General features: G+C 29.8%; 51 protein-coding genes, 6 tRNA genes, 1 pseudogene, 2 riboswitches and 1 other annotated feature (1 of these 61 only partly in view). Of the genes and pseudogenes, 44 read left to right on the top strand and 14 right to left on the bottom strand.

The window, feature by feature from the left end:
• Positions 1-557 (bottom strand): annotated as a pseudogene (locus tag BUA92_RS23625) (hypothetical protein); the annotation flags it as partial.
• A 204-nt stretch (positions 558-761) separates the two neighbouring features.
• Between BUA92_RS23625 and BUA92_RS16695 the strand changes: the two are divergent.
• Positions 762-1,310 (top strand): sigma-70 family RNA polymerase sigma factor, encoded by a 549-nt coding sequence (locus BUA92_RS16695; RefSeq protein WP_175550922.1) that lies wholly within the window; start codon positions 762-764, stop codon positions 1,308-1,310.
• Positions 1,303-1,977 (top strand): hypothetical protein, encoded by a 675-nt coding sequence (locus BUA92_RS16700; RefSeq protein WP_073021446.1) that lies wholly within the window; start codon positions 1,303-1,305, stop codon positions 1,975-1,977. The genes BUA92_RS16695 and BUA92_RS16700 overlap by 8 nt, the downstream gene beginning before the upstream one ends.
• A 77-nt stretch (positions 1,978-2,054) precedes the next feature.
• Here BUA92_RS16700 and BUA92_RS16705 read toward each other — a convergent pair whose 3' ends face one another.
• The 3 genes from BUA92_RS16705 to BUA92_RS16715 form a co-directional block, all read right to left on the bottom strand.
• Positions 2,055-3,395 carry an MATE family efflux transporter gene (locus BUA92_RS16705; protein WP_073021597.1) on the bottom strand — a complete coding sequence of 447 codons (1,341 nt, stop codon included), beginning with the start codon at positions 3,393-3,395 and terminating at the stop codon, positions 2,055-2,057.
• A 129-nt stretch (positions 3,396-3,524) separates the two neighbouring features.
• Positions 3,525-5,918 carry a glycyl radical protein gene (locus tag BUA92_RS16710; RefSeq protein ID WP_073021448.1) on the bottom strand — a complete coding sequence of 798 codons (2,394 nt, stop codon included), beginning with the start codon at positions 5,916-5,918 and terminating at the stop codon, positions 3,525-3,527.
• Positions 5,919-5,923: 5 nt separating this feature from the next.
• The gene (locus BUA92_RS16715; RefSeq protein WP_073021451.1) at positions 5,924-6,826 is read right to left on the bottom strand and encodes a glycyl-radical enzyme activating protein; all 903 of its coding nucleotides are present in this window, start codon (positions 6,824-6,826) and stop codon (positions 5,924-5,926) included.
• Positions 6,827-7,011: 185 nt separating this feature from the next.
• Between BUA92_RS16715 and BUA92_RS16720 the strand changes: the two genes are divergently transcribed.
• From BUA92_RS16720 to BUA92_RS16740, 5 genes are all read left to right on the top strand, one after another.
• Positions 7,012-7,773 (top strand): DeoR/GlpR family DNA-binding transcription regulator, encoded by a 762-nt coding sequence (locus BUA92_RS16720; protein ID WP_073021453.1) that lies wholly within the window; start codon positions 7,012-7,014, stop codon positions 7,771-7,773.
• 862 nt (positions 7,774-8,635) lie between these two features.
• Positions 8,636-8,719, top strand: a riboswitch (cyclic di-GMP riboswitch).
• Between the two features lie 144 nt (positions 8,720-8,863).
• Positions 8,864-10,180, top strand: coding sequence for a methyl-accepting chemotaxis protein (locus tag BUA92_RS16725; protein ID WP_073021455.1), 1,317 nt, complete (start codon positions 8,864-8,866; stop codon positions 10,178-10,180).
• A 35-nt stretch (positions 10,181-10,215) separates the two neighbouring features.
• The gene (locus BUA92_RS16730; protein WP_073021457.1) at positions 10,216-10,647 is read left to right on the top strand and encodes a GAF domain-containing protein; all 432 of its coding nucleotides are present in this window, start codon (positions 10,216-10,218) and stop codon (positions 10,645-10,647) included.
• 16 nt (positions 10,648-10,663) lie between these two features.
• Entirely contained in the window at positions 10,664-12,289 is a 1,626-nt protein-coding gene (locus BUA92_RS16735; RefSeq protein ID WP_073021459.1) for a thiamine pyrophosphate-binding protein, read from the top strand.
• 56 nt (positions 12,290-12,345) lie between these two features.
• Positions 12,346-12,705, top strand: coding sequence for a hypothetical protein (locus BUA92_RS16740; RefSeq protein WP_021800276.1), 360 nt, complete (start codon positions 12,346-12,348; stop codon positions 12,703-12,705).
• Between the two features lie 60 nt (positions 12,706-12,765).
• Here the strand turns inward: BUA92_RS16740 and BUA92_RS16745 are convergent, their stop codons facing one another.
• Both BUA92_RS16745 and BUA92_RS16750 read right to left on the bottom strand, forming a co-directional pair.
• Positions 12,766-13,794, bottom strand: coding sequence for a 3-oxoacyl-[acyl-carrier-protein] synthase III C-terminal domain-containing protein (locus tag BUA92_RS16745; RefSeq protein ID WP_073021461.1), 1,029 nt, complete (start codon positions 13,792-13,794; stop codon positions 12,766-12,768).
• 47 nt (positions 13,795-13,841) lie between these two features.
• On the bottom strand, positions 13,842-14,915 hold the full coding sequence (locus tag BUA92_RS16750) for a 2,3-butanediol dehydrogenase (protein ID WP_073021463.1): 1,074 nt from the start codon (positions 14,913-14,915) through the stop codon (positions 13,842-13,844).
• A gap of 373 nt (positions 14,916-15,288) precedes the next feature.
• Between BUA92_RS16750 and BUA92_RS16755 the strand changes: the two genes are divergently transcribed.
• The 10 genes from BUA92_RS16755 to BUA92_RS16795 all read left to right on the top strand — a co-directional run bounded on the left by BUA92_RS16755 (position 15,289) and on the right by BUA92_RS16795 (position 19,787).
• Entirely contained in the window at positions 15,289-15,573 is a 285-nt protein-coding gene (locus BUA92_RS16755) for a hypothetical protein (RefSeq protein WP_073021466.1), read from the top strand.
• A gap of 43 nt (positions 15,574-15,616) precedes the next feature.
• A complete protein-coding gene (locus tag BUA92_RS23385) occupies positions 15,617-15,775 on the top strand; it encodes a hypothetical protein (protein ID WP_175550923.1) in 159 nt (52 codons plus the stop codon).
• A 22-nt stretch (positions 15,776-15,797) separates the two neighbouring features.
• Positions 15,798-16,049, top strand: coding sequence for a hypothetical protein (locus BUA92_RS16760; RefSeq protein ID WP_073021469.1), 252 nt, complete (start codon positions 15,798-15,800; stop codon positions 16,047-16,049).
• Between the two features lie 81 nt (positions 16,050-16,130).
• Positions 16,131-16,403: a hypothetical protein gene (locus tag BUA92_RS16765; protein WP_073021471.1), complete on the top strand. Its 273-nt coding sequence runs from the start codon at positions 16,131-16,133 to the stop codon at positions 16,401-16,403.
• A gap of 40 nt (positions 16,404-16,443) precedes the next feature.
• Positions 16,444-17,193 (top strand): hypothetical protein, encoded by a 750-nt coding sequence (locus tag BUA92_RS16770; protein WP_139259365.1) that lies wholly within the window; start codon positions 16,444-16,446, stop codon positions 17,191-17,193.
• A 75-nt stretch (positions 17,194-17,268) separates the two neighbouring features.
• Positions 17,269-17,562: a hypothetical protein gene (locus BUA92_RS16775; RefSeq protein WP_073021475.1), complete on the top strand. Its 294-nt coding sequence runs from the start codon at positions 17,269-17,271 to the stop codon at positions 17,560-17,562.
• Between the two features lie 121 nt (positions 17,563-17,683).
• Positions 17,684-18,478: an EFR1 family ferrodoxin gene (locus BUA92_RS16780; protein WP_083553564.1), complete on the top strand. Its 795-nt coding sequence runs from the start codon at positions 17,684-17,686 to the stop codon at positions 18,476-18,478.
• 121 nt (positions 18,479-18,599) lie between these two features.
• Positions 18,600-18,788, top strand: coding sequence for a hypothetical protein (locus BUA92_RS16785; protein ID WP_021800281.1), 189 nt, complete (start codon positions 18,600-18,602; stop codon positions 18,786-18,788).
• A 127-nt stretch (positions 18,789-18,915) separates the two neighbouring features.
• Positions 18,916-19,185 (top strand): ATP cone domain-containing protein, encoded by a 270-nt coding sequence (locus BUA92_RS16790; RefSeq protein ID WP_073021478.1) that lies wholly within the window; start codon positions 18,916-18,918, stop codon positions 19,183-19,185.
• Positions 19,186-19,229: 44 nt separating this feature from the next.
• Positions 19,230-19,787 (top strand): 5-formyltetrahydrofolate cyclo-ligase, encoded by a 558-nt coding sequence (locus tag BUA92_RS16795; protein ID WP_073021481.1) that lies wholly within the window; start codon positions 19,230-19,232, stop codon positions 19,785-19,787.
• Here BUA92_RS16795 and BUA92_RS16800 read toward each other — a convergent pair.
• Positions 19,778-20,869 (bottom strand): SIS domain-containing protein, encoded by a 1,092-nt coding sequence (locus BUA92_RS16800; protein WP_073021484.1) that lies wholly within the window; start codon positions 20,867-20,869, stop codon positions 19,778-19,780. The two genes, BUA92_RS16795 and BUA92_RS16800, sit on opposite strands and share 10 nt — an antisense overlap.
• 173 nt (positions 20,870-21,042) lie before the next feature.
• Positions 21,043-21,151: riboswitch (SAM riboswitch) on the top strand.
• Between the two features lie 170 nt (positions 21,152-21,321).
• Here BUA92_RS16800 and BUA92_RS16805 point away from each other — a divergent pair.
• Entirely contained in the window at positions 21,322-22,533 is a 1,212-nt protein-coding gene (locus BUA92_RS16805; protein WP_073021487.1) for a homoserine dehydrogenase, read from the top strand.
• Between the two features lie 28 nt (positions 22,534-22,561).
• Here the strand turns inward: BUA92_RS16805 and thrS are convergent, their stop codons facing one another.
• Positions 22,562-24,499, bottom strand: a complete 1,938-nt coding sequence (gene thrS, locus BUA92_RS16810) for a threonine--tRNA ligase (RefSeq protein WP_073021489.1) — start codon at positions 24,497-24,499, stop codon at positions 22,562-22,564.
• A gap of 58 nt (positions 24,500-24,557) precedes the next feature.
• Positions 24,558-24,762, bottom strand: a binding site (T-box leader).
• Positions 24,763-24,883: 121 nt separating this feature from the next.
• Between thrS and BUA92_RS16815 the strand changes: the two genes are divergently transcribed.
• From BUA92_RS16815 to BUA92_RS16825, 3 genes are all read left to right on the top strand, one after another.
• Positions 24,884-25,660 (top strand): hypothetical protein, encoded by a 777-nt coding sequence (locus BUA92_RS16815; RefSeq protein ID WP_073021491.1) that lies wholly within the window; start codon positions 24,884-24,886, stop codon positions 25,658-25,660.
• Positions 25,661-25,965: 305 nt separating this feature from the next.
• Positions 25,966-26,049, top strand: a tRNA-Leu gene (locus tag BUA92_RS16820).
• Positions 26,050-26,052: 3 nt separating this feature from the next.
• Positions 26,053-26,127, top strand: a tRNA-Gly gene (locus BUA92_RS16825).
• Positions 26,128-26,158: 31 nt separating this feature from the next.
• On the opposite strand, the gene BUA92_RS16830 is transcribed toward BUA92_RS16825, so the two are convergent.
• Entirely contained in the window at positions 26,159-26,563 is a 405-nt protein-coding gene (locus tag BUA92_RS16830) for an HNH endonuclease (RefSeq protein WP_073021493.1), read from the bottom strand.
• Positions 26,564-26,774: 211 nt separating this feature from the next.
• Between BUA92_RS16830 and BUA92_RS16835 the strand changes: the two genes are divergently transcribed.
• The 12 genes from BUA92_RS16835 to BUA92_RS16890 all read left to right on the top strand — a co-directional run bounded on the left by BUA92_RS16835 (position 26,775) and on the right by BUA92_RS16890 (position 33,924).
• On the top strand, positions 26,775-27,443 hold the full coding sequence (locus tag BUA92_RS16835) for a hypothetical protein (RefSeq protein WP_139259366.1): 669 nt from the start codon (positions 26,775-26,777) through the stop codon (positions 27,441-27,443).
• 48 nt (positions 27,444-27,491) lie between these two features.
• Positions 27,492-27,568, top strand: a tRNA-Arg gene (locus tag BUA92_RS16840).
• A gap of 7 nt (positions 27,569-27,575) precedes the next feature.
• Positions 27,576-27,650: transfer RNA gene (locus BUA92_RS16845), tRNA-Gln, on the top strand.
• A gap of 52 nt (positions 27,651-27,702) precedes the next feature.
• Positions 27,703-27,776: transfer RNA gene (locus BUA92_RS16850), tRNA-Gly, on the top strand.
• Positions 27,777-27,782: 6 nt separating this feature from the next.
• A tRNA-Lys gene (locus BUA92_RS16855) sits at positions 27,783-27,858 on the top strand.
• A gap of 138 nt (positions 27,859-27,996) precedes the next feature.
• Positions 27,997-28,743 (top strand): MurR/RpiR family transcriptional regulator, encoded by a 747-nt coding sequence (locus BUA92_RS16860; RefSeq protein ID WP_073021498.1) that lies wholly within the window; start codon positions 27,997-27,999, stop codon positions 28,741-28,743.
• 124 nt (positions 28,744-28,867) lie between these two features.
• Positions 28,868-30,310 carry a glycoside hydrolase family 1 protein gene (locus BUA92_RS16865; protein ID WP_073021501.1) on the top strand — a complete coding sequence of 481 codons (1,443 nt, stop codon included), beginning with the start codon at positions 28,868-28,870 and terminating at the stop codon, positions 30,308-30,310.
• 26 nt (positions 30,311-30,336) lie between these two features.
• Positions 30,337-30,636, top strand: coding sequence for a PTS sugar transporter subunit IIB (locus BUA92_RS16870; RefSeq protein WP_021800291.1), 300 nt, complete (start codon positions 30,337-30,339; stop codon positions 30,634-30,636).
• Between the two features lie 64 nt (positions 30,637-30,700).
• Complete coding sequence (locus BUA92_RS16875) at positions 30,701-32,023, top strand: PTS sugar transporter subunit IIC (protein ID WP_242950187.1); 1,323 nt, start codon at positions 30,701-30,703, stop codon at positions 32,021-32,023.
• A gap of 130 nt (positions 32,024-32,153) precedes the next feature.
• Positions 32,154-32,471: a PTS sugar transporter subunit IIA gene (locus BUA92_RS16880; RefSeq protein WP_021800293.1), complete on the top strand. Its 318-nt coding sequence runs from the start codon at positions 32,154-32,156 to the stop codon at positions 32,469-32,471.
• 147 nt (positions 32,472-32,618) lie between these two features.
• On the top strand, positions 32,619-33,578 hold the full coding sequence (locus tag BUA92_RS16885) for a sensor histidine kinase (protein ID WP_073021507.1): 960 nt from the start codon (positions 32,619-32,621) through the stop codon (positions 33,576-33,578).
• Positions 33,553-33,924, top strand: coding sequence for a response regulator (locus BUA92_RS16890; RefSeq protein WP_073021510.1), 372 nt, complete (start codon positions 33,553-33,555; stop codon positions 33,922-33,924). The genes BUA92_RS16885 and BUA92_RS16890 overlap by 26 nt, the downstream gene beginning before the upstream one ends.
• A 26-nt stretch (positions 33,925-33,950) precedes the next feature.
• Here the strand turns inward: BUA92_RS16890 and BUA92_RS16895 are convergent, their stop codons facing one another.
• Positions 33,951-34,841: a polysaccharide deacetylase family protein gene (locus BUA92_RS16895; RefSeq protein WP_073021513.1), complete on the bottom strand. Its 891-nt coding sequence runs from the start codon at positions 34,839-34,841 to the stop codon at positions 33,951-33,953.
• 190 nt (positions 34,842-35,031) lie between these two features.
• Here BUA92_RS16895 and BUA92_RS16900 point away from each other — a divergent pair, with 190 nt between their 5' ends.
• The 6 genes from BUA92_RS16900 to BUA92_RS16925 all read left to right on the top strand — a co-directional run bounded on the left by BUA92_RS16900 (position 35,032) and on the right by BUA92_RS16925 (position 40,939).
• The gene (locus tag BUA92_RS16900) at positions 35,032-35,751 is read left to right on the top strand and encodes a DUF3298 and DUF4163 domain-containing protein (protein WP_073021516.1); all 720 of its coding nucleotides are present in this window, start codon (positions 35,032-35,034) and stop codon (positions 35,749-35,751) included.
• A gap of 357 nt (positions 35,752-36,108) precedes the next feature.
• The gene (locus BUA92_RS16905) at positions 36,109-36,987 is read left to right on the top strand and encodes a sensor histidine kinase (RefSeq protein WP_175550925.1); all 879 of its coding nucleotides are present in this window, start codon (positions 36,109-36,111) and stop codon (positions 36,985-36,987) included.
• 10 nt (positions 36,988-36,997) lie between these two features.
• The gene (locus BUA92_RS16910; protein ID WP_073021519.1) at positions 36,998-37,618 is read left to right on the top strand and encodes a response regulator transcription factor; all 621 of its coding nucleotides are present in this window, start codon (positions 36,998-37,000) and stop codon (positions 37,616-37,618) included.
• A gap of 99 nt (positions 37,619-37,717) precedes the next feature.
• Positions 37,718-38,653, top strand: a complete 936-nt coding sequence (locus BUA92_RS16915) for an ABC transporter ATP-binding protein (RefSeq protein WP_073021521.1) — start codon at positions 37,718-37,720, stop codon at positions 38,651-38,653.
• 13 nt (positions 38,654-38,666) lie between these two features.
• Complete coding sequence (locus BUA92_RS16920; RefSeq protein ID WP_073021523.1) at positions 38,667-39,794, top strand: ABC transporter permease; 1,128 nt, start codon at positions 38,667-38,669, stop codon at positions 39,792-39,794.
• The gene (locus BUA92_RS16925) at positions 39,791-40,939 is read left to right on the top strand and encodes an ABC transporter permease (protein ID WP_073021526.1); all 1,149 of its coding nucleotides are present in this window, start codon (positions 39,791-39,793) and stop codon (positions 40,937-40,939) included. Before BUA92_RS16920 ends, BUA92_RS16925 begins: the two co-directional genes overlap by 4 nt.
• Before the next feature lie 310 nt (positions 40,940-41,249).
• Here BUA92_RS16925 and hydE read toward each other — a convergent pair whose 3' ends face one another.
• Both hydE and BUA92_RS16935 read right to left on the bottom strand, forming a co-directional pair.
• On the bottom strand, positions 41,250-42,332 hold the full coding sequence (gene hydE / locus BUA92_RS16930) for a [FeFe] hydrogenase H-cluster radical SAM maturase HydE (protein ID WP_073021529.1): 1,083 nt from the start codon (positions 42,330-42,332) through the stop codon (positions 41,250-41,252).
• Between the two features lie 90 nt (positions 42,333-42,422).
• Entirely contained in the window at positions 42,423-43,043 is a 621-nt protein-coding gene (locus tag BUA92_RS16935; protein ID WP_073021531.1) for a hypothetical protein, read from the bottom strand.
• Positions 43,044-43,251: 208 nt separating this feature from the next.
• On the opposite strand from BUA92_RS16935, the gene BUA92_RS16940 reads away from it, so the two are divergent.
• Both BUA92_RS16940 and BUA92_RS16945 read left to right on the top strand, forming a co-directional pair.
• On the top strand, positions 43,252-44,322 hold the full coding sequence (locus tag BUA92_RS16940; RefSeq protein WP_073021533.1) for a mannose-1-phosphate guanylyltransferase: 1,071 nt from the start codon (positions 43,252-43,254) through the stop codon (positions 44,320-44,322).
• Positions 44,323-44,396: 74 nt separating this feature from the next.
• Positions 44,397-44,684, top strand: coding sequence for a putative quinol monooxygenase (locus tag BUA92_RS16945; RefSeq protein ID WP_073021536.1), 288 nt, complete (start codon positions 44,397-44,399; stop codon positions 44,682-44,684).
• A gap of 59 nt (positions 44,685-44,743) precedes the next feature.
• On the opposite strand, the gene BUA92_RS16950 is transcribed toward BUA92_RS16945, so the two are convergent.
• Both BUA92_RS16950 and BUA92_RS16955 read right to left on the bottom strand, forming a co-directional pair.
• Complete coding sequence (locus tag BUA92_RS16950) at positions 44,744-46,351, bottom strand: response regulator (RefSeq protein WP_073021538.1); 1,608 nt, start codon at positions 46,349-46,351, stop codon at positions 44,744-44,746.
• Positions 46,352-46,374: 23 nt separating this feature from the next.
• Positions 46,375-48,210 carry a sensor histidine kinase gene (locus BUA92_RS16955; RefSeq protein ID WP_073021541.1) on the bottom strand — a complete coding sequence of 612 codons (1,836 nt, stop codon included), beginning with the start codon at positions 48,208-48,210 and terminating at the stop codon, positions 46,375-46,377.
• A gap of 207 nt (positions 48,211-48,417) precedes the next feature.
• Between BUA92_RS16955 and BUA92_RS16960 the strand changes: the two genes are divergently transcribed.
• The 3 genes from BUA92_RS16960 to BUA92_RS16970 all read left to right on the top strand — a co-directional run.
• Entirely contained in the window at positions 48,418-49,740 is a 1,323-nt protein-coding gene (locus BUA92_RS16960; protein ID WP_073021543.1) for an ABC transporter substrate-binding protein, read from the top strand.
• 33 nt (positions 49,741-49,773) lie between these two features.
• A complete protein-coding gene (locus BUA92_RS16965) occupies positions 49,774-57,234 on the top strand; it encodes a glycoside hydrolase family 3 N-terminal domain-containing protein (RefSeq protein WP_073021545.1) in 7,461 nt (2,486 codons plus the stop codon).
• Between the two features lie 169 nt (positions 57,235-57,403).
• Positions 57,404-57,671, top strand: partial view of a MarR family winged helix-turn-helix transcriptional regulator gene (locus BUA92_RS16970; protein ID WP_073021547.1) — the 5' portion only. The gene runs 158 nt beyond the window's last position; 268 of the gene's 426 nt are visible here — the first part of the coding sequence; it begins with the start codon at positions 57,404-57,406; the stop codon falls past the right edge of the window.

Below are 57,671 nucleotides of genomic sequence, written 5' to 3' on the forward strand. Positions count from 1 at the left end.
GTTGCTCCAGTAGCTCCGGTAACACCAGTAGCTCCAGTGGCACCTGTTGGACCAGTAACGCCGGTAGCACCAGTAGCTCCAGTTGCACCTGTTGCACCAGTAACACCGGTAGCTCCAGTAATACCGGTAGCACCGGTAGCACTTGTAGCAACAATATCATCTTGTATTATAACTAAAGTTGCCTTAACAGGCACAGATGTGCCAAGAATAGCAGTTCCTGAACCAGTATAATCCAGTGTTAATGTTACAGGAGCTACTGTTACATCAACAATACCAACTCCAACGACTTCCCCGGTTTTGGTAGGAGAATTTCCTTCAAGATTATCACCTTGCGATGAAACAGCAGTAAATACAACAAAACTTGGACTAGTAGATGTTTGAGTGGCTACCCACCAATCTAAAACATATCTTCCAGCTTCATTGAAGGTTATTACGCCAGTACCTGAGTTGTATGAAATATTTCCAGAACTATAGACTACCGTATCAAATATAAGACTTGAGCCAGAATCTACATTACCTCCAGCTAAACGTTCAATTTGTAAAGCTATATTACTCATGGTATTCCTCCGAATATTAAAAAATTAAGATATACTATTAAAAAAAATATATCATCTTGTTATATTATGTTTTTATTTAACTGATTGTGAAATAAAATATACACATATAAAGTAATATATTTTATTAATTGATGACAGATTAGTGTATTAATTAAAGAATAAATAAATGAAAAGGAAATTAGGATATTAAAAGAGGTGATGATAGTGACGGGTAACCAGGAAAGTGCTCTCATAAAAGGCATAATTAAAAGAGATAAAGAAAGTCTTATGAAGCTAATGGATATCTATGGTAAGTTGATATATTATATAGCAGGAACTATATTAATAGAGCCTTACGAAAAGGAAAGTATAGAAGATTGTTATAATGAAGTGTTTACGGCTATTTGGTTTAATATAGATTGCTTCAACTTAGATAAAGGCAGTTTTAAGAATTGGATAATCGCCATAACTAGATATAAGGCAATAGACATTAAGAAGAAAAATTTAAAGCACAATCAGAATATAGAATATGATGATGAGTTAGTAAGCAATCAGGAAAATGAATTAGAAAGAATAGAAAACTTGGAGTTGATTAATGAACTTCTAAACACACTAGATAAGAAAGATAGGAATATATTTATTAAAAGATATCTTAGAGGAGAGTCAATTAAGGAAATATCTAAGGATGCGGGTTTCTCAGAAGAGTATATCTATACTAGAATATCTAGGGCTAGGAAAAAATTAAAAAAGATAGTTGGTGAGATTAATGAATGATAGAGAGGTATTAGAACTTTTAAACTCTGTTGAATATAGTGAAGAAGAAATTAAAAATTTAGAAGAAAAGGCTATTAGTAGAAGTAATTCTATTGGAGAGGATTTATATAAAATAAAAAACGATAGGGTGTTAAGAAATATAGCTTTTATAGAATTAGAGAGAAAGATTAAAAGTTATTTAGAAAAAGATGAAAATATTAAATATAAAATGATGGTTCTTCAAAGTTATCTTGAGAAAAAAATATTTGCAAGGTATGTAGGTGATTGGGGCGGAAAGGTAGCTATTTATATGGGCTTGCTTGTAACTAATAAGAGAATTTTTGTTTTTAGGTTGGATCATTTTTACGAAGTTTTAGAGGAGTATAGTAATGATATAAATAATTTAGAGAGCTTTACTGATTTATGGAAAAAGTGCGACACAATTTCCTTAAACTTTAAAGATGGAAAAAATGTTTTTCCAAGACCTTTTGAAAAAGAAAATAAAGAAATTTTTTTAGATATGATAAGGTATTTAAGAGAAAGTACAAACGCTCCTTTTGTGGAAATAAAAAGACCGAAGGTTGGTGTAATCTTTTGGATAATGGCGGTTCTAGCCCTAGCAGCTTTTATTGGAATAGGGATAGATGCGTTTAAGCTGTTTATGGAGAGTTTAAGGAACATACCTTAGTTTATTTATAAAAATATATATTTTTTGGGGTAATAGAAAAAGCTGCCTACTAATTGTTTAGTATTGCAGCTATTTTGTTAGCAAGCTAATCTTGCTATTACTAGTTTCTCTTTCCACTTACCTCTTTTAAATCTTATAAAGTAGAGAGTTCCCCTTACGGTCCAGTCAATAAACATTCCGCTCCAAACTCCTATAAGTCCAAGATTTAAGGTGATTCCTAAAAAATAACCAAGAGTAATTCTAAATAGCCACATTCCTATAAGTGCAGTAACCATTGTGTATTTTGCATCTCCAGCTCCTTTTAACCCAGCAGGAAGAACAAAGGAGATAGACCACATAGGAATACATAGTGAATATAGTATACACACACGTCTTGCTAAGTTAATTATTTCTGGATCACTTGTATACAATCTAGGGATTAACCCTGAGAAAGGTAAAAATGCTAAAGCCATAGCAATTAAAGAAACAGTTGATAGCTTGGTTATATAACCTAAAGTATCGCTTGCTTCATCGGTTTCACCTTTACCCATATGTTGACCAACTAATGCTGTAGCAGCTATGCATAAGGCATTTCCAGGAATATTAAGCATTCCACCAATAGAGCTAGTTATAGTATTTGCAGCAATGGAGGCTGTCCCCATGCCTACTATAAATACTTGAGTTATTAACTTACCTCCATTAAAAACTAAGGATTCTATACTAGCAGGTACACCCACTGAAAAAATTGGTTTTAATAGAGTTAAATCAAATTTAAATTTTTTAAGGTCTGTTAGTTTAAGTATACTTGAACCTCTTAATAATACGCCAAGAACAATAAAGGCACCTATACTTCTAGCTAGGGCTATACCTAAAGCAGCGCCTACTATTCCAAAGCTAAAAATATTTATAAATGCAAAAGTAAAAACAACGTTCATTACATTCATAAATATGGTTATCTTCATAGGGGTTTTAGTGTCACCAGCACCTCTTAAGATTCCGTTGCAAAGAAGATCCATTGTGATTAAGGGATAAGTCAATAGAGTAATAGATAAATATATATTTGCTGAACGTATAACTTCAGCTTCAGCAGATCCAAATAGGAAAGAAAGAATAAGCTTCTTAAAGATAAACATAAGTAGAGTAATAGATATTGATATAAGTATAGAAGAGTAAAGGGCTTGCTTCATGGAGGCATTTGCTTTTTTTATGTTAGATTGTCCTACGAATTGAGCAACAACTACCATTCCACCAACTGCAAGGGCAGAGAAAAAGGCAATTACTATATTGTTTATGGAATCAACCATACCAATTGCAGAAACTGCCTCTTTTCCTATATGACCAGCCATCATTGTATTAATCATTCCCATGGACATTACGAATAATTGTTCAGCCAATATTGGTAGGGTTAAGCTAATAACATCTTTTCGAATAAACTTCATTTTTGCACCTTCAATAATATCCTTCCGTAGCATATTTTAATCTCATATCAATTATATACCTAAGTAGAATATTATCAAAGTTAGTTAAGCCTCATTGAACTATGAGAGAGCGCCTCTAGGGGATATAGATTAGAATCTCTGCTGAGTTCGGCTTATTATGTCGTTTTGAGTAGTAGGATCTAAAGTTATAAATTGTGCACAGTATCCGGCAACCCTTACTATTATATCTCTATACTCCTCAGGGTTCTTTTGAGCGCTTATTAAAGTTTCAGTTGACATTATATTAAATTGAATATGCCATCCTTTTATGGCTATAAAGCTTTTAATAAACATAAGGAATTTTTGAAATCCGATATCATTATTTATTAAGTCAGGTGAAAATCTTACATTTAATAATTGTCCCCCAGTCATTAGAATGTTAGGAAGTTTTGATATAGTTTTAAGCACTGAAGTTGGTCCTTTAATATCTGTTCCTTGAACTGGAGAACAACCTTCAGCTGCAGGAGTCCATGCTTTTCTTCCATCAGGGGTAGCACCTGTAACACAACCCATAGGAACATTTGAGGAAATACCAGAGGTTGATAAACCATAACTGCCGCCAATAGGACCTTTACCAAACCTAGTATTTTTATACTTGGAAATTTCATTAATATAGGTATCATAAATATCTGAAGCTATGGAATCAACATAGTCAATGTCATTTCCGTACTTAGGAGCATTTTCTAATAAGGTTCTTATCTTTTCTCCTTTAAGTCCTGAGAAATCAGTTTCTATAGCATTTATGACCTCTTCTAAGGTAAGAGCTTTATCCTCGTACACAACTTTCTTTAATGCAGCAAAACAGTTTGCTGCATTAGAAAGCCCAACCTGAAGTCCTGACACTATATCATAAACCGCACCACCTTCTTTAGCTGTTTTAGCTCTTTCTATACAGTCATCTATTAAGGAAGAGCAAAAAATATCTGGATATTCTAAAAGCATAGTGTCTGCTATTTTATCTGATACTACGGAAAGTTTAGTATAATATTCAATATTCTTTTCCCATGCTTTCCATAGAGAAGTGTAATCAGTAAAATCTTTTAGACTTCCATTTCCCTTTAAAAGAGTATAGCCGGTTCTTTTATCTAAACCATCATTTATAGTAAGCTCAAAAGCTTTTAGAAGATTTAAAAAAGTCATTCCAGTACATCTATATCCCCATTTTCCTGGAACAGCGACCTCAACACATCCAACCATAGTATAGTTGAAGGCATCTTTAAGACTTACTCCTTTATTTAATAAAGCAGGAATTATAATCTCGTCATTATGAAGGGCAGGCATACCAAAACCAGTTGAAATTACTTCAGTACATTCTCTTAAAAATTTCTCAGAAGTGTTTAAATGAACTCTTGCAGAAAGGTTAGGTTGAGTAAGTTTTGCTTCACCCACACTTTCTAGAATTAAAAAGCTTAATTCATTTACTGCATCTGAATAATCAGAATTAGAACCACCTATAGTCACGTTTTGATAAGTTGGGTAACCAGCTCCATAACCTGAATGAGAGGTTGACCTTATTTTAAGTATGGAATAGAGCTTTATCCATAAGCATTGAAGAAGTTCTTTTGCAAAGTCCTTATCTAAATTATCATTTTTATAATATTTATAAAGATATTGATCTGCTCTTCCTAAAGATGCAGAGTGACCATTACTTTCTATTTGAATTGCTAAGTGCACAAACCATATCATCTGCACAGCTTCATAGAAGTTTTTAGGAGGATTTTTAGGAACATTTTTGCAGACTTCTGATATTTTAAGAAGTTCAGTTTTTCTATTTTCATCCTTCTCTTTTAAACTTAAATCATAAGTAAGAGCTGAATATCTTTCTCCAAATTCTATGATACTTTTATTAACTATAACAATAGATTTAAGGAAAGCAATTTCTCTAAAAGCATCATTTTCACTTATATCAACCCTAGATAATCTTTCTTCAGTTTCTTTTATGATTCCACTTAAACCTAATCTTAAAGCCTTCTCAAAATCAGGAACTATATGTCCATCTCCTGAAGTCATATTTCCTTCTCCGTGGATAACCTTTATTTCGGATGCTACTTTAACCTCTTCTGGCATAATCACCATACATTTATCCTTTAAGGTTTTTCCCTTCCAATATTGTATAATTTCTAAAAGTTCCTCTTTATGCTGTTCTGGCAAATAAAAATTATCACCATCTCTTGTGTTGAAATTACCTTTTTCTAAAAGTTCTTTTTCCATCCAATCAACAGCATACTCTGGAAATACTGGAGCAGTTCTTTCCTCTGAAGCTTGATTTCCTACTATTAATTCACCTTCTTTAATATATATGTGCATGTTTTTTAAAGTTTTTTCTAAAGCTCTAGCCCTTTTAATATATACAGGCTCAGCTTCATTTTCTTTATAGGCTTCTGTAACAAATCTAGCTCTTTCTATGCATACCATTGGAGTTTGTGAAAGTACAGATTCTCTTAGTTTTTTTATTCTTTCACTTTTAATTTCATATTGTTTCATAATACTTATCCCCCTATAATACATTTTATTTTTGACTCTTCTATGAGAGTTTTAAGCTTATTAAGATATTCAGGTATAGGCTTATCGATATGGTCTAGATTATAATTTTTCTGAAGTCGTCTATATTTATCAAGACCTAGAGTATGATAAGGCAGAAGGTGAATTTCTTTTATATTATTTTCTTTAGCTATATTTATGGAGTTTTGAATATTTTCTATACTGTCATTTAGATTAGTGATTAAAGGAATTCTAATAATTACTTCCTTATTTAAATCTTTTAAAAGCTGAAGATTTTTTAAGATAAGAGAGTTATCCACTCCAGTAAGAGTTTTATGGGTATACTTATCCACATGTTTTAAGTCAAATAGGAAAAGATCTGTGTACAAACTTAAATTTTTTAATTTATCCGTATCTCCGAAGCCTGTAGTTTCTAAGGTGGTATGTACATAATTTTCCTTTAAAAGTTTAAAAAGATCTAAAACAAAGTCAACATTCATTAAAGCCTCACCACCAGAAACAGTTACCCCTCCACCAGATTGGTTATAGAATAAGAAGTCTTTCATAACTTCATTAAAAACATCATCAACAGTCATAGTTTTAGCTACAAGTTTTAAAGAAGAGGTAGGGCAAAACTTTACACAAAGGTCGCAGCCAGTACATTTATTTCTGTTTATGACCATACCTTCAGAGGAAATATTTAAGGCATTTTCTTTACATGCCTTAATACAAGCACCGCAGTTTATACAGCTGGATTTATTGTAATAAAGCTCATTTTCTTTTCTCTGAGTCTCAGGATTACTACACCAAAGGCATCTAAGTGGGCAACCTTTAAGAAAAACTACGGTTCTAATACCAGGTCCATCATGGATAGCATAATGTTCTATTTCACATACTAGAGTGCTCCTCAAAACAATTCATCTCCCTTAATAGTATATTCAATATCATTTATTACTGTTTATTATCATTTTATGTTATTTAATACCAAAGGTCAATATTCATAAATAGAGAAAAATCTTTATTTTTGCTTGCTTATGCTATAAAATATAGGGTATATCAATTGTTATTACTTAGTATCAATTAAGGTGGTTGAAAAATGTTTATTGAAGAGAGATTAAATAAAATTATAGATATATTAAAAGAAGAGGGAAGGGTATATGTTAAAGACTTAAGCGAAAGATTTGATATGTCTGAACCTGCAATTAGAAAGGATTTGCAAAGACTTGAGAAGGAAGGAAAGTTAAAGAGAACTTACGGAGGAGCTATTCTTGAAAGAGGAAAAAGCGAAAGTTCAAGTATTCAAACGAGACTTATAAAAAATACCAACATAAAAAATACATTGATAGAGAAAGCATTTAATGAAATCAAAGATGGAGAAGTAATATTTTTAGACATATCAAGTATTAATTATCTTTTAGCAAAACTAATAATAGAAAGAAATAAAAAAGTTACTCTAGTAACAAATATGGTAGAAATATCTGCACTAATTAATGATAATGTGGAGACTGAGTTACTTTGTATTGGAGGTACATATAATAAAACCCTAGGAGGGGTAATAGGTTCTACAGCTATTGAAAATATCTCTAGATATAGAGCGGATAAAGCTTTTATAGGAAGCTGTGGAGTTAATGTACATGAAGGCACTCTAAGTAATTTTGATCTAGAAGAAGGAAATACAAAAAAGGCAATAATGAATCACTCAAAAAAAGTATATGCATTAATAGAAAATGAGAAATTTAACTTAGATGGCTCCTATAACTTCGCAAAGCTTGAAGATATAGACACTATAATTACTGAAGAAAAACCGGATAAAGGCATATTAAAAATACTTGATGAAAGTGGAATTAATATAATTTAATTAATAAAATAAGAGTCCCTATACTGTAAAATAGCAGCTACAGTATAGGGATATTTTTGTTTTACAAACTCAAGTTAATTAGCTAAAGGAATTTTATGAAACTATAGAGGAGTAGAGAAGTAGAGAAGTAGAGAAGGAGAACTTTAGAGAAGGAGAGCCGTAGGGAAGTAGAGGAGTAGAGATGTAGGGAAGTTGAGGAATAGAGATGTACACCTATGCCCTGTAGAAGCGTTCCCCAGCTTCATCAAATCATTTAGTTGAAGAAAATAAAAAGTAATTTAATGAGACTTGCACCGCTATTCGGTAGACGCGATTCTCAGCGTCAGTCTAATCCTTTTAACTGCTGATCTGTAGAAGTTCGAAGAACTTCATTAGATTCCTGTTAGATTATTGGCCATAAAGTAGAACAACCGTATAGTAAAAGAACCATATAGTGGAACAGCCATATAGTCGACAAACCATAAAGTGGAATAGCTGTATAGTGGAATAACCGTAAAGTGGAATAACCATAAAGTTGACAAACCATAAAGTAGAATAACCATACACATTTATTTGGTAGACGCGCTTCCCAGCGTCAGTCTAATCATTTTAGTTGAATAAAAAGGAAATCTAAGTCAGTAAGCTTAGTTAGGGGGGATGGAGAGATTAAAGTATCTAATAATGCTTACGAAGAAAGAAATAATATTACTTTTGATGATGAATATAAATGAGACTTTTACTAAAATCAAGTGATAATTAATCAACAAATTTACATTAAATATTAAATAATGACAAAATAATACTTAATATTCCAAAATATCCTTCGTAATTTATTGTAATTGTGAGAAATTGTGGTATACTTAAATAGTGAAATTCTTTAAAAACTTAAAAAAGGCAAACTTATTGAAAAGTAAGGACGCAAAGCTATGGGTCTAACGGGGTATCCTATGATTGCCAGGTTGCTAAGTTAATGCATGTCAAAGATAGCATTTCTTAGTGTTATCTTTTTTTTGATTTTTAGATTCAAGGTTTATGAAAATTTGGAATGTTAAGTAAAGGTCATTGTATTAAAATATATAATTAAAATAAATTGGCTATGGGAGGAAATAACTTGAAAAATTCAAAAAAGTCTATGATTTTACTTTGGATAGGTAGTACATTTGCAATCATTTTAATTCAAGCTGTTTTTAATTATCTTAGAGGAATGGCTATGCTTAAGGATTTAGGATATTTTAATGCAGAATCAGGCATTGGATTAAGAAACATTACTGTTAGTTCTTTATTATTGAGTATTTTAGTAGCAATTATTTTTTATGTTTGTTTTATGATTATCTCAAATAAGAAAAATAATAAATCAATTAATAAAGAAAATGAAGAAGAAAAGTTACAAGTGCAAAAAATAAGTGATATTTCAAAAGCAAAAAATAATGATGAAGCTTTAGAAATTTGTAGGGAATTAAATAGCAGTACTGAAGAAGTTAGTGTTTCAATTAGTGAATTATCAAATTTCACAGAAAGCCAAGCAGTAAGCATTGAACAGTTATCGGCTTCTATGGAAGAGATGTCAAGTGGAATAGAACAGACAGCGGAAAATATTCAACAGGCTTCGAATTTTGTGTCAACCATACATGCAACAATAAGCGTATTAACTGATTCTATAGCTGAGGTTGCAGAAGCAGCGGAAGTTCTTACTAAGGAATCAGGTAATGCAAGAGTTGCTGTTAGTGATGGTAATGAAATAATTACTACTGCTATTAGTGAAATGAATAATGTTTCAACTAGGATAAGAGATTTGGCCGATTCTATACTTGTATTAGGTAAATCAGCTGAGGAAATAGGCAAAATAATTGAAGTAATAAAAAATATAGCTAATCAAACTAACATGCTATCATTAAATGCAAGTATTGAGGCTGCTAGAGCTGGAGAATATGGTAGAGGTTTTGCAGTTGTTGCAAGATCTATAAAGGAATTATCAGATAGAAGTAAGGATGCAACAACAAGCATTGGGGATATAATTAGAAAAATACAATTAGATATTAAAGAAGCAGTGGACAAGTCAAATAAAGGACTTGAGGAGTTGGAAACTGGAATGTCTCTAGTTAAAGCTAGTGGAGATTCTATTAGTAAAATTTTATCTGTAGTAGATAAAACTAACCAGTATGCGGTTTCAGTAACAGAGAGCACAAGGCTTCAAGATGAATCTCGTAGGGAAGTTATGGAGTCTGTTGATGAATTAACTAGTGTAGTTCAAGAAATATCTGCTACAACAATGGAGGAATCTGCAAGCATACAACAGATAGCATCAGGTGTTGAAGAGGTTAAAGGATGCATAGAAGAATTAGCTGCAGGAACAGAGGAAATCACTACAGTTACATCAGCTATATCAGGAAGATGGAAAGAGCTTATGGTACTGTTAGATGAAAAATAATTAATACATAAAAAGGTAGTTGAAAGGGTTAGATTATGGCATATGATATTTTAGATGAATTATTTGAGAAAATAAGCAAAGTAACAAGTTTAAAGGATGTTGCGTACCATCAAATCAAAGAAGGAAAACTTAATCCTATTCATAAGACAAGTACTGATACTTTAGGTATTGATAAATGGAAAAGTGGGCATTATGCAAATCCAGTGTATATAAAAGATACTTTTGTATTACAGGAAATTGTAAGAACTAAAGAATATGTTGCTATTTCAGACACAAAAAATGATACCAGGTCATCAGAAGCTTTCTTTTTCTTTGGAGTAGATAGTAATTTAATTATACCTGTAATCAAAAATGATGAAGTTGAAGGAATAGTATGTACAGTATCTATTAATGAAATTCATAATTTTACTCAAGAAGAAATAGATGAGTGTGTAAAATTAGTAAATGACTACAAGGATAAGCTATAAGTTAGGAGAATTTGAGATGAGAATAAGTAATTCAATATTGAAGTGTTTAAAAGCAGCTGATGTTAAGCATGTTTTTGGTATTCCTGCGGGAACAGTAAGTCCAATTTATGATGCAATGAATGATGAAGATATATTACCTATTGTAACCAAAAATGAAGCAGGAGCAGCATATGCAGCTGCTAGATATGCAAATATATCAGGAAAGTTAGGGGTTTGCATAGTAGCGGGAGCAGTAGGAGTTAATAATATGATCAATGGTATCGCTGATGCAGCTAGAGCAAAAGCACCAGTTCTTATTATTTCAGGATATGTTAACCGCTGGCAAATAGGTAAAGGAGCACTGCAAGAACTTGATACAGAAAATATATTAAAACCTATCACAAAATATAGTGAAACTATTCTTGATGAAAATAAGGTTATAGAGAGTCTTAAGAAAGCTATAACTATTGCACTTACGCCGCCACATGGACCTGTACATATTTCTATACCATTAGATATTCAGCTTATGCAGTTTGAAGACGATATAAACTGGGACTTTTTGAATCCAAGTGATAAGATTATCGAAGCTAATCCTAATGATATTAAGGAAGCTACGGATATAATAAATAATTCTAAACATGGAGTAATAATGGTAGGTAAAGGATGTAGAAGACTTGGAGATGAAGTAGTTGAATTAAGTAAACATCTTAATTGGCCAATTATAACTACACCAGAAGGAAAAGGGGTTATACCTTCTACCTATAAATTGAATTATGGTAATTTTGGATATTCAAGTACTGATGCAGCGTTAAATCTAGCTTATTCAGGAGAGGTTGACTGTTTACTAATTCTTGGAACAAGCCTTGGTGAATCAGCAACATGTAACTTTAATACTAAACTTATAGAAGGTAAAAAAGTTATTCATGTTGATTGGGATAAGAAAGAACTTGGTAAAGTTTTTGATGAAGATTTAAAAATTCATGGAGATTTAAGACAAGTAGTACCGGAGTTAATTAGAAACACACAAAAATCCGCTGAAGAGCCTGAGATTAGACCAGAACTTAATGGTGATTATGTAAAAAATCATACAGGTGTTTCTTTAAGATTATTTTTAGATAGAATCACAGAATTTGTTCCTAAAAATACCCTTTATCTTTCTGATTTAGGAGAGCATATGAACTTTGTGTTCAAATATTTAAACATACCTGAAGAAGGAAATTTTGAAGTGAATCTTAACTATGCTGCTATGGGGTCAGCAATAGGTGGAGCTGTTGGAGCATATTTAGTAGAAGAAAACAGACCTGTGGCTGTATTTTCAGGCGATGGTTCATTCTTTATGAATGGAACAGAAATTTTAACTGCTAAAGAAAATAATATGCCAATTATATATTTTATAATCAACAATTCAATGCTTGCCTATGTTGATCATGGTCATAAGTTTTTATATGGCAGAAGTTTAGAAGTATTTAAACAAGAGAGAGTTTCAATAGCTGATATGATGAATGCAGTTGGAGTAAAATCTATGAGAATTGAGAGTATTGAGGACATAATAAAGATTGATGATTTTACTAAAGATTTAAATGGGCCTTGTGTTATTGAGATAATAACAGATGGAACTGAACCAGCTCCAATTATGGACAGACTTAAATCATTAAAGAATTAAAATATATGAAAATATATTTAATATAAATAATTTGCGAATTAAAAGGAGAGAGTTAAATGAATAATATCGAAGTAAACAAAGAGAAAAGTGTAATCTATGTAGTTTGTAAAGGAATGATCGCTAGAGCAGAAGCTTTAGAAATACTTCAAAAGTTAAAAGATACTTTTGGAAGTGTAAACACGGCATCATACAATTTAATAATCGATTCAAAAGAAGTAAAAACTACTCCTGCAGATGCTGTTGATGTATTACAATCAGTAATGGAAATATACACAGTAACTAAATTTAAGAATAAATTCTTTGTAGTTCCAGAAAGTGCTATAACTAACATGCAAAATAAGAGAGCTGATTCAAATGATTTCATGGGACAAGTTATACTTGTAAAATCTTATGAAGATGCTATAGCTAAGATTTAATAAAATAATACATAAAAAAGAGAACCAGAATTTTGGTTCTCTTTTTTCATATATATCTAATTAGAATTTATAGTATAGTGCCATAGTTGAAAAACCAACACCAGATCCTACAAATATTACGCTAGAGCCTTCTTTAACTTTTCCTTTATTTAAAGCATCTTTAATTGAGAAAATAACGCAGCTTGTACCAGTATAACCTATATTTCTTGAAACAAAGTTATAGTGCTCATCTATATTTTCTATATCTAATGCCTTTAATGTATCAGTTATTAGAGGTTCAGTAAACTGTGGAAGAGCAAAAAAGTCTATATCAAATTGTGTTTTTTGATGCTCAGAAAGTAAATCTTTTATCATGTCTGACCATATGCTTGGATAATTAGCAGACTCTACAGGATAAGAGAACCATTTTAACTCTTCTTTATCAGTAACATCAGTTCTTAAATATCTTGAGAATCCATTAATTGGGCTTTGAGATGTTGCATGTTGATCTGAATCTGTATAAGAAACAGAGTCAATAACTCCTCTTTGGTAAGATTCTTCAACAGCTTCTAATACCACTGCGGAAGCTGAATCTCCAAAGGTTGCATATGTAAGGAAATCATCTTTTCTAGCTATTGAACTTATTAAAACACTTCCTACTATTAATGCCTTTTTAAATCTTTTATTAGTTTTCATAGTTCTACTTACTTGATCTAAACCAAGAGTCATACCTAAACAGTTTGCGTTAATATCATATACTAACTTTGCATTTTTTGCACCAATAGCATTTACTAATTTAATTGCATTAGTTGGAGTTGTAAATTCAGGACTATCTGTAGAGAAAACAACCATATCTAATTCCTCTGGATTAGTATTTGATTCTTTAAGAGCAATTAAAGCTGCTTCTGTACTCATAGTTATAATTGTTTCATCTAAATCTGTGGAGATATGTCTGTAATCTCTACCTATAGATTCTAAAGCGCCTGTAATGTCTATTCCTTTTAATTCTTTAAAGTGATTAATATAATATTCATTATCTACTTTATTATCAGGAAGATAAGTTCCTACTCCTATTATATTTACATTAAGAAATTTTTGATTATTTTCCATTATGCGACACCTCACGTTTATTATTATATTTTTCTTTTAGTAAGTTTTTATAACAATGATTTATCTGGGGTAACAAGGATTTTTACATGGTTCTTTTTATCAGGACCACATAGTGTTTCGAATCCTTCTTCAACTATGTCATCAAGGTGAATTTTTTTAGTTATCCATCCTTCAGTTTTTATATTTCCATTATTCATATGAGCTATTGTAGTTGGATAATTATTTCTATAACCCATTGTACCTACAATTTTTTTCTCGAAAAATACTAAGAAGTTTGGATTGAATTTTACTTCGCTTTCCCAAAGGCTTGTAATAACAAGTGTTCCATCGGATTTAATGCTGTTAAAAGCAGTTGTAAAGCCTATTTCAGAACCTGTTGTTTCGAAAGCAGCATCTACTCCTACTCCCCCAGTAATCTCCATTATCTTGGAAACAACATCAACTTCGTTTGGATCAAGAATTATATCTGCTCCAGCACGTTTTGCATATTCTTGTCTTACTGATTTTCTTTGAAAACAAATTACAAGACTTGCTCCAGCTGCTTTTAAGCATTCTATAGTTCCAAGACCAATTGGACCAGCTCCAAGAACTAAGGCAGTTTGTCCGATTTTGAAGTTTGCTCTATCTATTGAGTGCATTCCAACAGTTACTGGCTCAGCTAAGGCTGCTCTTTCATAAGATAATTCATCAGGAATTTTATGTACAAATCTTTCAGGTAGTACACTATATTCAGAAAATCCTCCTATAGTACCACACTGTCCATGGCATCCTAAGCTTGTACATAAGTTATACTTACCTTCAAGACATGATGGACATTTGCCACAAACTATCATAGGTTCAGCAACAACTCTATCACCAATTTTAAGTTTAGATACATTACTGCCTACTTCAACAATTTCACCAGAAAACTCATGCCCAAGAACTACAGGAGCAGTTTTTCCGCTAAGTGGATGAGGGTGTTCTGTAGGAATCAAAATAGGACCTGCTACATATTCATGTAAATCTGATCCACAAATTCCACACCATTTTACTTTGATTTTTACTGAATCATTAGGGACACTTGGTTCGTCGATTTCCTCAATTCGCATATCTTTCTTATTGTACCAAAAAGCTGCTTTCATAATAAAATCCTCCTAAAGATGAAATATATGTAATTTTAAGTACAATTATATCATAAAAAAAGGAAAAATAGTATTAAGATTATTATGAAAATTTGATTAAATTTAAAAAATAATTTAACTAATTTAGTATGGGAAGTATTGAGAATACAAAAAGAACTAAAATTTTACAAATTTCTAAGTTTAAGGATTAAATATAATTTTAAGAGTTGGAAAAGGAAAGATGGAATTATATAGAGAATTCGTGTAGATAATCTACGATTATTGCTAATTTTTATACGTTTATTACATTGTGAACATTAATAGTAGATAACGTGCTAATATTAATTTATATATACATAGTTTTAATAAATGAAAATTAAGGGAGAGAGAATCAATGAGGAAACTTGAAATACATAAAAAAGATTTTATAATATATACAATTATAAATATTGTTGCACTATCAGTAGCTATGATTGATTTAACTGTTAATGGAGATAGTAGAGTGCTATCATTTTTTCCTATAATTACACTTGGGATTTTTATCTTCCTTATTGTGAGATTTATAAGAATTGCGATAGGAAATATTAATGTAAGTGAGAATGAGGAATGCTTCTATAATTTATATAATAGGGGATGCCTTATTTTTCTAATAGGAATGTGTTTATTTAAAATATTTTAAGCAGTTAGAGTAAAATGAGGTTTAGGGGGAGGCGGATTGTTGGATGAAAAGAAAATATACGCTGCTTGTATGTTCTATTATTATTGCTATGATATTGAATGATATTTTTATGGCAATGGAGTTGGTTTGGTACATTCAACTTATTCCATTTATATTTATTTTATTAATATATCTATTAATGTCTCTTAAGATAAAGAGATAAATTGTGTATAAGGAGTAAATTTATGAAGGTCTCTAAATATAGAAATTCGCTTATATATTCAGTAGTAGTAAGTGTGACTATATTCATTATCAATATATATTTGATAATTATCAATGAAACTGTTATGGTACCGTTAAATTTAGTTTTAGTATCTCTTTTTAATAGCAATCTTATTAATAGAAATACAGGAATTACAAAGAGAGAAAAGAAAATTATATTATCGATAACAGTTATAAACATTTTATCAGTATTTATATGTATGGCTATATATTAATAAGCACTAGATAATTTATATAATGAATAAAGAGAAGTAAGATATTATCAACTAAAAATAAATAAACTTGAAGAGGTGGACATGATTTTTGATTTCTTTATAGAAATAATTATTTCAGCAGTAGTAACAATATTTATAATTTTTAATTGCAAAAAAATTAGATTTATAACTATACATAGGATAATAGCTTGGATATTAGTTATACTATTATTTCTAGTAAATGTTGGTTTAAATGTTCTTTATAAAGAGAATAGACAAATAATTTTATTAGTAGTTTATTCTATAGTACAACCTATAATATATATACTATTTATATATTTAATTTTAAGTTTAAAAAAGAAGAATGGGCGGTAAGGTAGTATTGTTTAGAAATTATAATATTATAAGGAAAGATATGATTTTTGCTATTATAGCATATAGTTTATGTGTTATTTATTCAATTTTTATAAGTAAGGAGAGTGACTATAATCATTTAAAAAACGGACTAATTATACTTCTTCTGTTTTACTCTCAGCTAATATTGATTACTGTAAATTCTGTTTATATTAATAAAAGTAAAACCATATATTCTAAAGATATAGTTCAATATAAAAATTCAGAGTTAAGTTTGAGATTTATAATATTCTTAATTACAAACTTAAATTTAGATAGGGTTGGGTTAAGAATGACCTTAGGTAATAGGCTAGCTGTAATTGCAATAGGAATAGTATCAAGCGGGATTATATTTTTATATCAATATGCTATAAGAAAAGAAAGCAGTATTTTAGTTAGATCAAGAAAAATAGACAAGCAAAAGCTAGAAGGGATTAGTTTATTAGGAATGATTTTGTATACATATTCTATATATATAGGTAGATATGCTGAGTTAGATACTTTAGCATTGAAACTGATAGCTTTCTATATTGCTATAATGGTAATTTTTAAAAAGCTAAAAGAGTTTTATGTAGATTTAAGAAAAAAAAGATTGCTTTTTATTATGGTAAGCTTAGGTGTTGGATTTCTTATAAATTTTATTGGTGCAATAGTTTTTATTTATGTAGGAGAAGAAAACATTGTTGATTTTTATAGTATAAAAGATATTATGATTATAGTAGGAATAATCTGTGCATTACCTCTATTAAAAGTTTATAATAATGTAAATTAAATACTGAAAACCTTTTAAAAATAAATTGCTGTGATATAATGTTAATATTATATAGTTTAAAAGGATGGGAAATAGATGGAAAAGGATAAGAAAAACAATAATGAAGAAAAGAAACAAAGCACTCAACTACCTGCATTATTTTATCTTTCTTTAGGAGTTATTTTATATTTTTCAGGTAAGATGAAAAATGATGGAACTATAACTGTTGAATCTGGAATAGGGATTTTACTTTTAGCTATAGGTGCAGTAAAGGTTGTACTTTATTTTATAAAAAAGAAAAAAACTCCAAAGGTTGAAGAAGTTAAAGAGCCTGTTATAGAGAACAAAAATAATAAAAATAATAAAAAAGGTAAAAAGAAAAATAAGTAAGATTAAATAGGTAGATAAATATTTAAAATTTATCTACCTTGTTTTTATTAACATAAAATGAAAGAATTTGTATTTGTATTTTCTATAAATTTATTTATACTTATTCTAGGGGATAATTTTTATGGGGAGAAAAGAAATGAATACAATTATATACTATTTTACTGGAACAGGTAATTCTCTCTATATAGCTAGAGAAACGGCTTGCTATTTAGGTGATTGCGAAATAGTTCCTATAGCTAAGCTAATAAATGAAGAAAACATAGAATGTAATTATGATAAAGTTGGTGTAATTTTTCCAATGTATTATGGAGGGTTACCTAAAATTGTTGTGGAATTTATGGAAAAATTAAAAGTTAAAGAAAATACATATGTATTTGCTATTAGTACTAAAGGTGGTACAGAAGGTGTACCTATGAAGCAAATTGATTCTATATTGAAAAAACAAAATAATAAATTAAGTTTTAGCCATTATGTTACTATGCCGGATAATTATATTAAAATATATAAGGTTAAAAATGATGAATATATTAAAAATCTAATCGAAAAAGAAAAAAGAATTTTATTGAGAGAATTAAACTTAGTTAAGGATAATAAAATAAAACCTATAAAAAAAGGCTTATATTATTATACTATTTCACCTCTTTATAGAAGTCTTATCAGAAACGTAAATTTTAAAGATCAAAAACTTGTTATAGATGGAAATTGTACAAGGTGTGGTTTGTGTCAAAAGATATGCCCTGTTGATAATATATATCTAGTGAATGGAGTTCCAAGCTGGAAACATCAATGTCAACAATGCATGGCATGTATACAAGCCTGCCCTAAAAAGTCTATAAATATAGGTAAAAAGACGGTTAATAGAAAAAGATACATAAATCCCTATGTTCATGTTAATGATATAATTAATCAAAAATAATAATTTAATGTTATAAAATTTATGTTAAATTAGTTAAGTATTTAGTAGTATTTTAATCTTATAAAAGATAATAATAATATTGTGTTCGATCACAAATATTATTTTCTTGGAGGGATTTATAATGAAAAATGCAAGACAAAATGTAGAATGTTCAATAGATGATTTACAGAAGGTTAAACAACATTTGGATCAGGCTCTACAAAGTGTAGAAAAACAAGAAAACAAAGCAAGAATACAACAAACTTGTGATGCAGTACAAAGTGCTTTAACAAAAGCTCAAGATACAATAAGTAACTATGTAGAATCATAAAGATTATAGGGAGCAGCCTTTAATAATAGGCAGCTCCTTATTTTTGTTATGAAGAAACTTGAAACAAGAATATATTTCTAAATAAATATTAAATTAAATGTTATAATAAAAGAAAAGAGGTGTTTTTATGGAAATTATAAAAAAAGACGGAAGAATAGAGATTTTTAATAAAAAGAAATTATCTACTAGCATTGAAAATTCAGCCAGAGATAATGAAACATATTTAAATGAATCAGATTTAAATTTTCTTGTAGGATATATTGAAAATATGGTTAAAAACTTAAGAAAAGATAATTCTAATACTTCATCTTATGAGATAAAAGGATTAGTTAGTGAAGCTTTAATAGATAATGGGTTTAAAGATATTTTAAATAAATATTTAGGGTTAAATAATTAGGTAAGAATTTATTCTTGCCTTACTTTTATAATGAGGTGATTTTTTTGAATAAAATAAATATACGAAAAACAATGATAGATAAGAGAGATGCTCTTAATTCGGATTTAAGAAACAAATTTAGTGAAAAAATAAAAAATAAAATTTTAAGTAATATTTTTTATAAAGAAGCTAAAAGTATTTTTTGTTTTATTGGATTTGGAAGTGAAGTTAACACTATTGGTATAATAGAGGACGCATTAAAGGATGGGAAAAAGGTATATGTTCCTAGAGTTAGAAATAAGGAAATGAAGGTTATACAGATAGATTCACTAGACAAGTTAAAACCTGGAGTTTTTGGAATACTTGAGCCTGAAGATGGAGAAGAGCTTAAGGCAGATTGTGATCTTATACTTATGCCAGGAGTAGCTTTTACTAAGGAAGGGAAAAGATTAGGTTATGGAGGAGGCTATTATGATAAATATTTAGCGCAATATAATAGTAATACTTTAAAAATAGCAATTGCCTACTCCATACAAGTGATAGATTTCATTCCTACAGAAAGTTATGATAAAATTGTAGATCATATAGTCACTGAGGACTTTACATATAAGTGTCACGAATAAGGTAAATCTGGAGATAAACCAAGATGTAAGGAATACATGTAGTTAAATATTTGAGCATATAAAACGTAGTTAAGTGCCAAGTATATGTTAGGTAATATAGAATCTTTATAGTTTACATAAAAGCATTTATTGCAGGAATCTAAATAAGAGGAATTTTCAGATACTACTATGACAAATGGTTTTTTATCTTGAGTTTTTATGATATCTAGAAATTGTTTATTATAATCTATATCAGGATTACTTACGGATTTAAATAAAAATATTAATGTATTGTCATTTATAAAAGGTTTTATACTTTGATTGATATCAGAAGGAGACCAGCTTAATGAGTATACTGTTCCGTTTGTTAATTTTAAGGTGTTTAATGCACAGTAATTACTCATTCCTTTTAGTTCAGAAGTACCTACATAAAGAACTCTACTTGGGTTTCTTCTAACTATGTTTAGTGTATCACTCCAAATTGTATTAAGTATATATTTTGAATTAACCAATGTTTCTTCTAAATATAATTTTTGGGTTTCTAAATTATTAATATTAAATAGTAAGACTGAGGATAAAACCATACAGGAATAAGAAGAGGTCATAGCGAATCCTTTATCATTTGATTCTTCTGGCAGTGTGAGTATATAAAAATTTGATTTATCTGAGTATTCTTTTAAGAATATACCTTCAGTATTACTTGTTACTAGTATAAAATGAGAATTTTGTAATAGCTTTGTGCATGTATTTAAGGCATCTAAAGTTTCTTTAGTATTTCCTGATCTAGAATATAAAATTACTAGTATATTAGATAAGTCTTTTAAATAAGTATATGGATTGTTTAAAATTTCTGAAGCTGGAATAGAGTTTACAGGAATTTTAAGTTCTTCTGATAAATAGGGCATAAGGGTATCTCCTACATAGGCAGATGCACCTGAACCAATTAATAATATTCTAGATATAGTGTTATTTAGTAAGGGCGTTAGAAAATTATTAATTTCATCCTTTTTGCTTTTAATAGAATAATATATTTTTTGCCATAACTTAGGCTGTTGTTTTATTTCTTCCAATGTGTAACAACTGTTGTTAGGAAGAATTTTCATTGAATATCAACTCCTTAAAATGTGATAGAAAGAGATGGAAAACCTTTTCTTTTTAATATATTATTAAGTATAATGAAAAAGGTTACTATATTTAAAAATAATTATTTATTTAAAAATCATTGCAATTTTATATGGTAGAAGTATAATAAAAGTAATGAAAAATACAAAATGGTCTTTTATCAAGAATGGTGGAGGGACTGGCCCTATGAAACCTAGCAACAGCTAACACTCATTATGTTGGAATTGTGCTAAATCCTGCAGGTATATCCTGATAGATAAGAGGAATAATAATTTTGCATACATATATTAATGTGCTTTATTAGCTATTTCTGCTTATCTTATAGTAGAAGTAATTTTTTTATTTCGCTATAAGTAAGCTGTTTAATAGTTTAGCTTTAGCTGTTTTTATATTTGGTAAAAGGCCACTTTTAATTAATAAGGGGGCTTTTTTTATGGCAAAAATTGCATTAATGGGTTATGGAGTAGTAGGAAGCGGATTAATAGAACTAATAGATAATAACAAAAGCAAGATAGACAATTTAGAAGTGTCTTCTATACTTGTACGATGTTTAAGCAAACATAAGGGTAAAAAGTATAGTGAATATTTAACTGATAATGTTGAGGAGTTTTTTAGTCAAGAAAGCGATATTGTAGTTGAGGTTATGGGCTCATTACATCCAGCCTATGAATATGTGAAAAGGGCACTACAAGCTAAAAAACATGTGGTAACTGCAAATAAGGATCTTATAGCGGAGTATGGTGGAGAACTATTATCTTTAGCTAAAGAGAGTGGATTGACGCTGAAGTTTGAAGCTTCTGTAGGTGGAGGAATTCCTATTTTAAAACCACTGATAGAATCTTTAGAAGGAAATAGTATAAAAAGTATAAGAGGAATATTAAATGGTACTACTAACTATATTTTAACTAAAATGTACAATGAAAATATTGATTATGAAGAGGCTTTAAAAGAAGCTCAAGCTTTAGGGTTTGCTGAGGCTAATCCTGATTCAGATGTCTTAGGATATGATGCTGCAAGAAAGCTTGCTATATTATCAACTATAGCCTATAAGAATAGAATATCATGGAAAAATATAAACATAGAGGGTATAAATAATTTAGAAAGACAAGATTTTATATATGCAAAGGAACTTGGGTATAGAATAAAGTTAATAGCTGAAAGTATAATGGAAGGGGATCAGGTGTATGCCTCTGTAAGACCAGCCTTAGTTAAAGAAGGAAGTATACTTTCTACTATTAATAATGAAGTTAATGGAGTTGTGTTCCATGGAGATGCAGTGGGAGAGGTTAGCTTTACTGGAAAAGGAGCTGGAATGCTTCCAACAGGCTCAGCTGTTTTTGGGGATGTTTTAGATATAATTAGAGGAAGAAAAGAAACTTCTGAGAATTATCTTAATGAAATATTAGTAAATAGATATATAGATAGTGAGGTAGGAGTTTTAATAAGGATAAAAACAGAGGAAAAGAAAAATGTTATTAAAAAGTTAAGATTAGAGTTCCCAGATCTACAATTAGTAGGGGAAAAGAGAGATGAGCTGGCATTATATATAAATACTTTAGGTGAAAGCAAAATACAGGAGGCTTTAGAGAGACTAAAACTTGATGGGAATATAACTTCTTTTAAAAAGTTACTTAGAGCAGTTTAAATAAAAAAAAGAGGCCTAGGCCTCTTTTTTAGTTCTCTTTACTAGCTATTTCTTGAGTTATTCTGTTAACAAAAGATTCTAAAGATAGAGCACCTTCGTCTCCATTTTTTCTACTTCTAACAGAAACTTCTTTGTTTTCAGCTTCTTTTTCTCCAACTACTATTATATAAGGAGATCTTTCTAATCTTGCTTCTCTTATTTTATAACCTATTTTTTCTGCTCTATAGTCAACTTCAACTCTAACACCCTTGTTTAATAAAGTTTTGCTAACTTCTTCAGCATAGTCATTATACTTATCAGATATAGGAAGTATTTTAGCTTGAACTGGAGCAAGCCAAGTTGGTAGAGCACCAGCATACTTTTCTATAAGCATAGCTAGAGTTCTTTCATAACAACCTATAGAACTTCTGTGGATTATATAAGGAGTTTTCTTTTCTCCATCTTTATCAACATAAGTCATTTGGAATCTTTCAGCAATAGCAAAGTCAATTTGAACTGTTATTATAGTATCTTCTTTACCATGAACATTCTTAAATTGAATATCTAGCTTAGGACCATAGAAGGCAGCTTCATCATCAGCTTCATAAAAATCAATATTTAGATGATTTAAAATATCTCTCATTAAGTTTTGAGTTTTTTCCCAAGCTTCAGGGTCATCTATATATTTTTCTTTATTTTTTGGATCCCATTTAGAGAATCTATAAGTTATATCATCTTGAATTCCTAAAGTTGTCATTACATATTTTATTAAATCTACAACTCCTTTAAATTCATCTTCTAATTGCTCAGGTGTAACTATTAAGTGACCGTCAGCTAAAGTAAATTGTCTAACCCTTATAAGTCCATGCATTTCACCAGAAGCTTCGTTTCTAAACAAAGTAGAAGTTTCTGCATATCTTTTAGGTAGATCTCTATAGCTGTGTTGTTCAGCATTGTAGATTGTATATTGGAATGGGCAAGTCATAGGTCTTAACCCAAAAACCTCAACATCATTTTCCTCATCTCCTAAAACAAACATACCATCTTTATAATGATCCCAGTGACCAGATATTTTGTAAAGATCACTTTTGGCCATTAAAGGTGTTTTAGTTAATAAATAACCTCTTTTTTCTTCTTCATCTTCAATCCATCTTTGAAGAACTTGAATTATTTTAGCTCCTTTAGGCATTAATAGTGGAAGTCCTTGACCTACATTTTCATTAGTAGTGAATATTCCAAGCTCTCTGCCAAGTTTGTTATGATCTCTTCTTTTAGCTTCTTCCAAAGCCTCTAAGTGAGCATCTAACTCAGATTTTTTAGGGAAGGCAGTAGCATAAACTCTAGATAACATCTTGTTTTTTTCGTTTCCTCTCCAGTAAGCTCCAGCAGATCTGATTAATTTAACTGCTTTAACTGTCTTAGTGGATAAAAGATGAGGACCAGCACAAAGGTCTACAAATTCACCTTGCTTATAGAAAGATATAACCTCATCTTCAGGAAGGTCGTTTATAAGTTCTATTTTATAAGGTTCATTTTTTTCTTCCATTAGTTTTAAAGCTTCTGCTCTTGGAAGTTCAAACTTTTCTATTTTTAAATCTTCTTTAGCTATTTTAGCTATTTCTTTTTCTATTTTGTCTAACTCATCTTGAGAAAAGTTTCCATCTTTATCAAAATCATAATAGAAACCATTTTCTATAGAAGGCCCTATAGCTAGCTTTGTGTCAGGATATAATCTTTTAACTGCTTGAGCTAACATATGAGAAGCAGTGTGTCTAAAAGCAGCTTTACCTTCTTCGGAATCGAATGTGCATATACTTAATTCAACATCCTCATTAACTACATAACGTAAATCAACCACATTTCCATTAACAATACCACAACATGCAGCTCTAGCTAAACCTTCACTAATACTTTTAGCTATTTCATAGACTGATAAACCAGATTCAAGTTCTTTTATAGATCCATCTTTTAAAGTAATTTTAACCATTTTATTTTATATCTCCTTTCAAATTTAAATAACAAAAAAACTCCCGTCCCAATAAAAATAAAGGGACGAGAGTATTAATTCCCGCGGTTCCACCCTAAATTGCTAACTAATAGCCACTTAAGAAAATCGTAACGTGATTGTAACGGACTTTATTAGAGTCACTCAGAGGTGGTTTTCAGCTGAACATATTTAAAGATACTCACACCAATGTATCTTCTCTCTGAAAATATAAAAAAGCTTACTCTTCTCATCATAGAATTTCAATATTGTTTTAGATAATTATAGTTTTAAAAATTTTGTATGTCAATAGATTAGAAAAATTAAAAGCAATCTTTTATAGATTGTCTCATATAATAAATCATATAATTGCTGGAGGAAGAAATATTGATTCTTTTAAGAGGGCTAGTAGCTGGTGTGTTTACAATAATACTTAGTTTTTTACTATCTAAGTATAGAGAGTTAGTTATATTATATATACCAAACTTCACTAAAAAGTATATATATGAAGATTTAGAAGAAAAGTATAGCAGCTATTTAATTGTATATTATTTAATGGCGTGGTTAATATATCTAGTGTTATTTTTGATAATAGTTAATTTTTTTGATTTGATTGGGTTAAATGCAGGTTTTGATATGATGAACACCATGGTTGTAAGGAAAGAATATTGGATATTTCCAGCGTTAATCTTTTCTCTACATCTCTCAAACATAATAGTTAAAAGACTTTTTAAAGCAATACTAGAAGAATCTTATGAAGAATTTATAATTTTTATGTTCTGTAAACAAAGATGTTTTACTTTAAAGGAAATGATAATAAGAATATATTTTAGCTCTAAGATATATAGGATTTACTCTAAAGTTATACTTACTGTATTATCCGTGTATATTTTTTTAGGTATGCTTTATTATTCTAATATAAATAACCAAGGTATCATTATTAATAATTATTTTTCAATATTAGAAAAAAAGTATAGTTATGATGATATAGGAATTATAGTTGAAGAGTATAGCTGGAAGGAGCATAAGTTTACTCTAGTGTTTAAGGATGGATCCATATGGAATAGTTCAGGAATACTAACAAGTTCTAAATCGGAAGAAAATTATAAATTAATGAAGATTATAGAGGATAAAAGTGAAGTGAAAGCTATAGAATTGAAATAAATATTTTAATATTATATATAGATGGTATTAAAATCAATGTCGAAAAATAATTAATAGAAAGTTGTTACAAATATATTGACGAAATATGGTGAAAAATATATAATTTAACTATACAAAAGATAATTAATAAATACTAAAGAATACGTGTATAAAATACTATATTAAATTCAATAAAGAAACTAATGAAGGATCAAGATCGGTGGTTATTATATAAGATAATCACCGATTTATAATTTTTCCATTAAATTAGTAAATTTATTATTGATTTCTTGTTAAATACATGTATAATATTAAATGTAGAAGTTGCAGATGTGGCGGAATTGGCAGACGCACTAGACTTAGGATCTAGCGCCTACGGCGTGGGGGTTCGACTCCCTTCATCTGCACCAATTGCGGAAGTGACTCAATGGTAGAGTGTCACCTTGCCAAGGTGAAAGTTGCGGGTTCGAATCCCGTCTTCCGCTCCAAAAAAAGAAACAGCTAAAGCTGTTTCTTTTTTTACGATAATTTTAATGCTAATTGAGCTAATTTCAAATCTTCTAACATTTCGTAGGTGTAAAAGTAATTGCCCATAAGATAGAATATAATATCCTCTTTTAGGTAACCTTCTTTATATAACTTTAAACTTTTAGTTAGTTTTTTAAAGGAGTTATTGGAGATGTTAAGAATATTTGATAACTCATAGACCGTATAATATTCTTTTGGTAATATATTTAAAAGCTTATTCTGTAACTCTAACTTATACTTAAGGTCTGTTTCCTCACATCTATGTGGACCATTTTTACCTCGATGATGCTCTTGACATAGATATTTATAATTTAGAGGGAAATCTAATCCACCTTCACTTCTGTGAACAATGTGATGAATATCAGCTTTTTTTCCACAAATCTCACAATAATACAATCAACTAACACCTTCCTATTCAAAATATTTTATTTACTAATATTATATGATATTGGGAGTAAAAGTTCAATCTATAGAAGTGAATATGAAAATATGAACATTAAAGATTGTATGGGATAAACTAAAAGTAATTGGAGAGCTTGAAATAGGGTAAATAATACTATATACTAAAGTTATAGATATATTAAAAATGAGGGTGATGAATTTGAGGATGCAATTTAATTCATTTGACTACTGGAAAGAACAGATAAACAAAAGCAGAACTATAAGAGGTCATGTATTTGTAGATGAACCTATAAATAAGAAAACTGTATATCTCCATAGCCTTATTTTTTGTAAAAATACTGGTATAGAGAATGTCTGGGCACCATTTCCAAATGCTAAAGCATTATTAGGGTATATACAATATTCTTTTTTGCAAGAAGCTTTTTATAAGTGGATATACAGTAGGGAAGAAAAGATCAACTTTATTCCATACAATACAACCGAAGAAGTGATTAGTAAAGCTGCTAGAGATAAAAAAATAACAAGTAAAGAAGAAAATAATATGAGAAGGCATTTAAATATGATAAAAAAATGCTGGGATTTAAGTGAAGATAGGATTCTTTTAGAACTTAGAAAATTCTCTATAGATTTTAATAAGACGTGGCTAGGGGACAATACTGAGTTCATATATTTAAAGACTTTTTCTAAAGCTGAGGACTTAGGAGCTTTTGTATTAGAAACTGGGAAATTATTAAATAGTGATAATAAAATTGAGGATAAAATAGGCATGGATGAAAACAATTTCATAAGAGTCTGTAAAACAGCATCCTCTATTAAAAAGAGTGGAGAAGAGCTTAAGGACGTCCTAGCTAAAAAGCTTACTGAAATATTATAAAAAACTTGACATTTATTTTATGAGTAAATATAATAAACAATGTGAGTTGCGTCTTTAGCTCAGCTGGATAGAGCAACGCCCTTCTAAGGCGTGGGCCAGGGGTTCGAATCCCTTAAGACGCACCAGTTTTTTTGGGATGTCGCCAAGCGGTAAGGCACCGCACTTTGACTGCGGTATTCGTAGGTTCAAATCCTGCCATCCCAGCCAAAAAAAACTTGACAAGATTATGCATAATATGTATAATAATTCTTGTGTTATTGCGGGTGTAGCTCAATGGTAGAGCCCTAGCCTTCCAAGCTAGTTACGTGGGTTCGATTCCCATCACCCGCTCCATTTTATGCACCATTAGCTCAGTTGGTAGAGCACCTGACTCTTAATCAGGGTGTCCCCGGTTCGAACCCGTGATGGTGCACCAGAAAAGAACTATGTTAACATAGTTCTTTTTTTGTTGTCTTTAATTATATCTATTTCATCCAATAATTGTTTCAATGATACTAATATGTTAAAATATACGTAATGCAATTCCAAAATGAACTTAAATAGGAGTGATATAATGTTTAGTCCAGAGGAAATACAATCTTTAAATGAATTAGAGTTCCTACTATATAACTACATAAGTAAAAATAAAGATAAAGTTATATATATGAGAATAAGAGATTTAGCTGATGAAGTTCATGTATCAACAACAACAATATTGAGATTTTGCAAAAAAATGAATTGTAATGGATTTGCAGAGTTTAAAGTTAAACTAAAGATGTTTATTGAGGAAGAAGAAGGCAAACTTTTAAATGATGATAAAAGTACTTTTATAGAATTTATGAATAGAGCAGCAACAAAGGATTTTGAGGATTCAATGAAAATGGCTTGTGATGCAATATACAAATCAAGTAATTTATTAATTATAGGAATAGGGAATTCAGGGGCTATTGCTACTTATGGTTCTCGTTATTTTGCATCTTTAAATAAATTTGCAGTATATATAGATGATCCATTTTATCCTGTAAGCGGAGAATACTTAGATAATGGGGTAACAATTGCTTTATCAGTATCAGGGGAAACTCCTACTATAATAAATCATGTAACAAGATTAAAGAAAAAAAATAGTACTATTATAAGTATAACAAATAGTAAAAGTTGTACTTTAGCTCAGATGTCTGATATAAACATATCTTATTATGTGCAATATGAAACTTATAAGTACTTTGATATAACAACTCAATTACCTGTAATGTATATATTAGAAACATTAGCAAAGCGTGTATTTAATTTAACTCAAAAGGATAAAAATAAGCAACTATAATAAAAAACAACTTGTTTTTTTAAGGTAACTTATTTTTAGGCAAAAAACTAGTTTTTTTAACCCTTAAAACCATTTACAAATGTTTTGGAAACGAATACTATAGTGGTGAGAGGGGGAGATCAGAATGATATATAGAAAGCTTGATGAATTTAGTCCCGATTTCTTATGGGGATCTGCGTCAGCAGCATATCAAGTAGAAGGAGCATGGAACGAAGATGGCAAAGGACCATCCGTATGGGATGAGTATGTTAGAATTCCCGGTACTACATATAAAGATACCAATGGAGATGTAGCAGTCGATCATTACCATAGATATAAAGAGGATGTTAAGCTTATGGCTGACATGGGATTAAAGGCTTATAGATTTTCGATAGCCTGGAGTCGTATATTTCCTCAAGGTAATGGCGAGGTAAATGAAGAAGGTTTAAAATTTTATGATAATTTGATAAATGAATTAATACAATATAATATAGAACCTATCATAACTATTTACCATTGGGATTTACCACAAGGTTTGCAAGATCAATACGGAGGATGGGAGTCAAGAAAAATAATTGATGATTTTAATGAATATTGTATAGCTCTATATAAGAGATATGGGGATAGAGTTAAATATTGGGTAACATTAAATGAACAAAATGTTTTTATAACTCATGGATATGAGAAAGCTGTACACCCACCGAAAGTTACTGATAAAAAAAGAATGTATGAAGCAAACCATATTGCAAGTTTAGCGAATGCTAAAGCTATTCAATCTTTTAGAAAATACGTGCCAAATGGAAAGATTGGACCAAGTTTTGCATTTTCACCAATATATGCGTTTAGTTCAAAGCCAGAAGATGTACTAGCGTTAGAAAATGTTGAGGAAATAAGTAATTATTGGTGGCTAGATGTGTATTGTTGGGGAGAATACCCTAAAATAGCATGGAAATATTTAAGTAAATTAGGATTAGCACCAACTATAGAAGATGGGGATATAGAGTTATTAAAAGCAGGTAAACCAGATTTTATGGGAGTTAATTATTATAGAAGTGGAACAGTTGAAATGAATCCTTTGGAAGGTGGAGTTGAAGAAGCTGTTGCAAAGATGAATACTACTGGGAAAAAAGGTACTACTGCTGAAAGTGGCGTTCCTGGAGTATTTAAAAGTAAAAACAATCCTTATCTAGAAGCTACGAATTGGGATTGGGAAATCGATCCACAAGGGCTAAGAATTGGAATGAGGAGATTGACAAATAGATACAAATTGCCTATACTTATAACTGAGAACGGTTTAGGTGAATTCGATACTCTTGAAAATGACAATGTAAACGATGACTACAGAATAGAGTATATAAAAAAACATATAGAAGCATGTCAAGAAGCTATAACTGATGGAGTTGAATTAATAGGATACTGCACATGGTCTTTCACAGACTTATTGAGTTGGTTAAATGGGTACCAAAAGCGTTATGGATTCGTGTATGTAGATAGAGATGAAAATGATGAAAAAGACCTAAGACGAATAAAGAAAAAGAGTTTTCATTGGTACAAAAATGTAATAAAAACAAATGGTCAGCAATTATAATTTATATATCGAAAGGGGTTTTTATTATGAAAAAAATCTTATTAGTATGCGCAGCAGGCATGTCAACAAGTCTTTTAGTTAATAAAATGAACAATGCTGCAAAAGAAAAGGGGGTGGAAGTAGAAATAACAGCTCTGCCAGTATCAGAAGCAGACAAGCTTACTGATGAAGTGGACATAGTGCTTTTAGGACCACAAGTTCGCTTTCAAAAGCCACAAGTTGATGCTTTAGTTAAGGGAAGAATTCCTGTTGAAGTTATCGACATGAGACTTTATGGAACTATGAATGGAAAAGCTGTTTTAGAAAATGCATTATCAAAAATCTAAGAACTTATAATTGGGTAAATTATTTAAACTAATCTTAAAGATTAGAATGATGGAGGGGATCAAATTGAATAAACTTGAAGCTGTAATGGAAAGATTACTAGTTCCAATAGCTACTAAACTTAATGCGCAAAGACATGTATGTGCCGTACGTGATGCGTTCATATTAACTTTCCCGATTACTATGGCGGGAGCAATAATAGTATTATTAAACTTCGTTGTTTTGTCACCAGATGGATTTATAGCTAGCTTACTACATTTAGGTGATATATTCCCTAACTTAAGCTCAGCACAAGCAATATTCTCACCAGTTTTAAGAGGATCTAATGATATATTAGCTCTTATGATTGTTTTCCTAGTAGGAAGAAATGTTGCTTTAGCTCTTAAGGGAGATGATTTGTTAGCAGGTCTAACTTCATTCTCAGTTTACTTTATAGTATATCAACCAGCTAAATCTTTTGAAGGTGTAGCAGGAAACTATATTTCAACTCAATATTTTAATGCACAAGGTTTATTCGTTGCATTAATAGTAGGACTTATTGTTGGTGAACTTGTAACTAAATTAGGTAGATCTGACAAGTTACAAATCAAAATGCCAGATCAAGTACCACCAGCAGTTGCAAGATCATTTAAGATATTAATTCCAATAATCATGGTAACAGTATTATTTGCTGTAATCAACTACTTAATTACTTTAGTATACGCTGATGGTCTTCATGCTTTAGTTTATAAAGTTATACAAGCACCATTAACTGGATTAAGTAACAGTGTCGTAACAGTTATAATCCTTGCAGTTGTATCTAACTTCTTATGGATATTAGGTATACATGGTCCAAACACAATTGCTGCAATCAGAGATACTATGTTTGCAGAAGCTAACAATGCTAACTTAGCATATGTTAATGCTCACGGTTCAGCATGGGGAGCACCTTACACAGCTACATGGGCACTAAATGATGCTTTTGCTAACTATGGTGGTTCAGGATGTACTTTAGGATTAATAATAGCTGTATTCTTAGTTTCTAAGAGAGCTGACTATAAAGATATAATCAAACTTTCAGTTGCTCCAGGATTATTTAATATAAACGAACCAATAGTATTTGGTCTTCCAGTTGTATTAAATCCAATGTTAATAATACCATTTATATTAGCACCAGTTGTTAATATAATTATAGGATATACATTTATATCACTTGGAATTATTCCTCCAATAGCTTATGGTGTGCCATGGACTACTCCAGGACCATTAATAGCATTCCTAGGCTCAGGTGCAAACTTTGGAGCATTACTAGTAGGTTTCTTATGTTTAGCTGCAGCAACAGTAGTATACTTACCATTTATAATGGCTGCTAATAAAACTGTAGGTGGATCTGAAGAAGCTACAATGTAATTATAAAAAATCTATCAGGGACTGCGTTAGCGTCCCTGGTTTTTATAATACAGATAATAATTTAACACCCAGTATTGACAATAAGTTTTAGTTAATACGCAGTAAAATAAAAATAAAGGGGACATATTGTATGGAAGAAATGGAGTTAATTGCATTTAATATCATTAGTAATGTGGGAATGTCTAAATCTTTAGCAATGGAAGCGTTACGTGAAGTAAGAGGCGGAAGCTATGAAGTTGCAAAGGAAAAGTTAAAAGAAGCTGATACTTATATGGTAGAAGCACACCATTCTCATGCTGATTTAATTCAAAAGGAAGCGTCAGGAGAAAAAGTTGAATTCTCTTTAATTTTAATGCATGCTGAAGATCAAATGCTTAGTGCAGAAACTATAAAAGAATTAGTTAGAGAAATGATAGAAATGTATGTTGATTTAAAAGGAAATAAATAATACTAGATTAAAAGCTGTGTATTTATAATGCACAGCTTTTAATCTAGTATTATTTTAGTTTATTTATTATAATACGATAATATAAAATAGAGGCTCTTTAATTCATTAATTTTAAAAGGTATAATAAGGTTTAGAAAGAGGGTTTGTATGTTTAATTTTGTTAAATTAAATTATAGAGAGTTAATTATTGCTTTAATTTTTACTATTACTTTTATATATTTAAAAACAAAGGCAATCAAACTTAAAAAAGATAATAATGAATTGCGATTAAAAGTTGAAAAACTTGAAAATAAAATTATATTAGACGAAAATGAATATAAAAAGTTAAATAGTGATAATAACGAGTTTATATCGCTAGTTTCCCATGAATTTAGAACTCCACTGACATCAATAATGGGATTTACTAAAATAATAAGAAAGAAATTTTCAAGACATGTAATTCCAGCTCTTGAAGATAAAAAATTAATGGAATCAAATGAAAAGTTAAGTTACCAAGTGGAACTTATTAAAGGAAATCTAGAAATAATAATATCAGAATCGGAAAGACTAGCATTAATGATAGAGAATATATTAGATACTACTAAAATAGATTTTGGAAATGAACTTGGAAAATGTGAAAAATTAAGTATAGAAACTATTATAAATAAAGTAATTCTTTCAACATATTCCTTAATAGGAGAAAGAGATATAGAAGTATTTGATTTAATTGAAGCTAATATACCTTACGTATATGGAGACGAACACAAGATAATGCAAATACTTATTAATTTATTAAGTAATGCATTCAAATTTACTAACGAAGGTGAGATTGTAATTTCTGCTAAAAAGCAAGATGAAGAGTTTATAATTATAGAAGTAAAGGATTCTGGGATAGGGATTCCAGAAAAATATCAAAATTTAATTTTTAATAAGTTTAAGCAGGTTGAAAGCAAGGATGGGGATAAACCTAAGGGGACAGGATTGGGACTCTATATAACTAAAAATTTAGTTGAACAACATGGGGGAACAATAGGAGTAAGAAATAATGAGACAAAAGGCTGCTGCTTTTTCTTTACATTACCAATAATAAAGGAGAAGAATTATGAAAACAAAAATATTGATAGTTGATGATGAAGCACCAATTAGAATGTTATTAGAACAAACCTTAGAAGAGATAGAAGAAGAGTTTGAACTGTATAGAGCGAAAGATGGCGAAGAGGGATTGAAAATAATAGTACAAGAAAAACCAGATATAGTATTTCTAGATGTTATGATGCCTGGATTAACTGGATATGAGGTCTTGGATAAAATTAAAGATAAGGATGAATTAAAAGATATTAAAATAATACTCTTAACAGCTAAAGGAAGTACAGAAGAGATAAAGATGAGTAATCGATATAATATTCATTTATATATAACTAAACCTTTTGATCCAGATTTCATAGTTGAAAAAACTTTAGAGCTATTACAATAAGAAAAAGCAGGAAAAGTCCTGCTTTATTATTTTACAATAAGAAGAGTTTTAAATTGTTCTAAGTTATAATTTCCATTTACATATTGTCTTTTTATATGAATGGGACTATCATTTCGAGAAGCAATTCCTCCATCTAGGTCAAAAGCCATGTTATAACCGGCTTCTTTAACAGCTTTTTCACTATATTGATTATATTTACTATAAGGATATATAAATACAGTTTGAGGTTCTCCTAAAAGGTTCTCTAAAGCTAATTTAGAATCTTTCAATATTTTAAGTTGCTCTTCATAACTAAATTCATCTAAGGACTGATGCTTTGTAGTATGAGATACAAACTCTATCCCGTTCTTAAGCATTTCTAAAATTTGATCTTTAGATAGATAAAAACTATCATTAGAAAAATCAGTGATTAATGCAATAGTAGCATTTTGTAAGTTGTTTTTCAAAATAGGATAAGCTAATGTGTAGTTATTGGAGTACCCATCATCGAATGTAATCAATACAGACTTTTCAGGTACTGACTTATTATTTAAAATATAATCATTGAATTCTTTCATAGTAAGTGTAAAATATCCATTATTTTTTAGATAGTCCATTTGTTCTTTAAACTTTTCTTGAGACACATATAAGGTATTTGTTTTATCATCTCCTATAGCATGATAACATAGTACAGGAATTCCCTTAGGATTAATGAGTGTCTTTCCTTCAAATCTATCCACTACCTTAGTAGGTTCTTCTACTGGTTTGTTAGTAGTTTCATCAGAGGTAGAAGAGTCATCACTTGGAGTTTTGTTATCGTTTTTATTTGTTGATGAGCTTGTATAGGTACTAAAGTGCATAACTCCATATATTGTAACAGGAATAGCTAATATTAATAATGCTATTATGTATACTATGAGTAAATTCTTTTTTTTCATAAAAGTATGTCCTCCTAATTTGTATCTAAAAAGATTATAACATAAAAATATGAAGAAAAAATTAAATAGTATGAATAATAATCCACAAAATCTGTGGATTAATTGTGGAAAACTTGTTGATTACAGTGTTAATAATCTACAGAATTCTGCAAATACTAACCTATGAATATGTTAATAAGGAGGGCAATAAATGAAAAAAATATTGAATTTAACTCTATTATGTCTAATGATGAGTACTTCTAATATTGCTAGGGCTGTGGAAAAAAATGTGGATATGTCATTTCAATGTGAAAAAATAGTAATTGAGGAAAATAAGAAAGACATAAATATGGAGAGTATAAAAGGAGAAATAAAAACACCAACAATTACAGCTCCAAATAATAATTTTACTAAAGATATAAATCAAAAACTAAAAGATTGGAATGACAGTTGGTTAAAGGATTTAGAAGATTTAGCTCAAAAGTATGCACAAGATTCAAAGGAGGATAACATTCCATTTCGTCCTTTTGAGGTTGATAGTGTTTATTCTATACAAAATCAGAAATGTCCATATTTAAGTTTTTATATTGATTATTATCAATTCACAGGAGGTGCCCATGGCATCACTACTAGAAAAACATATAATTATAACTTAAACGATGATAAGGAGCTAGCATTAAAAGATTTATTCAAAGAAGGATATAATTACAAAGATATAATAAATAAAGAAATAGGTAATCAAATTCAGAAAAATAAAGAAAACTATTTTACAGATAAAAATGGTTTTAAAGGGATAAGTGATAATCAAGCATTTACTTTTAATGATAAAGAAATTACTATATACTTTCAGCAATATGAAATTGCTCCATATGTTACGGGTATACCAACCTTTAATATTCCTAAAAGCCTTTTAAAAAATGGATTGATTTAAAGTGATAACACAATGGATGTTTAAGAAGCATTCATTGTGTTATTATAATATTAGAATATCCGAATATTATAATGTCCTAATATTACAATGTTATAATATTAGGACAAGTTTGAGGTGATTAAGATTAAGCTTTTTAAGTATTGTCATTTAATTTTTAAAGTATTAATAGGTGTTTTTATTTTAGTTATCTATATAAATTTATCTATAGAAGATTATAATAAAAATATTACTTTATATTTATTATTTTACATGTCTATTAATTTAATCTTTTATATAAGTAGCAATAAATTAATAAAACTAAGTTGTTTATTCTTAGATATAGCCTTGATTTTATATCTTGCTCTTAATATAAATTATATGTTTATTATTTTGCTTTCTCAGATAACAGGGGAATTATATGAAATAGATGATAAGTTAGATAAGGTAGGAACTCTTATTTTAGTAACAGTTGGATTTTTTATGGGAGTAGAATATGGAGCAATATATTATTTATTGTTAGGTATAACCTATCTATCTTCAAGAAGTATTTCTTTTTATTATGAAGAGAATAAAAAGCTTCTTCAAGAAATACAAAATCATAAAAAAATATTAAATGAATATGGAAGAATAATAGAAAATTCTAAGGAATTTGAGAGACAAGCAATATACACCTCTCTTTTAGAGGATAGAAATAAACTAGCGCAAGAGATGCATGATAAAGTTGGACATGTTATAGCAGGTAGTATTATGCAGCTTGAAGCTGCAAAACTTCTTATAAATTCAGATAGTGAAAAATCAAAAACCTTACTTGAGAGTTCTATTTCAGTATTAAGAAGCGGGGTAGATGATATCAGGTTAACTTTAAGAGGACTAAAGCCTATAGAAGAAGAACTAGGAATAAATAGGTTGAAGTTTCAGGTTGAAAAATCATTAAAAGAATCATCCATAAAAGGATATGTGAATATTAATGGGGACCTAGGGAAAATAAATTATACAAAATGGAAAGCAATAATAGAAAATACTAGAGAAGCTTTAACTAATAGTTTAAAGTATTCAAATTGTAGAGGTTTTTGGGTAAATATTAATGTTATGAATAAGATGATAAGAGTTGAACTTAAAGATGATGGAAAGGGAGAAGAGAAAGTAGTAAAAGGTATGGGACTAAAAGGTATGGAACAAAGATGTGAAGATATAGGTGGAAAGCTTGTTATAAATGGAGATTATGGTTTTTCTGTTATAATGCTACTACCTGTTTAATGGAGGATATATGATTAATATAGTTATAGTTGATGATGATGCTTTAATAAGGGAAAGCTTAAAAATAATCTTGTCTATGAATGAAAATTTAAATATAATTGGAACTTTTGATAATGCACTAAAAGCTATGGATGAGTGTAAAAGGCAGCAAATAGATATTGTTCTATTAGATGTTAGAATGCCTATTATAAACGGTGTAGAGGCTACCAAGGAATTTGTAAAGTTTAAAAATACAAAAGTTATAATCCTTACAACCTTTGATGAAGATGAATATGTTAGAGAAGGAATAAGAAACGGGGCTTCGGGATATCTATTAAAGAACACACCACCAGAGGAAATTGTTGATGCTATAAACTTGGTTTATAGAGGGAACAATGTATATGGAAGAGAAATAATAGATAAACTCAAAGAGTCTTTAGAAAATAAAACTTCCATAGATAAAACTTTATTTACAGAAAGAGAACTTCAGATAATGGAGCTTATTTCTGAGGGATTATCTAATAAGGAAATATCTAATAGGTTATTTATATCCGAAGGAACTGTAAAAAATTATATAAGTAGTATTTTAAGCAAAACTTCTTTAAATCATAGAACGCAAATAGCTATTTATTATCTAAAAGGCAGAATGTAATATGACTAAAGTAATAAAATAATTATGACCTTCTCCACTAACATTGGAGAAGGATTTTTTTTATAATTATTTTAAAGTATTAAATAGGGAGAGATTCATATGAAGATATTATCAATAAATAATTTAGAAAAAAGATATGGTGATTTTACAGCAGTAGATAATATAACTTTGGAAGTGAATGAAGGAGAGATATTTGGGTTTTTAGGACCTAATGGAGCTGGAAAAAGTACAACCATAAATATTGTAAGTGGATTAATAAAAAGTAGTGCTGGAGAAGTAAATATATTTAATAAACCCTTAAAAAAGTTTGAAAAAGAGATAAAAAAGAAGATAGGGGTAGTACCTCAAACCCTTGCTATATACAGTGAGTTGTCAGCAGAAGAAAATATTAAGTTTTTTGCATCTATATATGGTGTAAAAGGTGAGGAACTAAAAAAGGCTGTAGAATATGCACTTGAGTTTACAGGACTGATTGAGCATAGAAAAACTAAGGCAAAGAATTTTTCTGGGGGAATGATGAGAAGATTAAATATTGCCTGCGGAATAGCTCATAAGCCTAAGTTAGTAATAATGGATGAACCAACAGTAGGTATAGATCCTCAATCTAGAAATCATATTTTAGAGTCAGTTAAGGAGCTTAATAGAAATGGATGTACTATAATCTATACCTCTCATTACATGGAGGAAGTAGAAAATATATGTGATAGAATCGCCATAATAGATAAAGGTAAAATAATTGCGGAAGGGACTAAAGAAGAACTGATATCTTTAATATCTGATATACAAAGTCTAGAGGTACAGGTTGGGGACATCTCTTTAATTAACGAAAAAGAATTAAAAGCTATAAAAGGTGTAAAAAATATAACTGTAAAAGAGGATATAGTTACCATTAACTCTCAAAGAGAGGTTACTAATCTTAATCTCATAATAGAATTTCTTACAGCTAAAAACATTAATATCAAAAATATAGGATATAAAGAAATAGACCTAGAAACAGTATTTTTAAATCTTACAGGAAGAACTTTAAGGGATTAGGAGGATAAAGCTTATGAGAGAAATAGCAGCCATAATAAAATATGATATTCTAGCCAATAAATCTAGTAAATATGTTATTCAAATGATTATTTATCCTGTTATATTCACTTTAATTTTAGGATTTTTATTAAAAAATGCATTCAGTTCAAGTTTTGATATGGAACATGTAAATATAGTTTATTTAAGTGATAAAAGTGAGCAAAGCAACCAAATCATAGATGTTTTCAAGAGTTTAGAAGATGAACTTGATATTAGTATTAGTGAAGAGGAAAATCAGGATGAAGCAAAAGAGCTAGTGAAAAGAAATACAGATACGGTATTTATCGAGCTTAAAGATAATATAAAGATATATAAAAATGATGGGGCTAGTATTTCTAGTGAAGTTGTTTATGGTGTTTTAAATACTATAGTAGATAAATTTAATGTAGCTTATTCTATAGGGAAAGTATCACCAGAAGGATTGAGTAAAATTAACTTTCAAGAAGTTCAAAAAGAATTTGCTAATTTTAAACAGATAGAGTTAAAAAAAGAGATGACATCTTATGATTATTATGGAGTAGCAGAATTTACAATGATGATATTATATATATCAATGTTTTCATTCAACTTAATAAATGCACAGAGAAGAAATGGTACAGAAGGACGAGTTTTTATAGCAGGAGTATCTAAAATCCAATATATAATAGCAAGAACATTAAGTATGGCTATATTTAATTTTATAATTATGACTATACCATTCATAATTTTGAAGTTTATAGTTGGAATAGAATATGGAACTGATTATCTCACATTCATTGCAATTATGGGTAGTTTAAATTTACTTTCATCAGCTATAGGAGTAGCGGTGGGATTTTTAGTTAAAGATGAAAATGTAGGAGATACAATATTGCAAGCTGCTGTAGTTCCAACCTTAAGTTTGCTTGGAGGAAGCTATGTGTATTTAGGCGAGGATATTAATTATATATTTGATTTATTTACAAAAATATCTCCATTAAGATGGGCTAATAGAGCAATGATAAATGTCATATATGCTGGTGATTATAGGAAAGTTGGAATATCCATAGCTATTAATTTAGGATTAACAATTTTATTGATATTGATTTCATATATAAAAATAAAAGGGGAGGAGAGATTAGCATGAGTGAGTTTTATTATTTAGTTAGAAAAAATATAAAATTAATATTCAAATCGAAGTTTACAATAATACAACTACTAGCACCTGTTGCAGTATCTCTTTTAATACTAAAATTATTTACAGGCATGGGAGGTAATTTAACCTACGGGGTAGTAGATAAAGATAGTAGTGTAAGTTCAAAGTTTTTAATAAGTAAGTTTGAAGTAAATAGATCTACAATAAAATACTATGACAATGAAGAGGAATTAATAAAGGATATAACCAACAGAGATATAAATGGGGGATTTTTAGTTCCTGAAGGATTTCAAGAAAGTATAGTAGGTGGAAATATAAAAAATGTTGACATTTATATGGGAACAAACAATAATTTAAAAAAAAGTCTAGAGGCTAATATAAATGATACAGTAACTACATTAGAGCAGATTTCTACAGGAGCTTCAAATAATAAAGATAATTATATTAAAATAATAGAAGAAACAAAAAATAAAACGATAAAGGTTGAAGAAGCTAGGTTAAATGACAAAGCTTCAGTATATCAAGTTACTCAGATATCTATAGGACTTTTAATATTTTTTATGATGCTTAGGGCAAACTCTACATCGTATATTATGTTAGAAGAAAAGAGGAGCAATTGTTACAGTAGAATATTTGCATCACCAATTACACCACTTAAGTTTATCAGTGCAAATGTAGTGGCTAATCTTTTAGTATTGGTTATGCAGGCAGTAGTAACCTTGCTTTCTATGCAATGGATATTAAATCTTAAAACGGATATTCCTTTTGGCATATTGTTATTTTTCCTAGTTTTGATAGCTTTTGTAGCAGTTGCATTTAGCACAATGGTAATGGTGAGTTCTAAGGATTTTTCTACAGCATCTATAGTAAGTAACTTATTTATAAACATAAGTTGTATGGCCAGCGGATGTTATTTCCCTATAGAATTTATTCCAGAAAATATTAGGAAGATATCTTTTCTATTTCCTCAAACTTGGGTACTAGATATTTTTAGAAAATATCAAACTTCAAGTGTGACCATAGATAAATTATATATTAATATAATAACTCTTATAGCCTTTGCGGTGACACTTCTATTGATAGCTTCATTTAGAATGAAGTTTTCGAATAAAGAAATGACAGCACTTAATGATTAAGAAGTTAAAAGGCAATAGATGAGAGTGAATAGTTTAGGTAAAAACTCAGTATAGCTGAGTTTTTTCTATTGTTGTGAAGAATCAGTAATATTAAAAGAGATTTAATGAAGTTTAGGCAGGTTTTAAAATGACAAAAGTGCATAGAAACAGCGGAGCGTAGGAACAGAGAAACAGAGAAACATAAGAACAGCGGAGCATAGGAACAGAGAAACATAGGAACAGTGGTATGATGGAGTGAAAGAAACATATAAATAAAAGAGTAAATAAAAAAGAAAGGAATATTATTCCTTCCTTAAAATATTTAAAAGGGTTAAGCCCTCATTTTAGGAGCTATACCATTGGCTCTAAAGCCTGGACCATCAGAAATTTTACGACCCAATTTAATTACTTTTCCAGTTATGCATCCTCTACAGTGAGCTGGGGTATCACTGATACATATCTTGCCAGGATATAGTGCATATAAAGCTCTATATTCTCCTTCTGTGATATTAGGCATTACAACATTTGCTCCACACTGAAGAGCAATAACTCTTCCATTTTTATTAAGTGTTTCCATTGCAGTAGTTGCTGGAATATTTATATCAGGAAGAACTAATCTTACTAGAGCCATCATTTTTAAGGCTAAGTCAAAGTCACCACCATCGGCATCTTTTAAAGGCGTGTCCTCATTAGGTATAAATGGTCCTATTCCTAGCATATCTGCATCTAAATCTTTAAAAAATAGGATATCATCTGCCAAAGATTCAATAGTTTGTCCAGGAAGTCCTAGTAAGGCACCAGATCCAACTTCATAACCTAGATCTCTTAAATCTTTAAGACATCTTTTTCTTTCTTCATGACTCATACCAGGGTCCATATCTTCATAAAGTTTTTTATCAGTTGTTTCGATTCTTATAAGATATCTATCAGCACCAGCTTCCTTAAAGGCTTTATATTCCTCAAAGCTTCTTTCACCTATACTTAAGGTTATAGCAACTCCCAAAGCTTTTATATCTTTAATTATTTTAGTCATTCTTTCAACAGTGAAGTAATCATCTTCTCCGCCTTGAAGAACTATAGTTTTATAACCATAGCTTACAGCCTTTTTAGCAAAATCCATTATTTCTTCATAACTTAATCTATATCTTTTTATATTTTTATTGTCCCTTCTAAGACCGCAGTATAGACAATTTCTTTTGCATATGTTCGTAAATTCTAAAAGGCCTCTAAGGTGAACAAAATCACCAAGATATTTTTGTCGTGTTTCATCAGCTGCTTTAAATAAGGCTTCATTTATTGAGCCATCCTTTAAGATAGAAATTAATTCATCTTTAGTAAGCTCATGAGTTTCTTTAGCTTTTTCTATAAGCTCTAAATTATAAATATGTTCATTTGATAAATCAATATTTTGCATAATTCCTCCTAATGGAAAAATATTAGTTAAATTAATAACTAAAGAAATTATACTATATTAGATAAAAATATACACACTTTATAGTTAGTTTTATTTAAAAAAATTAATTATGCTATTGATTTTCTGCAATTCATATTTTACAGTGCTATCTTGTTTAGATAACATGCTCTTTTTGTTTTCAATTTTAATTTCATAATCAGAAATTAAAGATTTAAGTTTGGATATTTCCACATTATACTCATCTATTTTGCTGTTGACAGTATCATGGAATTTTTCTGTAAAGTCGTTTAATGTGTTTAATCTAATTTCGCCATCTTTTATAAGATCAGTAAAATTAGATTTAGCAGCAGTTAATATATTCATTACTGATTCTTTTCTTATATCATGTGGTAAACTTTCAGGAATAGCATTTATAAATTGTCCAAGCATAAATATAGTATTTGTTTTATTAGAGTCTATTCCAAATAATGAATATATTTCTGAGATGTCTAGACTTTTATCTATTGTACTATTTTCAAAGTTATTTTTAGGAGGATTGGGGCTGGTAAATATTTTAGTTTCTTGTTGTGTGGAGACAGAGACTTTTGAATCTTCTTTTGGAGAAGCTTCTTTTTTTATAATGTTATTATCAGTAGAATCGTTATTTGATACTTCCTGCTGAACTTTTTCTACAACATTGAGCTTTTCTAATACAGAAATAAGTTTAGACATACTAAATTCCCCTTTTTACATCGATAAATTTTGTTTTATGGTAAATTTATCGTAAACTTTTATATAACCTTAATTATATCTAGAATGAATTTAATTATAAATTTAATAAAATTTAAATAAATTCTATAAAATATATAAAGTTCATAGCAAGCACATAAAATATGGAAATATCATAAAATATTATATAGCAATTTATGGAGTGAAGGCATTGTTATATTCACTAATATTAGCCGGAGGAAAAGGAACAAGGCTTTATCCACTTTCAAGAGGGAGTAATCCAAAACAATTCTTAAAGTTAACTAATAATAAAAGCTTTTTGTTAAATACTGTGGATAGAATATCACCTATTGTAGATAAAGAGAATATTTATATCGTTACAAATAAAGAATATAGAGAAAAAGTTATAGAGGAATTAAATGATATCAAGGAAGACAATATATTCACAGAACCAGAGAATAAGGAAACTGCAACTTGTATAGGGCTGTCTGCAATTAAACTCCTTAAAAAAGATAAAGATGCAGTAATGATAGTTCTTCCATCGGACCATTATATAGGGGATGAGAAGAGTTATTTAGAGACTTTAAAACAAGCTGTTGAAATAGCAGAAAGAAGAAGAGGGATAATAACTCTAGGAATATCTCCCACAAGACCAGAAACTGGCTATGGGTATATAGAAATGGGAGAAAGAATTATAGGAAACTTTGCAAGTTATAGGGTTGCAAGATTTACAGAAAAACCAAATGTAGAAGTTGCTAAGGATTTTTTATTAAAAGGAACTTATTTATGGAATTCTGGTATGTTTATCTTTAGAGCAGATACTATATTAAGAGAAATAGAAAAATATTTACCTAAGATGTATAAGTCGTTAATGGAGATATATAAAAATATAGGTGAAGAAAATGAAGAAGACGTAATTACCGAGCAATATAGGCTTATTGACGGAATATCTATAGATTTTGGAGTAATGCAAAAGACTAGAAAAGCCTATGTTATAAAGGGTGATTTTTTTTGGGACGATATAGGCAGTTTTGGTGCACTTAGCAGGTTTTTAAATAAAAATGGTGGTAATGCTGTAAGTCATGGTGTATTTCTAGAAGAGTGTGAAAATTGCTCTGTTTTTGGAAATGAAAATAAACTTATAATAGGTTTTGGTATCAAGGATTTAGTAGTAGTAGATGCTGGAGATGTACTTCTAGTAATGGATAAAAACAGGGATCAAGAGATAAAGCATCTATTGAATACAATTGGTAAAGAAGATAATTTGAAAGATTATTTATAATTTGGTTGTGGATTTTTAAATCCACAACTTTTTATGTTAAAATAAAGAAAATGACATAGAAGAGGAGATTATAAATGGTTAAAGTAGTTGCTAAAAGTAAAGTTAAAACAAATGAATTAGAAAAATATAAGGAATTAGTTAAGGTTTTAATTGATGAAACAAGAAAGGAAGAGGGTTGCATATCCTACGATTTATTTCAAGATATAAATGACCCTAGTACGTTGACTTTTATAGAAGAATGGAAAGATGAAGAAGCATTAAAAAGACATATGGAGTCAAAACATTTTGTTAAATACGTTCCTATGCTTGGACAATTCCGTGAGGGAGAGGGAGACATTAATATATATAAACAAATTTTATAATTTTAATATTTAAGCTGTATAAACTAATTAAAGTTCTATACAGCTTATTTTATAAAAAGTTAACTATTTATACTATCTTTATATTTTGTTGGAGTTAAACCAGTGTATTTCTTAAAGGTCTTAGAAAAATGTTTTTCATTGCTATATCCTACAAGTGTTGCGATTTCATAATTTTTTAATGTCTTATCTTTTAAGAATTCTTTTGATTTTTCTATACGATATTTATTAACAAATTCTAAGAAGTTTATTCCTATTTCTTGCTTAAATAGTTGGCTTAAGTAGCCTGGGGTTATATATATTTGTTTTGATATGCTCTCTAAAGATATATCTTTATTATAATTTTGTGTAATGTAATTAACAGCTATTTTAACTAAAGAGTTGTGCTTTTCTATATCATTAATTTTATAGAATATGCTATTTAATATAAGTCTAATTTGGTCTTTAATTTCTGAAAGGGTCGAACACTGGAGTATTTTATCAAAGGCAGAAAGTTCTCTATTAGAAGATGAATTTATATCAATATCACTCTCTATGCAAAATTTATAAACACTTCCTAATAAAGAAAGAGTTGCACTTTTCATATGACTTTTAGAAGGAGTTCCATTTGAGAATAGATAAGTGTAAAATCTATCTATACTTTCTTTAAGTGAACTTTCATCTAAGATCCTTAGTGAGTTTATTATTTCTAATTCTTCATTTACAGGATAGGAGTTAGGTTTATAATCAATGATATTAATATCATCTGGAGTAATTAATCTGTCATCTCCTAAAAAGAATTTAGAGCCAATTGCAATATTTGCTGAGCTATAAGATTCATTAATATTAGTAAGTGAGTCTACTAAGCTACCGACAGCAATTGTAACTGAAAATCCTAAGCTTAATTTTATAGAATTTTTTATATTATTTAATACCTCTAATAGGTAGCTATTAAAATCCTCTTTTTTATCCAATGAAATAACAAGTATTATATCATCTTCATCTTCTAATACCTCATAAAAATTCAATTCATTCATACAGAGCTTTATAAAATTTTTTATTGAAATTTTTATATTATAAATATCAATATTGCTATAAAGTTCATGGAGGACTGTAGAGTAATCTAGTGTTATTATATTTACAACTAAATTACTGTTTCTAAGATTTATATTAAAAGATTCAAATTTATTTAATATATCGTAGCTATCTCCAATAGGGTTTTTAAGTATTGTTTTTAAAAAGTTTTCTTTAATAGTAGGTAGATTTTCATTAAATTCTATTTGATATTTTTTTAGTAGATCTTCTTTTATATTTTCCTTTTCTATAACCTTTATGATATCTAAAACAGACTCTAATATGTCTTTAGGTCTACAGGGTTTTAATAAATAATTGGAAGCGTTTAATTCTATGGCTTTCTTAGCATAAGAAAAATCATCATAGCCACTTAGTATTATACATTTAGACTTTAATTTATGTGAAGTTATATTTTGAAGAAGCTCAAGACCATTCATTTTAGGCATTCTTATATCCATTATTATTATATCTGGATTAAGTAAAAGTATTTTTTCTAAAGCTGTAATTCCGTTATCTGCTTCACCACAAATTTCTATATCATAAAAAGTCCAATCGATTGATGATCTAATACCTTCAATTAAATCAATTTCATCATCAACTAAAAATAATTTGTACATATTAAGAGTACCTCCATAAACAATTAGTTAGTATCAATTTTGTGAGGGGATATTGGAATCGATAATTTTACTTTTGTACCCTCATTTATACAACTTACTATATTTAATTTATAATCGTCGTTGTAGTAAAGAGATAGGCGCTGATTTACGTTACCTATTGCATATCCTTTTTGGAAGTTAGGGATATTTCTTTCCTGATTTATAGAAGAATTTATTAATGTGTTAATAGTTTTTTCATCTATTCCTTTGCCGTTGTCCTCAATTGTAAAATCTAAGTAGTTACTTGATAAGCATCCAGTTATCTTAATTATACTGAGATCATTATCAGTTTCGGTACCATGAATTATAGAATTTTCTACAAAGGGCTGAATAATTAACTTTGGTATAAGGTAGTTTGATATTTCATCACTTATATCTATATCATAGATTAATTTACCTCTATATCTTTTACTTTGAAGTAGTAAATAGTGTTCTATAAAATCTTTTTCAGATTTTACAGGTATAAACTCATTTCCTTTACTTAGAGTAATTCTAAAAAGATGAGAAAGAGCATAAATCATGTCACTTATTTCTTGCTGGTTACTTTTTTCTGCCTTCCAAAAAATCATATCTAAGGTGTTATAAAGAAAATGTGGATTTATTTGTGCCTGGAGAGCTTTAAGCTCGGCCTCTTTTTCTTTTAATTGAAGTTTGTACACTTTATCTATAAGAGTCTTTATATTGTCTATCATGTCATTATATTCGTATACCAACATTCCAAGTTCATCAGTATATTTAAAGTTTACTTTTTCTCTAAAGTTACCTTCTTTAGCTTTTTTCATAGAAGAAAGCAGCTGATTAATGGGTTGTGTAACTTTTGAAGAAAGGAAAATTGATATTAAAAATGACATTACGAAGCAGCTAATAATTACAGCTAAAGTTATAAACATTATAGATCTTAAGTTATGAAACAAGGTACTTTCTCTTGTCATAGATACAATAGTCCAATCGCTTTTAGAAACTTTACTAAATGTTGTTAAATATTTTTCTCCATTTATCCAAATTGTGTTGTAGCTTTTTTTATCGTGTATATAAGGAATTATTGATTGTATATTTTCACCATTATGAAGTATATTCTCTGCATCACTTTGAGTAATTATTTTATTATAATTATCAAGCAAAAAAATACCACTATTTTTTGTATTAAAATCAGTGGAGTAAAGATTTTGTATAAATGAAGTGTTTATACAAATCAACATAAGTCCAGATTCTTCTAAGGTGTTAGTATCTATAATTGAACGAACCATAGCTATTTTAGGATTTTTATTATCAGCTATAAAAACATTATTTTCATCATCTAAATTAATCCATAATGGAGAACCTTTAAGTTCTTTTATCTTTGAATATATTGCACTTTCTTTTATTTTTTCATAAGAGTAAGCACCATTGCTACCATCTTTACTTAGATAATATTTAGATCCTTCATTTCCATATATAGACATAAAACTTATATAATCTTTAGATGCTAATAGGATATTTAGTGGTTCAAGACCGTATTTAGTAAAGTTCTGATATTCTATGGATGAATCTTTGGAGTTAGTAAAAGATTGAACCAATGGGTTTAAGCAGATAAAAGTTGATAAATCGATTACATCTTGCTGCAAAAAATTGATGCTACTACTGATTTGCTTAATGTCTTTAACATTTATGGAGGTAACTTCATCTTTAAGCGACTTTGAAGAAATCATATATGAGTATAAACCAAGTATTGTAGATATAAATATGATTATTGCAATAAAGAAAATCAAGATCTTATTTTTTATGCTTAAATTCATATACTTCACATTAAGTTTATGGTATAAAGGTGAGTAATTTTGCATATGTCTACCTCCAAATAGTAGGATATCTTTATTCTACATTAAAAGAAATATTATTTCAATTTGCTTAAAGCTACTATTAAAAACATCTGAAAAAATGACCCTATTTATTAAATTTGTATACTATGAAAACTTTGTAAAGGTTTATATAATTTATTTATAGAAGATTATGACAAAGCAATAAGTTATATTTTAACTGGAGATAGAATAATGAAAAAAACAAAATCTTATCTAATTAAAGTAGTTTTTATGTTCTTAATACCTATTTATCTATGGGGGTGTACCATGGGATCAAATTACAGTATTGAAGAGCAAAATTCGGGAAAAGAAAACATAACGATAAAATTTTTATCAAATTTGCCAGAGAGATGGTCAGGTCAAGGGAAGCTAGAGCAGCTACTTATTGATAAATACATGGAAGAGAATAAAAATGTAACTATTGAGGTGGAAGCTTATCAGGATGAACCTTATAAACAGAGATTTAAAGCTTATGCAATAAGTAACGATTTGCCAGATATATTTTTTACTTGGGGACAACCATCTTTTTTTAGCCCAATTATGAAAGGCGGCTATGCAGCAGAACTTAATAAGGATAGTTTTAAAGAGACTGGTTTCATGGAAGAGTCATTGAAGGGTTTTACTTTGAATGGAAAGCTTTATGGAGTACCAAAAAGTAGTGATTATATGGTTTTATATTATAATAAAGCGCTATTTGAAAAGTATGCTATTAATGTACCTAATACTTTTGGAGAGCTAATAGAAGTATGTAATAAGCTTAACAAAATAGGAATAATACCTATTTCTATAAATGCTAAAGATAAATGGCCTTTAGCACTTTTATATCAAAATTTAGTTTTAATGGAGGGAGGAGACCAAAATCTTATATATAACGCGATAAAAGGAGATATAAAGTTTTCTGAAAATGTTGTTTTAAAAAAGGCTGCTGAAGATTTAAAAAAGCTTATTGAAGTTAATGGAAAAGAAGAAATGATATCTCAGGAAGATTTTAATGCTTCAATGAATTTATTTACTCAAGAAAAGGCAGCAATGTACTATATGGGATCCTGGGAAGTAGGAATGGAAAATAATCCTACCCTTTCAGATAGATTCAAACAAAATATTAGAGTTACAAATCTACCATTAAGTAATGGGGGAGGTTTAGTAGCTTGGAATGGAGGTGGATATGCTGTTTCATCAAAATCTGAAGTGAAGGATGAGGCTATTAAGTTATTGGAGTATATGATGAAACCAGAAAACTGGTCCAAAATGGGTTGGGAAAATGGACTTATAGTTCCAGCACAAAAAAATGAAGATAACAGATATAAGAATGAAAGTGTATTACAAAAACAAATAGTTAATATTCTTAATAATGCTGAATCTCAAAGTGGAACTCCTTGGTATGATAGCTTAACTCCAAATTTTAAGGCTTCCATTGAAGATTTAAGCTACCAATTAGCCTTAGGTGGAAAAAATATAGAGGATTTTCTTTTGGAAGTTGATAAAGAAATAGCTAAAGAAAAAAGTGAATCATGAAAAATAAATTAATTGAAGGGGGAAATCTATATAATGTTAAAGAAATGGTTATCCAGATTCGTAACCACAACTTTTACAACTACAATGCTCTTAGGAAATATTTTTCCAGCAGGTGCCGCTGAAGGAAATGTGCCAACTTACCTTAATTCAAGAGCATCAGTAGAAGATAGGGTTAAAGATTTGCTTGGAAGAATGACACTAGAGCAAAAGGTAGCTCAGATGGTGCAATCGGAAAGAAAAACTACTACAGCAGAGGATTTAAAGAAGTATCAATTAGGTTCAGTGTTAAGTGGAGGAGGATCATTACCATCTAATAATACTGCTGAAGGATGGGCTGACATGATTGATGATTATCAAAGGGCAGCTGTATCTACTGAACTAAGAATTCCTATTTTGTATGGAGTAGATGCGGTGCATGGACATAATAATGTTTATGGCGCAACAATATTTCCACATAACATAGGGTTAGGTGCAACAGGAAATGAAAAATTAGTAGAAAAAGTAGGTCAAGCAGTTGCTGAAGAAGTAAGAGCAACTGGAGTAAACTGGACTTTTGCTCCAACTTTAGGTATACCTCATAATGAAAGATGGGGGAGAACCTATGAGGCATTCGGAGAAAATACAGAATTAGTAGCTAAGATGGGTGAAGCTTATATTAAGGGTCTTCAAGGAGAAAATCCTGCTAGAACTCTTAAGAGGGATGATAAGGTTATTGCTACTGCTAAACATTATATTGGTGAAGGGATAACAGAAAACGGAACTAATCAAGGTAATGTTGTAATGAGTGAAGAAGAATTCCAAAAAGTATTAAAAGAAGAATTACTTCCTCCATATCAAGCAGCAGTTAATGCAGGAGTAAGATCTGTAATGGTATCTTACAATAGTATAAATGGAGTAAAGTGTCATGGTAATGCTGATTTAATTACTAAAGTATTAAAGCAAGATTTAAGGTTTAAAGGTATTGTCGTATCTGATTATGAGGGTATTAAACAAATAACAGGAAACGGTATAAGTAGTCAGAAAGATAAGATAGCTGTAGCTATAAATGCAGGTGTTGATATGGCTATGGAACCTAATGAATGGAAGAACTTTATAACTGATCTAACTGCTTTAGTAAAAGAGGGTAAAGTATCGGAAACTAGAATAGATGATGCTGTAACAAGAATACTAACAGTTAAGTTTGAAATGGGGCTTTTCGAAGATCCATATGCTCAAAGAGACTTATTAAGTACTGTTGGTTCATTAGAAAATAGAGAAATAGCAAGACAAGCTGTTAGAGAATCATTAGTTTTACTCAAAAATAATAACGATATAGTAGGACAATTAAAGAATAAGAAAAATATTCTTGTAGCTGGAAAAAGTGCAGATGACATAGGAATACAAAGTGGTGGATGGACTATAACTTGGCAAGGAAGCACAGGTAACATTACTCCAGGAACAACAATACTTAAAGGAATACAAGAATCTGTAGGCTCAGATGTTAAGGTAAGTTATAACAAACGTGGTAGAGCATCAGCTGAAAATGATGTAGCAATAGTTGTTATAGGGGAAACACCTTATGCAGAAACAGATGGAGATAGAACTCCAGATAAGCTAACATTAGATGCAGATGATTTATTAACACTAAAAAATATAAAAGAAACTAATCCTGATTTACCAGTGGTTGCAGTTTTAGTAACAGGAAGACCTATTACTATAGCTGATCAAGTAGAAGATTTTGACGGTTTAGTTGAAGCGTGGCTACCAGGGACTGAAGGTCAAGGCGTAGCTGATGTATTATTCGGTAATTACGACTTTACAGGAAAGCTTACTATGACATGGCCATGGTATGCAGAAGATATAACAACAAAACATGAAGATGGGAAAGCCTTATTCAATTATGGTTTTGGACTTAAAAAAGGTGAAAATAAAGAATTACCAGCAAAACCAGAGAAACAAGATAAGCCTTCTATTCCAGTACCAGGAAAAGTAGAAACAGAAGCTTATTCAACCCAAAGTGGTTTCCAGTTTGAAACTACTAGTGATGCTGGCGGTGGACAAAATGCAGGTTATACTGATGCTGGAGATTGGTTAGATTATTATGTAAATGTTGCTGAAGATGCTAAATATGAAGTTGAATTTAGAGTTGCAAGTCCTGGTGGGTCAACAGGAGGTATTGAATTATTATTAGGATCAACATTATTAACAAAGACTAGCGTGCCTGATACAACGGGATGGCAGAATTGGCAAACTGTAAAAGGCGTAGCTAACCTTAAAGCAGGGAAGCAGACATTAAGATTTAGAGCTGGAAGTGGTAACTTCAATTTCAATTGGATGAGCTTTACTAAAATAGGTGACTATGAGGCGCCAGAAGTTCCAGATGATGACGATGTGATTTATAATCCTCAAGGACAAGTTATTGAAGATGGTGCTGTTGAAGTATATATGAGTTCATCTGAGCAATCAGGTAGTATGAGTTGGTATGATTCTCCAAAGGAAATATCAAATACACTTAGTCAAAAAGATAATTTAGATATTACTTCACCTGATGGTCAAGAAGCTACAACTATAACTGTTGATACTTCAAAAGAATATCAAACATTTGTAGGTATGGGAACATCTATGGAAGAATCTACAGTTAATAACTTAGCTAAAATGTCTAAAGAAAAAAGAACTGAATTCTTAACTAAACTTTTAGATCCAGAAAATGGAGCTGGAATGAGTTTATTAAGAATTACTATAGGAACAGCTGACTTCACTGGACAAGAATTCTACACTTATTATGATAATATTCAAGATCCGAGCAATCCAGATTGGTATAATACAACTGGTAAAGGATTCTCAATTCAAAAAGATATAGATTATAAGATAGTAGAAACAATAAAAGAAGCTTTAGCTATAAACCCAGATGTTAAAATATTTTCTTCTTCTTGGACACCTCCAGGATGGATGAAGGTTCAAACATCAAGCAGTAAAAGCTATGAAAATAATGCAAATCTTTTAAAAGGTGGTGCATTAAATGATGACTATATAGATGATCTTGCTAAATATTATATAAGATTTATGGAAGAGTATGCGAAGTTAGGAATACCTATGTATGCTATGACTCTTCAAAATGAACCAGAATTAGAAATTAACTATCCAAGCTGTAAAATGACTTCAGAACAAGAAAGAAAGTTAGCTATAGCTATTAAAGCTGAAGTTGCAAAGAGTAGCGTTCTTAAAGCAAAAAATATAGATCCTAAGGTTTGGGCATTTGACCATAACTTTAGTAGTGCAGTAAGTTATGTATCTCCTATATTAAATGATTTACAAGGGTTTGCTGCTGTTGATGGTGTTGCATTCCATGATTATGGTGGAGAGCCAACAGCAATGACTCAAGTTCACAACCTATTCCCAAGTAAATCAATGAATTTAACAGAAAGATCGGTATGGGGAACTAAAGGTGCTGATAGAATAGCTCAATATTTTAGAAACTATGCTGAAACTTATACTTCATGGGTTACCATGTTAGATAGTAATATAGCTCCTGAACAATGGACAGGAACTCCAGATCCAACTATGTGGGTACAAGATGCTAATGATAGAGAAAATTATTGGGCAACTCCAGAATATTATATTTCTGGTCAATTCTCTAAGTTTATAAGACCGGGTGCTGTAAGAATTGATACTAACTATGGATCAGCAGATACTGTTACAAATGTAGCATTTAAGAATCCAGATGGGTCAATTGCTATGGTTGTTATTAATCAAACTGATAAAGCTCAAAAGTTTAAAGTGTTAAGTGAAGGAGTTCAAATAGGTGATGTAATACCAGCTAAAAATGTTGCAACCTATATATGGAATCCAGTAGACGTTTCAAAAATTAATTCTGTTTCAGGAAAATTTAGTTCAACAAACTTTATTAAGGCAACTGATAATGTAAAAATAGAAGGAGATCATATTGGGTACCTTAAAGAAAATACTTTTATAGATTATTTACTTGATGTCAAAGAAGCTGGATCGTATAATGTTTCTTTCGAGGTGGCAAATCCATATGGTGGAGATAAGAGTATTGTAGTTTCTTCAGAAGATGGAACAAAAACCTTATCAACTGTAAAGGTAGCTCAAACATCATGGAATAATGATTGGAATGTTTATTCTGTAGCTCAAAATTTAATTAAATTTGAGAAAACAGGAATTCAGAAAATAAGACTTAAAATAGATGGAGAATTTAATATTAGAAATATTAAATTTGAAAAAGTTAAGGAAGTACAATCTTTACCAGGAAAGATTGAAGCTGAGAATGTTGTAAATTCACAAGGTGTTGTAATAGAAAATGGACATGTAGGATATTTTGATCCTAATGATTTTGTGGAATACAAAGTTAATGTTCAAGAAGCCGGAGAATATAGTTTTAATTTAAATATTACATCAGGTAATGAAAAACCTACATTTGAAGTATATTCAAATGGCAATAAGATAGGCAATGATATTGAATTAAATACTACTGGTGGATGGAATAACTGGCAAACTCAAACTGTAAGTATAAGTCTTACAGAAGGGGAACAGATAATTAAATTAGTAAATAAAGTAGGGTTTGATCTTAATTGGTTTTCTATAGGACCAGTAATTGAATTAGAAGAAAACACAATTACTGAAAATTCTTTAAATGGAAAAGAAATAAAAGTTAATCTTACAGATGCAAGTTTTGTAGCTAGTTTAGATAAGAGCAATTGGAATATATCTAATCTTCCATCAGGAGTAGATTTTGACGTAGAGAGGATAGATGCAACTCATGCAAAAATAACTCTTTTAGGTGAAAGAACTGTTGATTTTGATTTAGATAAAACTGTTACAGTTTCAATGTCAGCTAAAGAATTAGTAGGTGGAGAATCTAAAACTTATAGCATAACTGATGATTTTGTTATAGTTGCTAATAACGACGGTGAATCTTTATCATCGATTAATAAGATAGAACTTAACGCAAAAGAATTAATTATTACTTTAAGTGGTGGAACTTTTGTACAGGATAAAGTAAATAATATTACTTTATCAGGAGATATAATCTCTAGCGGATATGTTAAATTAGATTCAGTTCAATATGTTGATCCAACTCATGTAAAAGTAACATTAAAAGATTGGAAAACTTATTATGAAGATTTAATTTTAACAGTAAGTGTACCAGTTGAGGCTTATACAGATTCTACAGGCAATAATGCATTAACTACAGATATTACATGTGAAAAGGGAACTCAATTACCCACAGCAAATGTAATAGAAAATACTGCAGTGACTTTAACTGAAACTAATGCATATAGGACAAAAGGTTCTTTAGCAGCAAATGTAGTTGCAGGAAATAGAGTGGATTATTATCTAGATGTAAAAGATGCTGGGGCTTATACATTAACTTACACTGCTAACAATAATGGTGGAGTAACTAATGCGATAAAAGTAAGTCAAGGAATGGGAACTAATATTGCAGGTAATCTAGTAACTTATAGCATGGGTAATTTCTGGGGAGGAACAAATGAATTTAAGGATACTATAACTCTAGAGTCTGGACTTCAAACTTTGAGATTTGAAGCTGTAAACCCAGGATTCACATTAAGCTCAATTAAAATTGAGAAAAAAGCACAACATCAAGTTATTAGTGGAACTCTAGGAGAGAAATCTACTATTTTAGCTGATAGTTTCTATAGTGCATCTAAGGATAAGGGATATGCTATTGAAACGAAGAATAATATAAAGAATATTGGATGTACTGTAGCAGGAACTTATCTTGACTATTCAGTAAATGTAACTGAAGCAGGAAAGTATAAAGTAAACCTAAATTATGCAACAAATGTTGGTGGGGCTGTAGCTGTTATACAAACTGGCGAAGGTAAAGAATTAGGTAGATTGCCACTAACTTCAACAGGAGATTGGGGTAAATTCATAGATACAAGCACACCTATGTATGTATCGCTTGAAAAGGGTATACAAACTATAAGGGTATATGTTGATGGTGATGGATATAATTATAGATCAGTATCATTTGAGCCAGTAAAAGATAGTGGAGCACCGGAATTAACAGGTAAGGATACAGCAATAGAAAAAGGTACCACTGTAGATTTACTAAAAGCATTATCAATTGTTGCTATTGATGATATGGATGGCAATATAACTACTAAAGTTATAATAGATGATAGTAAAGTTAAGTATGATACAGTTGGAGAATATGTGGTTACAGCATCAGTTACTGATGAATCTGGTAACAAAACTGAAAAAACATTTAAACTTACAATAAGAGAAGATGGTACAGCACCAGTTATCGAAGGACACAATGCTATAATAGCTTTAGGATCTAATTTTGATCCAATAGCCGATTTAGGATTAAAAGTTACTGATAATAAAGATGGAGATATTACTTCAAAGGCTGTAGTTACTCACATTGTAGATACGTCAAAAAATGGTGTATTTAGAGTAAAAGTTGAGGCTGTGGATAATGCAGGAAATAAATCAGAAAGAATATTTATAGTTAGAGTTCTTGATAAAGGGTTTATTGAAGCAGGAAACATTACAATAAAGGTTGGAGAAACTTTCGATCCACTTAAAGATGTTAAGGCTTATGATATAGACGGGGAAGATTTAACTTCTACTATAGAAATTTTATCAAATAATGTAGATACATCAAAAGCTGGAGAATATAAAGTAGTATATAAAATAGTAGATAAAGATGGTAATGTAGTAACGCTTGAAAGATCTGTTAAAGTAGAAAAGTCAGCAGAACCAACAGATCCAGAAGAACCAGGGAATCCAGATCCAGGCAACCCAACAAATCCGGAAAATCCAGTAAAACAACCTGTAATAATCATAATAGATGAAAATGGAAATATGGTTGTTGAAATTTCTAAGATAAGCAACAAAGATGGTAAAAATGTTGTGGAAGTTAAAAATGAAGGCAAAGATGTTATAGTAGAAATAACGGATATAGAAGCAATAAGAAATGGTAAAGGAAGTTTAGAAATAAAGAGCGATAAGGTAAATATAAGTTTACCATTTACCTTAATAGATAGAAGCCTTCTTACGGATGGATCAAAAGTTATATTTAAAACTTCTATAGAAGATAGTAATGATTTAACTAAAAACATCAAAGGGCTAAAGAAAGTATTTAACTTCAGCCTATCCATAGTTAATGGAGATAGTATTTTGGAAGTGCATAACTTTAAAGATGGGATTGCAGAGATAACAATAACATTAACAGATGAAGAATTAAAGGGATTAGATAAATCAAAGTTAGCTGTATTCTATTATAATGAAGAAACAAACAAGTTTGAAGTTATGGATACTAAGATTGATGGAAATAAAGTTATATTCACAACTTCACACTTCTCAAAATTCATAGTAGCTGAAAAGGCTAGCAATAGTAATAATGGTGAAGTACTTCCTCAAACAGGTGGTACCCTTGACATGAATGGATTATTAGCTTTGGGAATGATGGCAACATTGGCTGGGATATTTGTTATCAAAAGAAAGAGAAAAGAAAATTATTAAAAACAATAAAACCTAAGATATTTAATTAATTGCTGATAAAATAATGTGAGGCTATTACACTAGCTATTTAATGTTGGTGTAATAGCTAATTTTTATGCTAAAGTTTCTACTACATGTACGATAATAGTATTATAGGAAAATAAATACATATAGATATGAGGGTTGCGTAGTGTATAGAGAAATAAGTGTTTTATTTAGTAAATTCTTGGACAAATATAATAATTCTATAGAAAACAAATTAAAACAAGAAAATTTTATTGGATTAGGAGCATCACATTTTGCTATATTAATTGGAATAATATTTTCTAAAGAAAAACGACTTTGTATGAAAGAGATAGCTTCTTTTATAAATAAAGATAAGTCGACAGTAACTCAACTAGTAAATAAGCTTATAAGATATGATTTAATTGAAAAAAAATATTCGGAATCAGATAAAA

The sequence above is a fragment of the Clostridium intestinale DSM 6191 genome (assembly GCF_900130055.1).
Classification (GTDB): domain Bacteria; phylum Bacillota; class Clostridia; order Clostridiales; family Clostridiaceae; genus Clostridium_T; species Clostridium_T intestinale.

What these genes read in the sequence shown, in the direction of transcription:
- BUA92_RS16700 (WP_073021446.1), top strand. Translation starts at nt 1,303, where the DNA reads ATGAATGATAGAGAGGTATTAGAACTTTTAAACTCTGTTGAATATAGT.
- BUA92_RS16705 (WP_073021597.1), bottom strand. Translation starts at nt 3,395, where the DNA reads ATGAAGTTTATTCGAAAAGATGTTATTAGCTTAACCCTACCAATATTG.
- BUA92_RS16710 (WP_073021448.1), bottom strand. Translation starts at nt 5,918, where the DNA reads ATGAAACAATATGAAATTAAAAGTGAAAGAATAAAAAAACTAAGAGAA.
- BUA92_RS16720 (WP_073021453.1), top strand. Translation starts at nt 7,012, where the DNA reads ATGTTTATTGAAGAGAGATTAAATAAAATTATAGATATATTAAAAGAA.
- BUA92_RS16730 (WP_073021457.1), top strand. Translation starts at nt 10,216, where the DNA reads ATGGCATATGATATTTTAGATGAATTATTTGAGAAAATAAGCAAAGTA.
- BUA92_RS16735 (WP_073021459.1), top strand. Translation starts at nt 10,664, where the DNA reads ATGAGAATAAGTAATTCAATATTGAAGTGTTTAAAAGCAGCTGATGTT.
- BUA92_RS16740 (WP_021800276.1), top strand. Translation starts at nt 12,346, where the DNA reads ATGAATAATATCGAAGTAAACAAAGAGAAAAGTGTAATCTATGTAGTT.
- BUA92_RS16745 (WP_073021461.1), bottom strand. Translation starts at nt 13,794, where the DNA reads ATGGAAAATAATCAAAAATTTCTTAATGTAAATATAATAGGAGTAGGA.
- BUA92_RS16750 (WP_073021463.1), bottom strand. Translation starts at nt 14,915, where the DNA reads ATGAAAGCAGCTTTTTGGTACAATAAGAAAGATATGCGAATTGAGGAA.
- BUA92_RS16755 (WP_073021466.1), top strand. Translation starts at nt 15,289, where the DNA reads ATGAGGAAACTTGAAATACATAAAAAAGATTTTATAATATATACAATT.
- BUA92_RS23385 (WP_175550923.1), top strand. Translation starts at nt 15,617, where the DNA reads ATGAAAAGAAAATATACGCTGCTTGTATGTTCTATTATTATTGCTATG.
- BUA92_RS16760 (WP_073021469.1), top strand. Translation starts at nt 15,798, where the DNA reads ATGAAGGTCTCTAAATATAGAAATTCGCTTATATATTCAGTAGTAGTA.
- BUA92_RS16765 (WP_073021471.1), top strand. Translation starts at nt 16,131, where the DNA reads ATGATTTTTGATTTCTTTATAGAAATAATTATTTCAGCAGTAGTAACA.
- BUA92_RS16770 (WP_139259365.1), top strand. Translation starts at nt 16,444, where the DNA reads ATGATTTTTGCTATTATAGCATATAGTTTATGTGTTATTTATTCAATT.
- BUA92_RS16775 (WP_073021475.1), top strand. Translation starts at nt 17,269, where the DNA reads ATGGAAAAGGATAAGAAAAACAATAATGAAGAAAAGAAACAAAGCACT.
- BUA92_RS16780 (WP_083553564.1), top strand. Translation starts at nt 17,684, where the DNA reads ATGGGGAGAAAAGAAATGAATACAATTATATACTATTTTACTGGAACA.
- BUA92_RS16785 (WP_021800281.1), top strand. Translation starts at nt 18,600, where the DNA reads ATGAAAAATGCAAGACAAAATGTAGAATGTTCAATAGATGATTTACAG.
- BUA92_RS16790 (WP_073021478.1), top strand. Translation starts at nt 18,916, where the DNA reads ATGGAAATTATAAAAAAAGACGGAAGAATAGAGATTTTTAATAAAAAG.
- BUA92_RS16800 (WP_073021484.1), bottom strand. Translation starts at nt 20,869, where the DNA reads ATGAAAATTCTTCCTAACAACAGTTGTTACACATTGGAAGAAATAAAA.
- BUA92_RS16805 (WP_073021487.1), top strand. Translation starts at nt 21,322, where the DNA reads ATGGCAAAAATTGCATTAATGGGTTATGGAGTAGTAGGAAGCGGATTA.
- thrS (WP_073021489.1), bottom strand. Translation starts at nt 24,499, where the DNA reads ATGGTTAAAATTACTTTAAAAGATGGATCTATAAAAGAACTTGAATCT.
- BUA92_RS16835 (WP_139259366.1), top strand. Translation starts at nt 26,775, where the DNA reads ATGCAATTTAATTCATTTGACTACTGGAAAGAACAGATAAACAAAAGC.
- BUA92_RS16860 (WP_073021498.1), top strand. Translation starts at nt 27,997, where the DNA reads ATGTTTAGTCCAGAGGAAATACAATCTTTAAATGAATTAGAGTTCCTA.
- BUA92_RS16865 (WP_073021501.1), top strand. Translation starts at nt 28,868, where the DNA reads ATGATATATAGAAAGCTTGATGAATTTAGTCCCGATTTCTTATGGGGA.
- BUA92_RS16870 (WP_021800291.1), top strand. Translation starts at nt 30,337, where the DNA reads ATGAAAAAAATCTTATTAGTATGCGCAGCAGGCATGTCAACAAGTCTT.
- BUA92_RS16880 (WP_021800293.1), top strand. Translation starts at nt 32,154, where the DNA reads ATGGAAGAAATGGAGTTAATTGCATTTAATATCATTAGTAATGTGGGA.
- BUA92_RS16885 (WP_073021507.1), top strand. Translation starts at nt 32,619, where the DNA reads ATGTTTAATTTTGTTAAATTAAATTATAGAGAGTTAATTATTGCTTTA.
- BUA92_RS16890 (WP_073021510.1), top strand. Translation starts at nt 33,553, where the DNA reads ATGAAAACAAAAATATTGATAGTTGATGATGAAGCACCAATTAGAATG.
- BUA92_RS16895 (WP_073021513.1), bottom strand. Translation starts at nt 34,841, where the DNA reads ATGAAAAAAAAGAATTTACTCATAGTATACATAATAGCATTATTAATA.
- BUA92_RS16900 (WP_073021516.1), top strand. Translation starts at nt 35,032, where the DNA reads ATGAAAAAAATATTGAATTTAACTCTATTATGTCTAATGATGAGTACT.
- BUA92_RS16905 (WP_175550925.1), top strand. Translation starts at nt 36,109, where the DNA reads ATGTTTATTATTTTGCTTTCTCAGATAACAGGGGAATTATATGAAATA.
- BUA92_RS16910 (WP_073021519.1), top strand. Translation starts at nt 36,998, where the DNA reads ATGATTAATATAGTTATAGTTGATGATGATGCTTTAATAAGGGAAAGC.
- BUA92_RS16915 (WP_073021521.1), top strand. Translation starts at nt 37,718, where the DNA reads ATGAAGATATTATCAATAAATAATTTAGAAAAAAGATATGGTGATTTT.
- BUA92_RS16920 (WP_073021523.1), top strand. Translation starts at nt 38,667, where the DNA reads ATGAGAGAAATAGCAGCCATAATAAAATATGATATTCTAGCCAATAAA.
- BUA92_RS16925 (WP_073021526.1), top strand. Translation starts at nt 39,791, where the DNA reads ATGAGTGAGTTTTATTATTTAGTTAGAAAAAATATAAAATTAATATTC.
- hydE (WP_073021529.1), bottom strand. Translation starts at nt 42,332, where the DNA reads ATGCAAAATATTGATTTATCAAATGAACATATTTATAATTTAGAGCTT.
- BUA92_RS16935 (WP_073021531.1), bottom strand. Translation starts at nt 43,043, where the DNA reads ATGTCTAAACTTATTTCTGTATTAGAAAAGCTCAATGTTGTAGAAAAA.
- BUA92_RS16945 (WP_073021536.1), top strand. Translation starts at nt 44,397, where the DNA reads ATGGTTAAAGTAGTTGCTAAAAGTAAAGTTAAAACAAATGAATTAGAA.
- BUA92_RS16950 (WP_073021538.1), bottom strand. Translation starts at nt 46,351, where the DNA reads ATGTACAAATTATTTTTAGTTGATGATGAAATTGATTTAATTGAAGGT.
- BUA92_RS16955 (WP_073021541.1), bottom strand. Translation starts at nt 48,210, where the DNA reads ATGCAAAATTACTCACCTTTATACCATAAACTTAATGTGAAGTATATG.
- BUA92_RS16960 (WP_073021543.1), top strand. Translation starts at nt 48,418, where the DNA reads ATGAAAAAAACAAAATCTTATCTAATTAAAGTAGTTTTTATGTTCTTA.
- BUA92_RS16965 (WP_073021545.1), top strand. Translation starts at nt 49,774, where the DNA reads ATGTTAAAGAAATGGTTATCCAGATTCGTAACCACAACTTTTACAACT.